54 protein-coding genes and 1 tRNA gene (2 of these 55 cut by a window edge) are annotated in these 57,218 nt (G+C 70.6%); 46 read left to right on the forward strand and 9 right to left on the reverse strand.

The annotated features are described in order from the left end of the window. Positions 1-930, forward strand: partial view of a peptide chain release factor 1 gene (gene prfA, locus HCU62_RS06700; protein ID WP_163298956.1) — the 3' portion only. 138 nt of this gene lie to the left of the window's left edge; only the last 930 of its 1,068 coding nucleotides appear in the window; its start codon lies off the left edge, out of view; the stop codon is at positions 928-930. After that, positions 927-1,790 carry a peptide chain release factor N(5)-glutamine methyltransferase gene (gene prmC, locus HCU62_RS06705; protein ID WP_163298957.1) on the forward strand — a complete coding sequence of 288 codons (864 nt, stop codon included), beginning with the start codon at positions 927-929 and terminating at the stop codon, positions 1,788-1,790. Before prfA ends, prmC begins: the two co-directional genes overlap by 4 nt. Before the next feature lie 9 nt (positions 1,791-1,799). Here the strand turns inward: prmC and HCU62_RS06710 are convergent, their stop codons facing one another. From HCU62_RS06710 to guaB, 3 genes are read right to left on the reverse strand one after another with little or no spacing between them, the layout of a single operon-like run. Further along, positions 1,800-3,266 carry a dihydrolipoyl dehydrogenase family protein gene (locus HCU62_RS06710; protein ID WP_163298958.1) on the reverse strand — a complete coding sequence of 489 codons (1,467 nt, stop codon included), beginning with the start codon at positions 3,264-3,266 and terminating at the stop codon, positions 1,800-1,802. A gap of 31 nt (positions 3,267-3,297) precedes the next feature. Further along, positions 3,298-3,993, reverse strand: a complete 696-nt coding sequence (locus HCU62_RS06715) for a TVP38/TMEM64 family protein (RefSeq protein ID WP_163298959.1) — start codon at positions 3,991-3,993, stop codon at positions 3,298-3,300. Between the two features lie 39 nt (positions 3,994-4,032). Then, a complete protein-coding gene (gene guaB / locus HCU62_RS06720) occupies positions 4,033-5,499 on the reverse strand; it encodes an IMP dehydrogenase (RefSeq protein ID WP_163298960.1) in 1,467 nt (488 codons plus the stop codon). A gap of 398 nt (positions 5,500-5,897) precedes the next feature. Between guaB and HCU62_RS06725 the strand changes: the two genes are divergently transcribed. The 14 genes from HCU62_RS06725 (at position 5,898) to HCU62_RS06790 (ending at position 21,224) form a co-directional block, all read left to right on the forward strand. Then, positions 5,898-7,235 (forward strand): sigma-54-dependent transcriptional regulator, encoded by a 1,338-nt coding sequence (locus tag HCU62_RS06725; RefSeq protein WP_163298961.1) that lies wholly within the window; start codon positions 5,898-5,900, stop codon positions 7,233-7,235. A 167-nt stretch (positions 7,236-7,402) separates the two neighbouring features. Further along, entirely contained in the window at positions 7,403-7,876 is a 474-nt protein-coding gene (locus HCU62_RS06730; RefSeq protein WP_163298860.1) for a GspH/FimT family pseudopilin, read from the forward strand. Next, a complete protein-coding gene (locus tag HCU62_RS12600; protein WP_163298851.1) occupies positions 7,873-8,814 on the forward strand; it encodes a PilW family protein in 942 nt (313 codons plus the stop codon). The genes HCU62_RS06730 and HCU62_RS12600 overlap by 4 nt, the downstream gene beginning before the upstream one ends. A 10-nt stretch (positions 8,815-8,824) precedes the next feature. After that, positions 8,825-9,280, forward strand: a complete 456-nt coding sequence (locus tag HCU62_RS06740; protein ID WP_163298852.1) for a prepilin-type N-terminal cleavage/methylation domain-containing protein — start codon at positions 8,825-8,827, stop codon at positions 9,278-9,280. Positions 9,281-9,282: 2 nt separating this feature from the next. Beyond that, complete coding sequence (locus HCU62_RS06745) at positions 9,283-9,879, forward strand: pilus assembly PilX family protein (RefSeq protein ID WP_163298853.1); 597 nt, start codon at positions 9,283-9,285, stop codon at positions 9,877-9,879. Between the two features lie 99 nt (positions 9,880-9,978). Beyond that, the gene (locus HCU62_RS06750) at positions 9,979-15,093 is read left to right on the forward strand and encodes a PilC/PilY family type IV pilus protein (RefSeq protein ID WP_163298854.1); all 5,115 of its coding nucleotides are present in this window, start codon (positions 9,979-9,981) and stop codon (positions 15,091-15,093) included. 463 nt (positions 15,094-15,556) lie between these two features. Beyond that, positions 15,557-15,784, forward strand: coding sequence for a pilin (locus tag HCU62_RS06755; RefSeq protein WP_163298855.1), 228 nt, complete (start codon positions 15,557-15,559; stop codon positions 15,782-15,784). A 74-nt stretch (positions 15,785-15,858) separates the two neighbouring features. Continuing rightward, complete coding sequence (locus tag HCU62_RS06760; protein ID WP_163298856.1) at positions 15,859-16,263, forward strand: hypothetical protein; 405 nt, start codon at positions 15,859-15,861, stop codon at positions 16,261-16,263. A gap of 2 nt (positions 16,264-16,265) precedes the next feature. After that, entirely contained in the window at positions 16,266-17,054 is a 789-nt protein-coding gene (locus tag HCU62_RS06765) for an ABC transporter ATP-binding protein (protein ID WP_163298857.1), read from the forward strand. Beyond that, positions 17,051-17,872 (forward strand): ABC transporter permease, encoded by an 822-nt coding sequence (locus HCU62_RS06770; protein ID WP_163298858.1) that lies wholly within the window; start codon positions 17,051-17,053, stop codon positions 17,870-17,872. Before HCU62_RS06765 ends, HCU62_RS06770 begins: the two co-directional genes overlap by 4 nt. Beyond that, positions 17,869-18,723: a tetratricopeptide repeat protein gene (locus tag HCU62_RS06775; protein ID WP_163298859.1), complete on the forward strand. Its 855-nt coding sequence runs from the start codon at positions 17,869-17,871 to the stop codon at positions 18,721-18,723. The genes HCU62_RS06770 and HCU62_RS06775 overlap by 4 nt, the downstream gene beginning before the upstream one ends. Before the next feature lie 113 nt (positions 18,724-18,836). Continuing rightward, on the forward strand, positions 18,837-20,132 hold the full coding sequence (locus HCU62_RS06780; RefSeq protein WP_163299563.1) for a DNA recombination protein RmuC: 1,296 nt from the start codon (positions 18,837-18,839) through the stop codon (positions 20,130-20,132). Positions 20,133-20,269: 137 nt separating this feature from the next. Then, positions 20,270-20,623 carry a DUF211 domain-containing protein gene (locus HCU62_RS06785; protein WP_343066724.1) on the forward strand — a complete coding sequence of 118 codons (354 nt, stop codon included), beginning with the start codon at positions 20,270-20,272 and terminating at the stop codon, positions 20,621-20,623. A 7-nt stretch (positions 20,624-20,630) separates the two neighbouring features. After that, positions 20,631-21,224 carry a VIT1/CCC1 transporter family protein gene (locus HCU62_RS06790; RefSeq protein ID WP_163299561.1) on the forward strand — a complete coding sequence of 198 codons (594 nt, stop codon included), beginning with the start codon at positions 20,631-20,633 and terminating at the stop codon, positions 21,222-21,224. A 54-nt stretch (positions 21,225-21,278) separates the two neighbouring features. On the opposite strand, the gene HCU62_RS12845 is transcribed toward HCU62_RS06790, so the two are convergent. Next, positions 21,279-21,626, reverse strand: a complete 348-nt coding sequence (locus tag HCU62_RS12845; protein WP_163299559.1) for a hypothetical protein — start codon at positions 21,624-21,626, stop codon at positions 21,279-21,281. A gap of 3 nt (positions 21,627-21,629) precedes the next feature. Between HCU62_RS12845 and HCU62_RS12850 the strand changes: the two genes are divergently transcribed. Then, positions 21,630-21,779: a hypothetical protein gene (locus HCU62_RS12850; protein ID WP_163299557.1), complete on the forward strand. Its 150-nt coding sequence runs from the start codon at positions 21,630-21,632 to the stop codon at positions 21,777-21,779. A gap of 26 nt (positions 21,780-21,805) precedes the next feature. Next, a complete protein-coding gene (locus tag HCU62_RS06805) occupies positions 21,806-22,459 on the forward strand; it encodes a metallophosphoesterase (protein ID WP_163299555.1) in 654 nt (217 codons plus the stop codon). A 109-nt stretch (positions 22,460-22,568) separates the two neighbouring features. Here HCU62_RS06805 and rfbD read toward each other — a convergent pair whose 3' ends face one another. From rfbD to hrcA, 5 genes are all read right to left on the reverse strand, one after another. Then, complete coding sequence (gene rfbD, locus HCU62_RS06810; protein ID WP_169755517.1) at positions 22,569-23,471, reverse strand: dTDP-4-dehydrorhamnose reductase; 903 nt, start codon at positions 23,469-23,471, stop codon at positions 22,569-22,571. Next, on the reverse strand, positions 23,468-24,502 hold the full coding sequence (gene rfbB, locus HCU62_RS06815) for a dTDP-glucose 4,6-dehydratase (protein ID WP_163299511.1): 1,035 nt from the start codon (positions 24,500-24,502) through the stop codon (positions 23,468-23,470). Before rfbB ends, rfbD begins: the two co-directional genes overlap by 4 nt. Positions 24,503-24,644: 142 nt before the next feature. Continuing rightward, a complete protein-coding gene (gene dnaK / locus HCU62_RS06820; RefSeq protein ID WP_163299510.1) occupies positions 24,645-26,564 on the reverse strand; it encodes a molecular chaperone DnaK in 1,920 nt (639 codons plus the stop codon). Between the two features lie 69 nt (positions 26,565-26,633). Next, positions 26,634-27,203: a nucleotide exchange factor GrpE gene (gene grpE, locus HCU62_RS06825; RefSeq protein ID WP_163299508.1), complete on the reverse strand. Its 570-nt coding sequence runs from the start codon at positions 27,201-27,203 to the stop codon at positions 26,634-26,636. A 36-nt stretch (positions 27,204-27,239) separates the two neighbouring features. Further along, the gene (gene hrcA, locus HCU62_RS06830; RefSeq protein WP_163299506.1) at positions 27,240-28,274 is read right to left on the reverse strand and encodes a heat-inducible transcriptional repressor HrcA; all 1,035 of its coding nucleotides are present in this window, start codon (positions 28,272-28,274) and stop codon (positions 27,240-27,242) included. A gap of 254 nt (positions 28,275-28,528) precedes the next feature. Here hrcA and HCU62_RS06835 point away from each other — a divergent pair, with 254 nt between their 5' ends. The 28 genes from HCU62_RS06835 to HCU62_RS06970 all read left to right on the forward strand — a co-directional run. After that, complete coding sequence (locus HCU62_RS06835) at positions 28,529-28,726, forward strand: twin-arginine translocase TatA/TatE family subunit (RefSeq protein WP_163299504.1); 198 nt, start codon at positions 28,529-28,531, stop codon at positions 28,724-28,726. 61 nt (positions 28,727-28,787) lie between these two features. After that, positions 28,788-30,152, forward strand: coding sequence for a cytochrome c biogenesis protein ResB (gene resB / locus HCU62_RS06840; RefSeq protein WP_169755518.1), 1,365 nt, complete (start codon positions 28,788-28,790; stop codon positions 30,150-30,152). After that, positions 30,149-30,997, forward strand: coding sequence for a c-type cytochrome biogenesis protein CcsB (gene ccsB / locus HCU62_RS06845; RefSeq protein ID WP_163299126.1), 849 nt, complete (start codon positions 30,149-30,151; stop codon positions 30,995-30,997). Before resB ends, ccsB begins: the two co-directional genes overlap by 4 nt. Before the next feature lie 42 nt (positions 30,998-31,039). Beyond that, positions 31,040-31,261 (forward strand): twin-arginine translocase TatA/TatE family subunit, encoded by a 222-nt coding sequence (locus HCU62_RS06850; protein WP_163299125.1) that lies wholly within the window; start codon positions 31,040-31,042, stop codon positions 31,259-31,261. A 28-nt stretch (positions 31,262-31,289) separates the two neighbouring features. Next, the gene (locus HCU62_RS06855; protein WP_163299124.1) at positions 31,290-32,249 is read left to right on the forward strand and encodes a nucleotidyltransferase family protein; all 960 of its coding nucleotides are present in this window, start codon (positions 31,290-31,292) and stop codon (positions 32,247-32,249) included. Further along, the gene (locus HCU62_RS06860) at positions 32,218-33,225 is read left to right on the forward strand and encodes an aminoglycoside phosphotransferase family protein (protein WP_163299123.1); all 1,008 of its coding nucleotides are present in this window, start codon (positions 32,218-32,220) and stop codon (positions 33,223-33,225) included. Before HCU62_RS06855 ends, HCU62_RS06860 begins: the two co-directional genes overlap by 32 nt. Next, positions 33,222-36,902 carry an AsmA-like C-terminal domain-containing protein gene (locus HCU62_RS12605; protein ID WP_163299122.1) on the forward strand — a complete coding sequence of 1,227 codons (3,681 nt, stop codon included), beginning with the start codon at positions 33,222-33,224 and terminating at the stop codon, positions 36,900-36,902. The genes HCU62_RS06860 and HCU62_RS12605 overlap by 4 nt, the downstream gene beginning before the upstream one ends. A 45-nt stretch (positions 36,903-36,947) precedes the next feature. Then, positions 36,948-37,496, forward strand: a complete 549-nt coding sequence (locus tag HCU62_RS06870) for a cob(I)yrinic acid a,c-diamide adenosyltransferase (protein WP_163299121.1) — start codon at positions 36,948-36,950, stop codon at positions 37,494-37,496. Beyond that, a complete protein-coding gene (locus HCU62_RS06875; protein WP_163299120.1) occupies positions 37,493-38,143 on the forward strand; it encodes a precorrin-8X methylmutase in 651 nt (216 codons plus the stop codon). The genes HCU62_RS06870 and HCU62_RS06875 overlap by 4 nt, the downstream gene beginning before the upstream one ends. Before the next feature lie 192 nt (positions 38,144-38,335). Further along, entirely contained in the window at positions 38,336-40,000 is a 1,665-nt protein-coding gene (pyrG, locus tag HCU62_RS06880; protein WP_163297879.1) for a CTP synthase, read from the forward strand. Further along, the gene (gene kdsA / locus HCU62_RS06885; protein ID WP_163297880.1) at positions 39,997-40,827 is read left to right on the forward strand and encodes a 3-deoxy-8-phosphooctulonate synthase; all 831 of its coding nucleotides are present in this window, start codon (positions 39,997-39,999) and stop codon (positions 40,825-40,827) included. The genes pyrG and kdsA overlap by 4 nt, the downstream gene beginning before the upstream one ends. An 18-nt stretch (positions 40,828-40,845) precedes the next feature. Further along, positions 40,846-41,397 carry a KdsC family phosphatase gene (locus HCU62_RS06890; protein ID WP_163297881.1) on the forward strand — a complete coding sequence of 184 codons (552 nt, stop codon included), beginning with the start codon at positions 40,846-40,848 and terminating at the stop codon, positions 41,395-41,397. Next, on the forward strand, positions 41,394-41,963 hold the full coding sequence (gene lptC / locus HCU62_RS06895; RefSeq protein WP_163297882.1) for an LPS export ABC transporter periplasmic protein LptC: 570 nt from the start codon (positions 41,394-41,396) through the stop codon (positions 41,961-41,963). The genes HCU62_RS06890 and lptC overlap by 4 nt, the downstream gene beginning before the upstream one ends. 115 nt (positions 41,964-42,078) lie before the next feature. Beyond that, a complete protein-coding gene (gene lptA / locus HCU62_RS06900) occupies positions 42,079-42,618 on the forward strand; it encodes a lipopolysaccharide transport periplasmic protein LptA (protein ID WP_163297883.1) in 540 nt (179 codons plus the stop codon). 39 nt (positions 42,619-42,657) lie between these two features. Next, positions 42,658-43,380: an LPS export ABC transporter ATP-binding protein gene (lptB, locus tag HCU62_RS06905; RefSeq protein ID WP_163297884.1), complete on the forward strand. Its 723-nt coding sequence runs from the start codon at positions 42,658-42,660 to the stop codon at positions 43,378-43,380. A gap of 5 nt (positions 43,381-43,385) precedes the next feature. Further along, a complete protein-coding gene (gene rpoN / locus HCU62_RS06910) occupies positions 43,386-44,852 on the forward strand; it encodes an RNA polymerase factor sigma-54 (protein ID WP_163297885.1) in 1,467 nt (488 codons plus the stop codon). A gap of 242 nt (positions 44,853-45,094) precedes the next feature. After that, positions 45,095-45,622 carry a ribosome hibernation-promoting factor, HPF/YfiA family gene (gene hpf, locus HCU62_RS06915; protein ID WP_163297886.1) on the forward strand — a complete coding sequence of 176 codons (528 nt, stop codon included), beginning with the start codon at positions 45,095-45,097 and terminating at the stop codon, positions 45,620-45,622. After that, positions 45,619-46,080 carry a PTS sugar transporter subunit IIA gene (locus tag HCU62_RS06920; RefSeq protein ID WP_163297887.1) on the forward strand — a complete coding sequence of 154 codons (462 nt, stop codon included), beginning with the start codon at positions 45,619-45,621 and terminating at the stop codon, positions 46,078-46,080. Before hpf ends, HCU62_RS06920 begins: the two co-directional genes overlap by 4 nt. 61 nt (positions 46,081-46,141) lie before the next feature. Then, positions 46,142-47,032 carry an RNase adapter RapZ gene (gene rapZ, locus HCU62_RS06925; protein ID WP_163297900.1) on the forward strand — a complete coding sequence of 297 codons (891 nt, stop codon included), beginning with the start codon at positions 46,142-46,144 and terminating at the stop codon, positions 47,030-47,032. Continuing rightward, positions 47,026-47,424, forward strand: a complete 399-nt coding sequence (locus HCU62_RS06930; RefSeq protein ID WP_163297888.1) for a PTS sugar transporter subunit IIA — start codon at positions 47,026-47,028, stop codon at positions 47,422-47,424. Before rapZ ends, HCU62_RS06930 begins: the two co-directional genes overlap by 7 nt. A gap of 10 nt (positions 47,425-47,434) precedes the next feature. After that, on the forward strand, positions 47,435-47,935 hold the full coding sequence (locus HCU62_RS06935; RefSeq protein WP_309474764.1) for a GNAT family N-acetyltransferase: 501 nt from the start codon (positions 47,435-47,437) through the stop codon (positions 47,933-47,935). A 248-nt stretch (positions 47,936-48,183) separates the two neighbouring features. Then, positions 48,184-49,188, forward strand: coding sequence for a type I glyceraldehyde-3-phosphate dehydrogenase (gene gap, locus HCU62_RS06940; protein WP_163297889.1), 1,005 nt, complete (start codon positions 48,184-48,186; stop codon positions 49,186-49,188). A 34-nt stretch (positions 49,189-49,222) separates the two neighbouring features. Then, positions 49,223-53,551 (forward strand): PEP/pyruvate-binding domain-containing protein, encoded by a 4,329-nt coding sequence (locus HCU62_RS06945; protein WP_163297890.1) that lies wholly within the window; start codon positions 49,223-49,225, stop codon positions 53,549-53,551. Positions 53,552-53,567: 16 nt separating this feature from the next. Then, entirely contained in the window at positions 53,568-54,803 is a 1,236-nt protein-coding gene (locus tag HCU62_RS06950; protein WP_163297902.1) for a type I glyceraldehyde-3-phosphate dehydrogenase, read from the forward strand. Between the two features lie 59 nt (positions 54,804-54,862). Further along, complete coding sequence (locus tag HCU62_RS06955) at positions 54,863-56,059, forward strand: phosphoglycerate kinase (protein WP_163297891.1); 1,197 nt, start codon at positions 54,863-54,865, stop codon at positions 56,057-56,059. A gap of 2 nt (positions 56,060-56,061) precedes the next feature. Continuing rightward, complete coding sequence (gene tpiA / locus HCU62_RS06960; RefSeq protein ID WP_163297892.1) at positions 56,062-56,826, forward strand: triose-phosphate isomerase; 765 nt, start codon at positions 56,062-56,064, stop codon at positions 56,824-56,826. A 4-nt stretch (positions 56,827-56,830) separates the two neighbouring features. Next, on the forward strand, positions 56,831-57,145 hold the full coding sequence (gene secG / locus HCU62_RS06965; protein WP_163297893.1) for a preprotein translocase subunit SecG: 315 nt from the start codon (positions 56,831-56,833) through the stop codon (positions 57,143-57,145). A gap of 8 nt (positions 57,146-57,153) precedes the next feature. Continuing rightward, positions 57,154-57,218: transfer RNA gene (locus HCU62_RS06970), tRNA-Leu, on the forward strand; it runs 22 nt beyond the window's last position.

The following is a 57,218-nucleotide window of genomic DNA, read 5'->3' on the forward strand; positions in this document are numbered from 1 at the left end:
CAATACCGGATCCTCAAGGATATCGACCGCCAGGCCGAAGAAAACCGCTCCCTCCTCCACGACCCCGACCCCGAGATCCGGGACCTGGCCCGCGCCGAGCTCGACGACCTGGAACGCCGGCGGCAGGAGACGGAGGATCGCCTCAGGGTCCTCCTCCTCCCCAAGGACCCCAACGACGAGAAGAACATCCTGCTCGAGATCCGGGCGGGCACCGGTGGTGACGAGGCGGCCCTCTTCGCCGCCGATCTCTTCCGCATGTACAGCCGCTACGCCGAGCGCCGGGGCTGGAAGGTGGAGGTCCTGAGCTCCCACCCCACGGACATCGGGGGCTTCAAGGAGATCGTGGCCCTGGTGAGCGGCGACCGGGTCTACAGCCGCCTCAAGTACGAGAGCGGCACCCACCGGGTCCAGCGGGTCCCGGAGACCGAGGCCCAGGGGCGCATCCACACCTCCGCGGTCACCGTGGCGGTGCTCCCCGAGGCCGACGAGGTGGACGCCGAGATCGACCCCGCCGACCTCCGGATCGACGTCTACCGCGCCTCCGGCGCCGGCGGCCAGCACGTGAACAAGACCGAGTCGGCGGTCCGGATCACCCACCTCCCCACCGGCCTGGTGGTCCAGTGCCAGGACGAGCGCTCCCAGCACAAGAACCGGGCCAAGGCCATGAAGGTCCTCTCCGCCCGGCTCCTGGACCTCAAGCGCGCCCAGCAGGAGGCGGAGCTCTCCGAGGAACGGCGCAGCCTCGTGGGGACGGGCGACCGGAGCGGCCGCATCCGCACCTACAACTTCCCCCAGGGCCGGGTCACCGACCACCGCATCGGGCTCACCCTCTACCGCCTGGAGGCCGTCCTCCAGGGCGACCTCGACGAGCTCATCGAGGCCCTCGGCACCCACGACCGCGCCCAGGCCCTCGCCGCCGCCGGGGCATGACCACGGTCGGGGAGGCCCTCCGCACGGCGGCCGGGCGCCTCGCGGCGGCCGGCATCGAATCCCCCCGCCTCGAGGCGGAATTCCTGCTCGCCGCCGTCCTGGGCGAAGACGACCGCTTCCGCCTCCACGCCCGGCCGGAACGGCCCCTTTCTCCGGGCCAGTCGGCCTGCCTCGACGCCTGGGTGGCCCGCCGGGCCGCCCGGGAACCCCTGGCCTACATCCTCGGCCGCTGGGAATTCTGGTCGCGGGCCTTCGAGGTCACCCCGGCGACCCTGATCCCCCGCCCCGAGACCGAGCGCCTGGTGGAGGCGGCCCTCGCCCTCCGGGACAGGGGGGGATGGACCGCCCCCCGGGTCCTGGACCTCGGAACGGGCAGCGGCGTCATCGCCGTGACCCTGGCCGCGGAGTGGCCGGACGCCCGGGTGGTGGCCGTGGACGCGAGCCCGGAGGCCCTGGCGGTGGCCCGGAGAAACGCCCTGGCCCACGGCGTGGCCGGCCGGGTCCGGCTGGTCTGCTCGGACTGGGGTTCGGCCCTGGCGCCACGGGGGTGGGCCTTCGACCTCGTGGCCGCCAATCCCCCGTACGTGGCCGCCGGCGACATGGCCTGGCTCCCCCCGGAGGTCCGGGACCACGAACCCCGCCGGGCCCTCCACGGAGGGCCCGACGGCCTGGACGCCGTCCGGCGCATCCTGGCCGAAGCCCGCCGCCTGCTCCGGCCCGGGGGGCGCCTCCTGTGCGAGATCGGCTGGGACCAGGCGCCGGCGGCCGCCGGCCTGGCCCGGCGCCAAGGGTTGGACCGGGTGCGGGTGCACCGGGACCTGGCCGGGCGCGACCGGGTGCTGGCCGCCCGCCGGCCCTGAACCCGGAGCCTACATCTCCGGCGGCCCGCAGGCCCGTCCCTTCAGGCCGAAGAAGAACCGGAGCCCCTTTCGCACCTTCCCCGAGAAGATCTTCGAGGCGAGAACGTCCCCGGCCACCCGCTTGTTGATCTCGGCCAGCGTGGGATAGGGATGCACGGCGGCGGCCAGGGTGGCCAGCTTCACCTTTCCGTTGAAGAAGGCCGCCCATTCCCCGAGGAGGTCGCCGGCCCGGGGACCGAGGATCTGGAGCCCGATGGGCCGCTCCTTCTCGTCGAGGAGGAGCTTGATCCGTCCGTGCCGGCAGCCCTCCGCCAGGCTGCGGTCGTTGGCCTCGAAGTCCTCGCTCCACACGGAGTAGCGGATGCCGGCGGCCTGGGCCCGCTTCTCGTTGAGCCCGATGCTGGCCAGCTCCGGGTCGGTGTAGGTGCACCAGGGCATGTAGGTGTAATCCACCTTTCGGGGGAGGCGGAAGACGGCGTTGCTCACCACGATGCCGCCCTCGTAGCCGGCGGCGTGGGTGAACTGGTAGCCGCCGATGCAGTCGCCGGCGGCGAAGATGTGGGGGCGGGTGGTCCGGAGGCGCGGATCCACGTGGATACCCTTGGGACCGTAGCGGACGCCGGCGGCCTCGAGGTCGAGTCCCTCCACGTTGGGCCGCCGCCCGAGGGCCACCAGCACCGCGTCGGCGGCGAGCACCCGGGGGCCTTCCCCGTCGCCCGCGCGGACCACCACCTCCCGCCGGCCGCCGGCCTCGCGCACGGCCTCGACCTTGGCCCCGAGGAGGAAGCGCACCCCCTCGGCCGCCAATATCTCCCGGACCATGCCCGCGAGATCCGGGTCCTCCTTGCTGAGGATCTCGCCGCTTCGCTGGACCACGGTGACCCGGGTCCCGAGGCGCTGGAAGGCCTGGGCCATCTCCACGGCGATGGGGCCGCCGCCGAGGATCACCATGGCGCCAGGCAGCTCCGGGAGGTCGAAGAGCTCTCGGTTCGTGAGGTACGGGGTCCGGTCGAGGCCGGGGACGGGAGGTACCGCGGCCGAGGAACCCGTGGCCACCACCCAGCGGGCGGCGGTGTGCACCCGGCCGCCCACCTCCACGGCGTGGTCGTCCCGGAAACGGGGCGCGCCGAAGACCACCCGCACCCCGAGCCCGCAGAACCGCTCCACGGAGTCGTGGCGCTGGATGGCACCGATCACAGAGCGGATCCGCTCCGCCACCCGCCGGAAATCCACCGGGGACGACGCCACGGGGGGCAGCCCGAACTCCGCCGCCCGGCCCATGAGGTGCCGCACCTTGGCGGTGTGGATGAGGGTCTTGCTGGGGACGCAGCCGTAGTGGAGGCAGTCGCCGCCGAGGGCCGGCGCCTTCTCCACGAGGAGCGTCCGGGCCCCGAGCCGGGCGGCCCCGGCGGCCACGGTGAGCCCGGCGGCCCCGCCCCCGATGACACCGATGTCGAAGTCGAACCTGGTGGCCATGTGCGCACCTCCTTTCCCGCCCCGCGCCCCCTTAGCCGCCGCGCCGGGCCCGCCAGAAGGCCACCGCCCTCCGGGAGAGCAGCGGCAGGAGCCCCAAAAGGGCGAAGGACGCCAGGAGCCCCGGTGAGAGGATCCCGGCGGGGGAATCGATCCGGGCCAGTTCCCGCCCGGCGTTCACGTAGACGATGGTGGCGGGGAGCATGCCCACCTGCGAGACCCAGTAGTACGTCCAGACGGGCATCCGCGTCAGCCCCATCACCAGGTTGATCACGAAGAAGGGAAAGACCGGGACGAGGCGGAGGGTGAAGAGGTAGAAGGCCCCCTCGCGCTCGATGCCCTCGTTCACGGCGCGGAGCCGGTCTCCGTAGCGCTCCTGGACCCACTCCCCCAGGAGGAACCGGCTGGCCAGAAAGGCGAGGGTCGCCCCGATACTGCTCGCGAAGGAGACGATCACCGTCCCGACCGCCAGCCCGAAAACGGCCCCGCCCGCCAGGGTCATGACCGCGGCGCCGGGCAGGGAGAGGGCGGTGACCAGGACGTAGGTAAGGGCGTAGCCCCCGGCCACCAGGAGGGGGTGGGCCCGGCGGAGGGCGACCAGGCCGCCGTGGGCGGCCTTGAGGGCTTCCAGGGTGAGGTACCGGTGGAGGTCCAGGAGCCAGGCCGCCGCGATAAGCGCCGCGACCGCCGCGGCCACGATGACCCGCGCGGCCGTCCTCCGTGCCGCCATGCCGCCCCCTTCCCGGCCGCGGCGCCCGCCGCCGCGCGGTCAGCGTTCCACCCAGTAGTTGGGCGCTTCCTTGGTGATGATCACGTCGTGCACGTGGCTCTCCCGCAGCCCCGCCGGGGTGATGCGCACAAAGCGGGCCTTCTGGCGGAGTTCCTCGATGGTCCGGCAGCCGAGGTAGCCCATCCCCGAGCGAAGCCCGCCCACGAGCTGGTAGATCATGGCCGCCACCGGCCCCCGGTAGGGGACCCGTCCCTCGATGCCCTCCGGGACGAGCTTGGCCGCGGTGCCCACCTTGTCCTGGAAGTAGCGGTCGCGGCTCCCCTTCTTCATGGCCGCCAGCGATCCCATGCCCCGGTAGACCTTGTAGCTCCGGCCCTGGAAGAGCTCGAGCTCGCCGGGGCTCTCGTCGGTGCCCGCCAGCAGGCTGCCCGCCATGATGCAGTGGGCGCCGGCGCCGATGGCCTTGGTGACGTCGCCGGAGAACTTGATGCCGCCGTCGGCGATGAGGGTCCGGTCGTGGCGGTTCACCACCACGGCGCAGTCGTGGATGGCGGTGAGCTGCGGCACCCCGACGCCGGCCACCACGCGGGTGGTGCAGATGGAACCGGGCCCGACCCCCACCTTGATGACGTCGGCCCCGGCCTTCACCAGGGCCTCGGCCCCCTCGGCGGTGGCCACGTTGCCGGCCACCACCCGGGCGTTGGGGAAGGTCTTCTTGATGTCTTCCACGGCCTCGATCACGCCCTGGGAGTGCCCGTGGGCCGAGTCCACCACCAGGACGTCCACCCCGGCCTTGAGCAGGGCCTCCACGTGGGCGAGCCGTCCCTCGCCGACCCCCACGGCGGCCCCCACCCGGAGCCGGCCCAGGTCGTCCTTGCAGGCGTTGGGATACTTCTTGATCTTCTCGATGTCCTTGATGGTGATGAGCCCCTTCAGGTTCCCCTCGTCGTCCACCACGAGGAGCTTTTCGATGCGGTGCTCGTGGAGGAGGGCCTTGGACTCCTCCAGGGTGATGCCCACCGGGGCGGTCACGAGGTTCTCCCGGGTCATGACCTCTTCCACCGGGAGATCCCAGTTGGTTTCGAAACGGAGGTCCCGGTTGGTGACGATGCCGACGAGCTTGCCCTCCCGGACCACCGGGACCCCGGAGATCCGGTAGTCGCGCATGATCTTCTGGACCTGCCAGATCCGGGTCCCGGGCTCCACGGTGACCGGGGAGACGATCATGCCGCTCTCCGACTTCTTGACCCGCTCCACCTCGCGGACCTGTTCCTCCACGGTCATGTTCTTGTGGATGATGCCGATGCCTCCCTCCCGGGCCAGGCTGATGGCCATCTCCGCCTCGGTGACCGTGTCCATGGCCGCGCTCACGATGGGGATGTTGAGCCGGATGTCCGAGGTGAGCCGCGTGGAGACGTCCACCTCGGAGGGCAGTACCGCGGAGTGGGCGGGCACGAGGAGGAGATCGTCGAAGGTGTAGGCCTGGGGGATGGGATCGTTCAGCATGTTGCGGGCTCCTTGAAGGGCATGGTAACCGAAAGCCGTTGGGAAATCCAAGGATGATGGCGTCGTGGCATAAAAAGACCCCTGAGTGGAGGGCTCAGCAAAAATCGCCGAATGCACGGCGCGGGGATGGCGAAGCGAGAACCGCCGCGGACGAGGTGCGACCATCGCGAGGACCGGGGCGTACTTCGACACGCCGCAGGATGCGATGGGAAACAGCGCCGCCAAGCGTTCCGCTCGGCGATTCTCGCGACGCCATCAAGGATGCCGTCTTCGGCGGCCCCGGTCAAGGGCGGGGGAAAGGCCGCCGGCCACCCGCCCCGGGAACCGGGCTCATGGCATCGCCCCGGCCGTCCGAAAAAAAGAAATGGGGGTGGCCCCGCCGCCCGCCAGGAACCGCCATGCCGCCCAAGATCCTCATCGTCGAAGACAACCGGAAGCTGGCCGCGCTCTTCGCCGAGGCCCTCGCCGGCCGGTTCGAGACCGAGGTGGCCGGGACCCTCCGGGAGGGGGCCCGCCGCCTGGACCGGTGTGACGCCCTGCTCCTCGACCTCCAACTCCCGGACGGCGACGGCCTCTCCCTCATCCCCGAGGCGCGCCGGCGCCGCCCGGGGCTTCCCATCATCGTGGCCACGGCCTACGGGACGGTCCAGAAGGCGGTGGAGGCCTTGCGCCTCGGGGCCCAGGACTTCCTCGAAAAACCCGTGGACCTCACCGCCCTGGCCCGCCGCTTCGCCGACGCCCTCGCCCCGGGGCCCGGCGGCATCGTGGCCGAGTCGCCCGCCATGCGCCGCGCGATGGAGCTTGCCGGGCGCGTCGCCGGCACCGCCTTCCCGGTGCTCATCCTCGGGGAGACGGGGACGGGGAAGGAGGTGATCGCCCGCCACATCCACACCCGGAGCGGGCGGGCGCCGCTCGTCACCCTGAACTGCGCAAGCCTCCCCTCGGAGCTGGCCGAGTCGCTCCTCTTCGGCCACGTCCGCGGGGCCTTCACCGGGGCCGTGGAGGCCAAGGAGGGGCTCGTCGCGGCCGCCCGGGGCGGCACCCTCTTCCTGGACGAGATCGGGGACCTGCCCCTCCCGCTCCAGCCCAAGCTCCTCCGCTTCCTGGACGAGGGCACCTTCCTCCCCCTGGGGAGCACCGAGGCCCGCACCTCGGACGCCCGCGTCATCGCCGCCACCAACAAGGATCTCCGGCGCGAGGCCGCAGAGGGCCGCTTCCGGGAAGACCTCCTCTTCCGGCTCATGGCCTTCCCCCTGGAGCTCGAGCCCTTGAGGCGCCGCCCCGAGGACATCCTGCCCCTGGCCCGCCACCGCCTCGCCCATCTCCGCCAGAGCCTCGGCACCCCCGTGGAGCTGGCGGACGAGGCCGCGGACCTCCTCCGGACCTACACCTACCCGGGAAACGTCCGGGAGCTCTTCAACCTGCTGGACCGCGCCGCCCTCCTCTCCGGCGGCCGGATCCAGGCCGACGACCTCCTCCCCCTCATGGAGGCCCCGCCCGCCGCCCCGCCGGAGGCGGGGGAGGGGCTCCGGGCGGCGGGAGAGGCGGAGCGGGAACGACGGGAACGGGAGCTCATCCTCGAGGCCCTCCGGGCCTCGGGCGGCAACAAGGCCGCGGCGGCCCGGGCCCTCAAGGTGAGCTACAAGACGCTCCTCAACAAGATGAAGCGGCTCGGCCTCTCGGAGGCGCCCCCCGCCGGGACGGGCCCGAGGCGCACGACGGCGACCGATGGGTAGGCGCCTCCCCAGAAGTGGGTAAGACCTTACCCACCCGGCCCGCCCCCTCGGCATGGGATTCCCCACGGCACGGGGCCGTTCCGGGCTCGAGGTATACTGGCATGAAAATGGCATTTCCAGTAGACGGCCGGCCGGCCGCGGACGGGCCGGGCCGAGACGGAGAACCCATGAGACACCGCACCTGCAGACACCACGGAGCGGGCCCCCACCGGGCCGAGGGCTTCACCCTGGTGGAAGTGTTGATGGTCTGTGCCGTCATCGCCATCATGGCGGGCATGGCGGCCCTGTACCTCAACTCCGAGGGCCTGCGCCTCCGGAAGGCCGCCTTCAACCTCCGGGCCGACGTCGTCCGGGCCAAGTCCGAGGCGGTGAAGCGCAACCGGCGCATCGAGATCCGCTTCGGCGCCGGCAACTACACGGTGGAACTCGCCTCCAACGGCACCGATCTCTGGGTCACGCCGTTTCCGCCGGAGCGGATGACCGCCACCGCGGGGTACCCCGGCACGCCGCCCACGCTGAGCATCTCCCCGCGGGGGACCACCACCAGCGGCAACGTCACCCTGCAAAACGGCACCACCCGGTTCATCCTCCGCACCAACAACGCCGGCAAGGTCTGGCTGGTGGGACCGGAGAAGACATGATGAACGCCCGCGCACGACACCTCTCCATGCTCGCCCCCCGGGGTTTCACCCTGGTGGAGATGATGGTCACTCTGGTCCTGCTCTCCCTGGTGGTGGCCACCATCTACGCCTCCTTCGGCAGCCAGCTCAAGAACGAGTCCCGCGAGGAGCAGGTGGCCGACATGCAGATGAACGCCCGGGCGGCCATGGACCGCCTGGCCTGGATCTTCCGCCACGCGGGCTTCGGATGCCGGGAGTCCTTCAAGACCTACAACGCCACCCTCACCGACGACAACGGGACCAGCTTCTCCCGGGTCTTCACCATCGTGGACCGCACCCCGGACACCGCCGCCAACTCCTCCGACGAGGTGACGGTGGTCCTCGGCTTCAAGAAGGTGGGGGAGGTGGACGGGCTCCACGAAAACACCAAGACCATCAAGCTGAAGAACGTCGGCACCCCCACCATCACCACCGCGGCCATGAAGGACTTCAAGAGCTACCTCGCCTTCCATCCCTACCCGGACAACGCCTTCTTCCGGGTGACCGGGATCTCCGCCCCGAGCTACACCCTGGACAAGACCGTGGACACCCTCCTCGACGAAACGGACGTCTACATGGTGGCGCCGATCCGGATCCACGTGGACGCAAACCGCACGCTCCTCCTCGAGAACTACGCCTACACCACCGCGTCCGACTGGGAGGTGGCCGACGGCATCGAGAAGCTCCAGTTCCAGTACACCACCGACGACAACGGCACCACCTGGTCCGACGATCCCGCCGACCCGGGGGCCATCAAGGCGGTCCGGGTCTGGCTGCTCGCCCGGGCCGAGCACCCCGACCGGAACTACACCAACACCAAGACCTACACCATGGCCGGGGTCACCTTCGGTCCCTACAACGACGGCTACCACCGGCTGCTCATGACCACCACCGTGTGGCTGCGGAACATGAACGAGTGAGGCCCCGCCGATGACGCAGAGAAGAGACGCGCGCACGATTCCCGGGCATCCCGCCGGACGGCCCCCGACCGACGAGGCGGGCTTCACCCTCATCGAGACCATCATCGCCATCCTGATCCTGACCGTCGGGATCCTCGGCTGGATGGCCTTCCAGGGGAGCACCATCCGGCAGCGGACCTTCAGCCGGGAGCTCACCCGCGGCCTCCAGGTGGCCCAGGGCCGGCTGGACGAGCGGGCCGCGGTGGTCTCGGGGTGGGACACCTCGAAGATCGGCTCGGCGGCTTGCAACGGCACCGCCACCGACACCGTGGGCGCCGCCGCCTACAGCACCCGCTGGACCAGCGACGGCGACACGCCCATGGGGGCGGCGAAGACCTTCTGGAAGGTCCAGGTGGAGACCACCTGGCGCGACGCGGCCGGGCTCACCCACCGGGTCACCCTGGACCGGCTGGTGGAAGGAAAATGACCATGACCGACGAACGGCCTCTCCGCGAAGACGCGCGCCCCGGTGAATCGGGCATCGCCCTGGTCATCAGCCTGGTGGTGCTGGCCGCCCTCATGGTGGTGGCCATCGGGCTGAGCCAGATGGTCTCCATCGACATCGGGATCTCCGGCAACATCTACCAGTACGCCCAGGCCCTCAACCGCGCGGAGAGCGGGCTCGGCATGGCCGAGGAGGGGGTCGCCTACTCCATCGACAACATGGGGGCCGAGGGTGACGGCAACGGCACCGTCACGGTGCCCATGACCCTGGGCGGCACCGCCTACACCCTGGGCATGAAGGTGGTCCCGGGGACCTCGCTCTACGGTGACGGCGGAAACGTCACCATCTCCTCCGCCGACGGCTCCGCCCGGGCCGTGGTGGACTTTCTCAACGTGGACTGGGCCCAGGGGGCCTCCATCCAGATGGCCGCGGGCTACGAGGGCGTGGGGAAAAGCGCCGCGGCCGGCGGGGCCAACCGCTGGTACGCCATCGAGAGCACCGGGGTGAACGCCCGGGGAAGCGGCGGCCGCGCCGTGGTGGAGGAGGTCTACCGCTACGTGCTCGGAAGCGGCGGCTTCTAGCGGACCCGGCGGCGGAGGGCGCAAGCGGCGCCCGTGCCGGAAACGCGACGACATGACCAAATCGACCACCCGAACCGCAGTCTCAAGGGGGGACACACCATGAAGGGCCTCATCCGACACATCCTCGCCACCACGCTCGCGCTGCTCGCGGCGGCTGTTCTTCCCGGCGCCGCCGCCCTCGCCGGCGACACCTGCGCCGACAACACCGCCATACCGCCCTTCCTCTCCGGCGGCGTGCCGCCGAACCTCCTCCTGGTGATCGACAACTCCGCCAGCATGTACGACCTCGCCTACGTGGACGAGGCCGACCCCGGCGCCTGCTACGACGGTATCGACCTCGCCACCGGGCAGGAAAGCTACAACGCCACCCGGAGCTACGCCGGCTACTTCGACCGGGTGGACGACGCCGGCAACACCCAGTGGTACGCCTACAACGCCACGTCCCAGCAGTTCGAGCGAAAGACCGCCGCCGAGGCGGACGCCCTCTGCACCACCGCCGTGGGCACCCGCTACGACAAGGCGGGCACCCTCTGCCTCAAGATCAACGAGACGCTCACACCCCACAAGATGACCGCCTTCGCCGCCACCGGGAACTTCCTCAACTGGGCGGCGGCCTCGAAACTCGACGTGGAAAAGCGGATCCTGACGGGCGGAAAATACGACGCCGCCAACCACCAGCTGGTCATGGAATCCCGCGGGTGCCTCGAGCGGCGCATGATCAAGCAGGTGGCGGTCACCCAGGGGGTCACCACCTATTACCTCGCCCTGGGCGTCCGGCCGCCGAGGGAGCCCTATCCCCTCTGGAAGGCCGGGACCGCCTACACCGCCGGCGACATCGTGAAAAGCGTCGGCTCGCTCTACAAGGCGACGACCAGCGGGACATCCGCCTCCAACGCCACGAGCGCCCTGGACGACACCGGCGTCACCTGGACCGAGTACACCCTGGGCCGCTGGGCCGATAACGTCGCCTACCCGGCCGGCACCCTGGTGAGCGACATCGGCTCCTCCGGCACCTACGACCTCTACCACATGTACTACACCCCCACCGGGGGCACCTCCCACGGCACCAACCCGGAGGACGACACCGGGGTCGACTGGATCCTCTACACCGAGACCCAGATCGAGGTCTTCCAGCCCAAGACCAACGGCTTCGACACCTCGGCCTGCGACGAGGCCATCGACCTCCTCGAGGCGGGCGGCAGCCAGGGCCAGATCAAGAGCGACATCGACGCCTGCATGGCCTACGACAACGCCACCAGCACCTACGCCACCCTGAGCGGCTACATGAACGCCCCCTTCAACCACTCGGTGCAAAACTGCTGGTACCTGGCGAAGCACGGCGTCTGGCCGCCGGGGGCGGGCTCGGTGACCGCCGCCCAGAACGACTGCGAGAAACTCTACGCCCTCATCGACCCCTGGGACATCACCCCGGACTACCCGGGCTACGTCTGCTTCGGCATCTACCAGGACGTCAACGGCACCGTCACCCAGTACGGCTACGTGGGCCGGTGTTGGAACGCCGTCTCCTCCAACGCCACCCTGACCTGCACCAAGTACCACCCCAAGCACCCCGGCGACCCGGCCTACTGCCAAAAGTGGGAGGTCACGGGCTCCACGTCGAGCGGGACGTGGATCCCCGACTCGGACAACTGCGTGGACCAGGCCCTCCGTGACTTCTGCGGGGCCATGGAGATCCCCGACGTGGTGGATCCCACGGACCAGGCCGGTTCCACGGGCGAGTTCTGGAACCTCCCCGCCATGCTCACCGACTACGGCGTAACCGCCCAGCTGAGTTCGCCCATCGCCGTGATGCGGGGCCGGATCGCCCAGCCCTCGCCGCCCACCACCGGGGTGATCCGCGAGTTCTCCCGGGCCATCCGGATCGGCGTCATGGCCTTCAACGACGAGGGCTCGGACACCGAGTGCAACGCCTCCGACCCCTACATCCTCTACGACTGCACCAACCCCAAGAACCAGGACGGCGCCGAGGTGCTGGCCTACATCGACATGGACACCGGCAACGCCACCACCCACACCGCCGCCCTGGTCCAGGCCATCAACGACATCAAGGCCACCACGTGGACACCCTTGGCCGAGGCCCTCTACAACGCCCTGGGCTACTACGGCCAGAACGCCACGCGGCGCCTGAACTCCGGCTTCGGGGTGGAGGACTTCCTGGTGGACGCGAGCCACCCGGACCCGGTGCTGGCCTACTGCCAGAGCAACAACATCCTCCTCATCACCGACGGGGCCTCCACCGCCGACCAGGCGGCGGCGATGCGGGCCTTCGCGGCGCTGGCCGGGCACAACGACGGCGACGCCGACCCGGCCGCGTGCGGGAGCCTCGACGGGAGCTCCCTCCTCGACGACCTCGCCTGGTTCGGGAAACACGGCGACCCCCTGGACCTCTACGCCAACCCCTGGTACACGGATGAGAGCGGCAACCCGGTGACCAAGAAGAACATCTCCACCTACATCGTGGTGGCCGGCTCGCAGCGGAGCGACAACAGCACCGGCGAGTGCAACCCCCTGGTCCAGCTCACCGCCGCCGCCGCCAACGGCGGGACGACCCTCTACCAGGCCACCGACGTCTCGGCCCTGGAGACCCAGCTCCGGAACGTCTTCACCGACATCGCCGCCCGGGCCGCCTCGGGTACCGCGGCGTCGGTGATCTCGGCCTCGCGCGGCGGCGAGGGCGCCGTCTTCCAGGCCATGTTCTGGACCCGGAAGCTCGACAACCAGTCGCCCCGGAACGAGGTCCGGTGGGTGGGCGACGTCCACTCCCTCTTCCTGGGCGCCACCGGCGGGATCTTCGAGGACACCAACGGCGACGACGCCCTCGACCCCGCCGCCGACCGGCAGGTCACCCTCTACTTCGACTCCGCCCTCCAGCGGGCCCGGGCCTGCTACGGCGGGCTGAACGCCACCGCCGGCACCTGCACCAACGCCACCGAGATCGAGAACGTCCACTTCCTGTGGTCCGCGGCCGACTGGCTGGCCGGCATCTCCGACGCGGACATCACCGCGAACCGGGCGACCTACCTCTCCGGGACGCCCAAGCGCTACATCTTCACCTGGGAGGACCTCAACGCCGACGGCGTGGTGGACTCCGGAGAGGTGCTCCCCTTCGACCAGAATCTCCCCGCGGCCTTCGGCGTGAGCGCGAGCCGCGGTCCCATCTCCCAGGACTTCGGCGTCAAGACCAACGCCGAGGCCATCGACATCATCAACTGGATCCGGGGAGCCAACGTAACGGGCTTCCGCAACCGGACCCTGGTGGAGGGCGGTGCTCCCAAGGTGTACCGGCTGGGCGACGTGGTCCACTCCACGCCCATGGTGGTGGCCGCCCCCGCCGAGAGCTACGCCCTCCTCTACGACGACCTCTCCTACGCCCGGTTCTACCGGCACTACAAGAACCGGCGGCAGATGGTCTACTTCGGCGCCAACGACGGGATGCTCCACGCCGTCAACGGCGGCTTCTTCGACCCGACGACTCGGAAGTTCTGCCGCGACGCCAACTGCAGCGGCGCCGCCGGAGCCCCGGAGCTCGGCCAGGAGATGTGGGCCTACGTCCCCTACAACCTCCTGCCCTACCTGAAGTGCCTCACCGACCCGGACTACCAGCACCGGTACTTCGTGGATCTGCGCCCGCGGATCTTCGACGCCAAGATCTTCCCCGACGACGCCGACCACCCCGGCGGCTGGGGCACCCTCCTGGTGGGCGGGATGCGCCTCGGGGGCGGCACACTGAAGGCCGCCGACCTGGACCTCGCCGTGGACGGCTCCCTGGACTACGCGAGCGACGACCGGACCTTCGTCTCGGCCTACTTCATCCTCGACATCACCAACCCGGAGAAGCCCCCGACGCTGCTGGCCGAGATGACAGACACCACCACGGGGAGCGAAGCCCCCATGGGCTTCACCACGGCCATCCCCACCGTGGTGCCCATGCGCCAGGACACCAACACCACGGAGTGGACCCTCGTCCTCGGAAGCGGCCCCACCAACATGTACGGCGAGAGCACCCAGAAGGGCCGGGTCTGCACCTTCCCGCTGAACGGCCTGGCGGGCACGCCGCGCGCCTTCCGGCTGCCCGCGGCCCCGCCCTCCTTCGCCAACGAGGCCGGCTGCTTCGAGCTGGACGACAAGAGCTTCGTCTCGGACCTCATCACCGTGGACTTCGACCTCCGCCACGACCCGCTCTACAAGGCCGACGCGGTCTACTTCGGCACGGTGATCGGCGACTCGGCCCCGGGCCAGGGCGGAAAGCTCTACCGGCTCATCACCCGGCGGCTCGCCGCCGACGGGACCCAGGAACTCACGCACCCCCACGAGTGGGCCGGGCTCCGCAGCCCGAACCCGGCGGTCCTGATCGACGCCGGCCGGCCCATCACCGCTGCCCCGGCGGTGGGGACCGACGGCCAGAACTACTGGATCTACGTGGGAACGGGGCGCTACTTCGACGCCCTGGTGGACAAGAACGACAACACCACCCAGTACGAGTTCGGGATCATGGAGCCGACGAACGCCACCACCGGGCGCCTCACCTGGGAGCAGGTGGAATTCGGCCCGGCCGGTTTCCTCCCGCAGCCCAGGGGCAGCCGCGGCCTCCAGCGGGTGGACCAGATCCAGGTGGCGCTGGCCACCTCGCCGGCGCTGGCGAGCCTCTGCTGCAGCGCCTCGGAGAACTTCCTGGACGCGGCCAACGCCAGCATCTGCTCGGCCAACGACACGAGCTGCCTCCCCGACCGGGTCGCACCGCTGGCAGGAAAGGTGAACAACTTCGGCGAGCTCAAGGACTACATCCTGAGCTACCGGGACGGCTGGTACCGGGAGATGACCATCCCCCGCGAGCGCAACCTCGGCCAGGCGGCGCTCCTCGGCGGGCTGCTGCTCTACACCACCTACCAGCCCATCGACAACGTCTGCCTCCCCGAGGGCTACAGCTACCTCTACGCCCTCTACTACCAGACGGGGACGGCCTGGTTCAAGAACATCTTCGCGGACCTGCAGGGCGCGACCCACGGCGCCTCGAGCCGCAACCTCGGCCGGGGCATGGCCCTCACCCCGAGCCTCCACACCGGGAAATCCGAGGGCTCGAAGGCCTTCGTCCAGACCAGTACCGGCGCCATCCTCGAGATCGAGACCCCCGAACTGCCGCTCAAGAACGTCCACAGCGGCCGGGTGAACTGGCGCGAGATGACGGACGAGTAAGCAGGCGGCGCGCGCCACGCGCCGATCCCCGCGCCCCCGCCCCCGGCGACCCCGGCGGTGGGGGCGCTCCCTTTCCGCACCGCGCCGGATTCAAGCCCTTGACCTCCGCCGCCGATCAGTCCACAACAGGAAGGGAGATGGCCCGTTCGTGCATGACCATTTTTGGGCACCATGGTGACAAAATTCGACACCCCGCTCTCTCCCGGCGCTCCCATCCCGGAGCGGGCGGGAGGGGCCATGCCGGCATCCCCGCCGCCGGCGGCCGCCTGCCGGGCCCCCCGGCGCCCGGGAGGCCTCCAGCATCTTGGCACACTTTTCGCAGACCTATGGGGCCGAAGCCACTCGGAGAGCACAACCCGGCCCAGGGGAGGTGAGACGCAGACACGGCGGCCGGTCGAGAGTTTCGGTTCCATGGGAACCCATCGGATACCAACCCAAATCCTCAACGCAAGGAGGGACCAACATGTTTGAATTCTTCCACAAGGCCAGAAAGGCAGGGCAGAAGGGCTTCACCCTGGTGGAGCTCATGATCGTCGTGGCCATCATCGGCATCCTGGCGGCCATCGCCATCCCGCAGTTCGCCAAGTACCGGGCGAGGGCGCAGAACACCAGCGCGCTCTCCGATCTGCGGAACCTTCGGACCGACCTCGAGGGCTTCTACGCGGAATGGATGGAATACCCGGTGCCGTGATCCATGGCTTGATACCATCGGTTTACTCATCGTTTACTCGTAGATTTCGCCACTTATGCTCAAGGAGGCATGACATGCGGACCAGACTCATTCGCTGCTTGCAGATTTCCATGGCACTCCTCTTCCTGGTTGCCTTGGGATATCAAGGCCCTGCCATTGCCGCATCGGGTACGGTCACATCGGGCTTGTTCAACGTGACAGATGCTACATGTGGTGGCCAGCTTTCTTTTGAACTCTCCCCGAACGTCCAGCTTGGCTACAATATCTTAGACGACAGCTTCGCCATCAACTCCTTCAACGACAAGACCGACACAACCAACGGGATGGAATACGGTATCGGATCCGACAAGCCCGGATATTATCAGCGGCAAAAGACCGTGGATGCTGGCACGGCCATCACTGCGCCGACTGGGAGCAACTCCTCTGCCTTCAGCACAAACGGAACTAATGCCTGGACCTACCAGGGCAGCACCAAGTAACATTGGCTGAAGCCTTCGCCGCCGGGTTCAGCCGGGTCCGAAAGGGATACCGGCTGAACCCGTTCCGGCGTGACAAAAGACCCGCCGTCCAAGACCTCTCTCTCCGGCTCGCGGAGGGGGAGGTCTTCGGCATCGTGGGGCCCAACGGCGCCGGGAAGAGCACCACCATCAAGATCCTCATGGGGTTCATCCGCCCGGACGCGGGCGAGGTGGAGATCCTCGGCCGGGCGCCCTCCGACCCCGAGGTCCACGCCGAGGTGGGCTACCTCCCGGAAAACCCCTGCCTCTACGAGCACCTGACCGCCCGGGAGCACCTCCGCTTCGCCGCCCGCATCACCGGGATGCGGCCGCGGGAGGCCAGGGCGCGCATCGACGAGATCCTGGAGCGGGTGGACCTCCTCCACGCCGCGGACAAGCCCGTCCGGAGCTACTCCAAGGGGATGACCCAACGCGCGGCCCTGGCCTACGCCCTGGTCCACGATCCCCGGCTCCTCGTCCTGGACGAGCCCATGTCGGGCCTCGACCCCCTGGGCCGGCACCTGGTGGTGGAGATCCTCCAGGAGGCCTCCGCCCGGGGAAAGACCATCCTCTTCTGCTCCCACATCCTCACCGACGTGGAACGCTTCTGCACCCGGATCGGCATCATGAACCGGGGGCGGCTCGTCGCCGAGGTGACCCCGGGCGAACTCAAGCACCGCGGCGCCGGGGTAGGTGCGGAAACCGCCGCACCGGGAGCGGCCTCCCCCCTGGAGGCCTTCTTCCTCGAGGTCATCCGGGGAAACCGGCCATGAAGCGGCTGAACCGCGTCTGGGCCGTCTCGTGGCTCACCTTCCGGGAAGGGCTCCGCCACCGGGTGCTCATCGGGGTGGGGATCGCGGCGGCCGGGTTTCTCGCCGTCTCCGTCCCGGTGAGCGGCTTCTTCCTCCGCGAGATCGGGAAGGTCCAGGCCGACTGGTGTCTCTCCGTGGTCACCGCCGGCGGGCTGCTCGTTCCGTTCTTCCTCGGGATCCAGCTCCTGGCCCGGGACTTCGAGCGGCGGACCGCCTTCGCCCTGCTGTCGCGGGCCGTCTCCCGGACGGACTTCATCCTGGGAAAGTTCGGCGGCCTGGTCCTCCTCGCCGCCGCCGTCATGTCACTCCTGGCGGCGGCCGCGGCGGGCGCCCTCCTCGGCGGACGCGCGATCTACGGAAGACTCTACTACCAGAGCCTCTCCTGGGCGGCCTTCTTCCAGGCGACGGGCGCCGCCTTCCTCGAGGTGGTCCTCCTCGACGCCATGGTGGTCTTCTGGTCCACGGTGAGCACCAGCTCCTTCGTGGCCCTCCTCTTCTCCCTCTCCACCTACGTGGTGGGGCAGACGGTGGAGGACGTCCTCCGGTTCATCGCCGCCAAGGTGCCGGGGGTGGAGATCTCGCCGGTGGTGGAGGTCACGGTCCGGGTGGTGAAGTACCTCGTCCCGGACCTCGCCGCCTTCGACCTCAAGCTCCAGGCGAGCCACGGCATGGTGACCCCGGCCGCCGACCTCCTGCTCCTCGTGCTGAACGCCCTCTGCTACGGCACCGTCTTCCTGTGCGGGGCGATCCTGGTCTTCCGGAGGAAGGACCTCGCATGAAGGGCACCCGCGGCACGATCCTGGTCCTCGCCCTGGCCCTCTTCGCCGTGCCCTGGTGCACCGACCGCCTCTACGAGGCCCGGGGCCGTTTCCACGCCGCCACCGCGGGTCTCTTCCCCCCGCCCACCACCGGCGTCCTCCGGGCCTCCACCCTGGAGTTCACGGGGGCCGCCAGCGACTGGTTCTTCCTCCGGGTCATGACCGTGGTGGGACAAGCCCTCATCGAGGCCCGGGAACCCTCCCGCGCGGAGTGGCAGTGGGTCTACGAGTGGCTGGACCGCGTGACCGACCTCGACCCCCGGTTCTGGGACCCCTACGTCTTCGCCGAGGCCGTGCTGACCTGGAAAAACGACATGCTGCCCCAGGCGGACCGGCTCCTCCTCAAGGCCGCCGAGGCCCGGCCCGACCTCTACCGCCCCTATTTCTACCTGGGGTTCAACCACTTCTACTTCCAGCGGGACTATGCCACGGCCGCGGGCTACCTCCGGAAGGCGGCGAAACGCCCCGGCGCCCCGGGATGGATCATGAAACTGGCCGCCCGCATGAGCCTCTACGGGGGCCAGACGATGGCGGGCATCGTGCTGCTCGACGACCTCATCCGCACCACGCGCGACCCGCGCACCCGGGCCTCCCTGCTCCGGCGGCGCCAGGCCCTCGAGGCCGTGGCGGTCATCGAGAAGGCAGTGGCGGCCTTCCGGCGCGAAAAGGGCCGTTTCCCGAAGGACATCGAGGAGCTGGTCCGCTCGGGCCTCCTCGCCTCGATCCCGGCCGATCCCTACGGGGGGCGGTTCTACCTGGACCGGGAGGGACGCGTCGACACCACCAGCCGCTTCCTGCCGAAACGCCGCTAGCCGCCGCCCCCCCGAGCCCCTTTCCCCCGCCGCCGCCCCGGGATAAACTGTCGGCGTCGCCATCCACACCCGTGCCCCCGAGCGAGGCTGAAACCAGGCCGACCGGTCGACCCATGCCCGCAGACCCCACCCTCGCCGCCGCCGCCGCGGCGGCCGCGCTCGCCCTGGCCGCCCTGGCCGCGGGGATCGTCTCGCATCTGCGCCGCCGGGAGGAGGCGGTCCGCGCCGAGGCCCGCCTCGAGGAGATCGCCCGACAGGTCCAGGCCCTGGGGACCGACCTCCGCGGGGCCCAGGCCCAGGCCCGAGAGGAACAGGCCCGGCACGCGGCGGGCCTTGAACAGGCGGTCTCGGCCCAGCTCCGCCAGGGGGCCGAGAACCTCGCCCGGATCCACGAGGGGCTCCTGAAGGGCATGGGGGAGGTCCACCGCCAGGTGACAACGGCCCTCTCCGCCTCCACGGAGCAGCTCGAAAGGCGTTTCGAGCAGCTCACCCGGGCCACCGACACCCGGCTCCGGGAGATCGGCGGCCAGGTGGAGGGCCGCCTGCAGGAGGGCTTCAAGGAGACCACCGCCACCTTCGCCGACGTCCAGAAACGGCTCGCCCTCATCGACCAGGCCCAGCGCCACATCCAGGAGCTGTCCCACAACGTGGTCTCGCTCCAGGAGGTGCTGGCCGACAAGCGCTCGCGCGGTGCCTTCGGCGAGGTGCAGCTGGCCGCCCTGGTCCGGAACGTCCTCCCGGAAGGCGCCTTCGCCCTCCAGCGGGAGCTCTCCAACGGCACCCGGGTGGACTGCCTCCTCTACCTCCCGGAACCCACGGGCACCGTGGCCGTGGACGCCAAGTTCCCCCTGGAGAACTTCCACCGGATGTGCGACCCCGACGCCCCGGCGGCGGAACGCGCCCGGGCCGCCCGGCTCTTCAAGGCCGACGTGAAACGCCACATCCAGGACGTGGCGGACAAGTACGTCATCCCCGGCGAGACCGCCGACGGCGCCGTCCTGTTCCTCCCGGCCGAGGCGGTCTTCGCCGAGATCCACGCCCACCACCCGGACCTCGTGGAGCTGGCCTGGCGGCGCCGGGTCTGGCTCACTTCCCCCACCACCCTCATGGCGATCCTCACCACGGCCCGGGCGGTGCTGAAGGACGCGGCCACGCGCCGCCAGCTCCACGTGATCCAGGACCACCTCGTCCGGCTGGCGGAGGACTTCGACCGGTTCCAGAAGCGGATGGACAACCTCGCCCGCCACATCCGGCAGGCCGGGAAGGACGTGGAGGAGGTCCATACCTCGGCCCGGAAGATCACCCGCCGGTTCGAGAAGATCGAGAAGGTGGAACTCGCCCCCGCCGCCCCGGCGCCGGAACTCGGCGAGGGGCCCCAAAGCGGCGAGGACGACGAAGACGAGCCATGAAGCCGCCCCGCCCGGGGGACTTGCCCCCGGGCCCGGGTTCCGTTAGTAAGAGGCTGGCGGGACGCTCCGGGCGCCCCGCCGCCCCGCCCCGCCACCGGGGCCGACCACCGGGCGCCCCGGGCGCCCTGCACGACGAGGTGAACCGATCCATGGCCTTCGACACCACATCCGCCGGGAAACCGGAACCGCCGTCATCACCGGCGCGGCCCACCCTCCGCCGCCTGGTCCTGGACGTCCTGAAGCCCCACGAGCCCAACATCCTCGCCATCGCCAAGGCCCTGGCCGTGCTGCCCGGCGTGGACGGCGTGGACATCACGGTCTACGAGATCGACGCCAAGGTGGAGAACGTGAAGATCACCCTCGAGGGCACCGACCTCGAGTTCGCCCGGATCCGGAACGTGATCCACGACATGGGCGGCGCCATCCACTCCATCGACAAGGTCTCGACAGGCCGGGTCATCGTGGAGGAGGCCCCCACCCCGCAGGACTGAGCCCGGGATGGCACCCCTCGCCCTGCGCCGGGCCGTCGAGGAGCTCCGGCGCTACGACAAGATGGTGGGTATCTGGAAGATCGCCCGCCGCTACTTCGTCAACAACGCCTTCGACGGCCTCCTCACCGCCACGGGCCTGGTGCTCGGCAGCTGGCTGGCCCAGGTCCACGACCCGGCGGTCATCCTCCGGACGGGCTTTTCCACCGCCCTTGCCATCGGGGTCTCCGGCTTCTGGGGCGCCTACATGACCGAGGCGGCGGAGCGCCGCGACGACCTCGCCCGGCTCGGACGCCAAACGCTCACCGACCTCACCGACAGCCGCCTCGGCCGGGCCGTGGCGGTGGCCAGCCGGATCATCGCCGTGGTGGACGGTCTCTCCCCCTTCCTTGCGGCCGCCCTGGTGCTGGTGCCCTTCTTCTTCACCCCGTGGGCCCCGAGCATCCACTGGATCTACGGGATCTCGCTGGCCACGGCCTTCACCGCCCTCTTCGTGCTCGGGGTCTTCCTGGGGTGCATCTCCGGCCGCGGCCGGATCCGCTCCGGGCTCCTCATGCTGGTGGCGGGCCTGCTCTCGGCCGCCCTGAGCTACCTGATCAGCTGAGCCCGCTCCCTTCCCGGGCCGGCCCATCCGATCCAAGGCCTTCCTGCGAGGCCTTCATCCCTTGCCCATCCCTCCGCCCTCGTTTATTTTTTTTGGTGAAAAGACTCCGATCCCCATCAAGGAGGTCCGCCCATCAAGCGCACCGTCTCCACCCCGGAAAACCCCGCGGCCGTCCTCGACGAGGCCTTCGTCGCCTCGCTCTTCCCGCCCGGCCGCGACGACGCCTTCTTCGAGGCCCTCTACGGGGGCGCCGAGGAGGGGGCCTTCGACATCTCCCTCGGCCTCTCCCACTTCGACGAGGCCACGGGGACCCTGCACCTCGAGTTCCGGCTCACCGAGCGGCCGGGGAAGTGCCTGGCGTGCAACCTCACCTACGGCCTCCCGGAGGTCTTCCAGCGCCACCCGGTGATCGGGCTCCCGGACATCGTGCAAGCGGTGGAGGCGGCCCTGGCGCCCCACTGGCGCGTGGCGTCCTGGGAACTCGGGCGCACGCGGACCGTGAGCCGGAAGATGAACGTCATCCCCTTGTTCCTGCGGCTCGAACCCGCCGCCTGAGGCCCCCGGCCTCCCAGGAGGAGTCCATGCGCGTCATCGCCTTCGGAGACATCCACATGGAGTACGGGGAGCTCGCCCGGATCCCCGGTCTCGCCGAGGCCGACCTCGTCATCGTGACCGGCGACTTCACCAACTTCGGCGGCGAGAAGGAGGCCGAAAAGGTCCTCGGGGCCATCCGCCGCTACAACGGGAAGATCCTCGCCGTCCCCGGCAACCTCGACCAGCCGGAGGTGGCGGGCATGCTCCACGCCCGGGGGATCAACCTCCACGCCGACGGCGTCATGCTCGGCGAGACCGGCATCGTGGGGGTGGGCGGCTCCAACCCCACGCCCTTCAACACCCCCACCGAGTTCCCGGAGGAACGGCTCGCGGCCCTCATGGAAAAGGGCCTCGAGAAGGTCCGGGAGGCGAAGCGGTTGATCCTCGTCAGCCACGCGCCTCCCGTGGACACCGCGACCGACCGCATCCCAAGCGGGGCCCACGTGGGCAGCCGCGCCGTGCGCGACTTCATCGAGCGCCACCGCCCCCTCTTCTGCCTCACGGGCCACATCCACGAGGCCCGCGGCACCGACCGCATCGGGGAGACCCTGGTCCTGAACCCGGGGATGCTCTCCCACCCGGGGTGGATCGAGCTGGAGGAGACCGACGGCGGGGAGTGGACGGCCGTGATCCGGCCGTGACGGCGCCGCACCGGCCATCGCCCACCGGGACGCCTCCAGCGCCGCACCCCGGCGGCGCCTCACCGCCGCCGGGCCGCCCGGCCCGCCCCTCCCGGATCCCCGGCCGCGTTCACCCGGCTGCGAGGGGATCCGCCGCCCCTTCCCCTTCCCCGTCCGAGGCCGGGAGTCCCTCGGCCTCGAGGTAGTCCACCAGGGCCTCGTTCCACCGCCGGAGCCGCCCGCCGGTGAGCGCCGCGAAGAAGCTGGTGTCCAGGACGGAATAGGCGGGACGCCGGGCCGGCCGGGGATAGTCGCGGGTGGCCACCGGCCGGACACGGTCCGGGTCGCGGCCGGTGAGGCGGAAGATCTCCCGGGCGAACTCGTACCAGGTACACGTCCCCTCGTTGGTCACGTGCACGATCCCGCGCGCCCCCTGGGCCACCAGCCACCAGAGCCCCAGGGCGAGGTCCGGCGTGTAGGTGGGGGAGCCGCGCTGGTCGCTCACCACGTGGAGGATCTCCTTCTCCTCGGCCAGCCGCAGGATGGTACGGACGAAGTTCGGCCCGTGGCGGCCGTAGAGCCACGCGGTCCGGACGATGAGGTAGTCGCCCCCCATGGACTGGATGGCCTGCTCCCCGGCCAGCTTCGAGGCGCCGTAGACGTTCACGGGCCGCGTGGCGTCGGTCTCCCTGTAGGGCTGGCGCCCCTGCCCGTCGAAGACGTAGTCGGTGCTCATGTGGACGAGGCGGGTGCCGCACTCCCGGCAGGCCCAGGCCAGGTGCCCCGGACCCTTGGCATTGACGAGGTAGGCGGCGCCGCGCTCCGTCTCGCAGTCGTCCACCCGGGTGAAGGCCGCGCAGTTGACCACCACGTCGGGCCGGACGTCCTTCAGGCCCCGGATGCAGGCCTGGGGGCTCGAGACGTCGAGCTCGGAGCGGAGCCGGGGCACCACGTCGGCATGGCGCCGGAACCGCTCCACCACGTCACGGCCCAGCATCCCGCCCGCCCCCGTGACCAGCACCCGGAGGCTCACGTCCGCCCTCCCAGCCGGTCGCCGTACATCCGGCGGTAGTAGTCCCGGTAGGACCCGTCGGTGATGGCCCGGACCCAGTCACGGTGGGCCTCGTACCAGGCGACGGTCTCGGCGAGGCCCCGGTCGAAGGGGATCTCGGGCCGCCAGCCGAGCTCCGCCTCGGCCTTGGCGGTGGCCATGGCGTAGCGCCGGTCGTGCCCGGGCCGGTCGGCCACGTGGGTGATGAGGGACTCCGGCCGCCCCACGGCGGCGAGCACCCGGCGGACCACCTCGAGGTTGGTGAGCTCGCACCGCCCGCCCAGGTTGTAGACCTCGCCGTCGCGCCCGCGCTCGAGGGCCGCGAGCACCCCCCGGCAGTGATCCGAGACGTGGATCCAGTCGCGGACGTTCAGGCCGTCACCGTAGACCGGGAGCGGCCGTCCCGCCCAGGCGTTGGCGATCATGAGGGGGATGAGCTTCTCTGGAAACTGGTAGGGCCCGTAGTTGTTGGAACACCGCGTCACCACCACCGGGAGGCCGTGGGTCTTGAAGGCCGCCCGGGCCAGGAGATCCGAGGCGGCCTTGGAGGCCGCGTAGGGGCTGTTCGGGGCCAGCGGCGTCTCTTCCGTGAAGGGCGGATCCTCAGGCCCGAGGCTGCCGTAGACCTCGTCGGTGGAGACGTGGACGAAGCGGCGAAGGCGCGGGGACCGGCGGGCGGCGTCGAGCAGCACCTGGGTCCCCAAGACGTTGGTGACCACGAAGGGCTGGGCGTCCAGGATGGACCGGTCCACATGGCTCTCGGCGGCGAAGTGGACCACGGCGTCCACCCCGGCCACGAGCTCGGCCACGAGCCCCGCGTCCTCGATGCGGCCGTGGACGAAACGGTAGCGGGGGTCCCCCTCGAGATCGGCCAGGTTGGCGGGGTTTCCGGCATAGGTGAGGGCGTCGAGGTTGACGACCTCCCAGTCGCGCCCTTCCATGACCAGCCGGACGAAGTTGGTGCCGATGAAGCCGCACCCGCCCGTCACCAGGATTCGATTCGTGCCGCCCACGGCACCTCCTTGCCCGGCCCCGGCGGAGGGGGAAACGCCGCCGTCCCCGGAACCGCTTGCACGACGCCATCAAAAATAAACGGGACGGGGGTCGCCTGGCAACCACCCGTCCCGGTTCGATGCCGGCCGGCGCAACGTACCGCTACTTCACCTCCTCGAAGTCGGCGTCCACCACGTCGTCGCCCTTGTCGCTGCCGGAGGCGGACGCCCCGGCCTCCGCGCCGCCCCCGGCGGCGCCCGCCGAGGCGGCCTGGCCGGCGGCCTCCTTGTAGATGGTCTCGGCCACCTTGTGGGCCGCCTTCATGAGGTCGTCCTGGGCCAGGCGGATGGCCTGGATGTCGTCGCCCTCCATGGCCTTCTTGAGGACGGCGATCTTGTCGGTGATGGCGGACCGGGTGGCCTCGTCCACCCGCTCGCCCAGCTCCTGGAGGTTCTTCTCGGTGCTGTAGATGAGGGTGTCGGCCTGGTTCCGGGCCTCCACCAGCTCCTTGCGCCGTCGGTCCTCCTCGGCGTGGGCCTCGGCGTCCTTCACCATCCGCTGGATCTCCTCGTCGCTGAGGCCGCTGGAGGCCTGGATGCGGATGGACTGCTCCTTGCCGGTGGCGAGGTCCTTGGCCGAGACCTGGAGGATGCCGTTGGCGTCGATGTCGAAGGTGACCTCGATCTGGGGGACGCCGCGGGGGGCCGGCGGGATCCCCACCAGCTCGAACCGGCCGATGGTCTTGTTGTCGGCCGCCATCTCGCGCTCGCCCTGGAGCACGTGGATGGTCACCGCGTTCTGGTTGTCGGCGGCGGTGGTGAAGATCTGGCTCTTGCGGGTGGGGATGGTGGTGTTCTTCTCGATGAGCTTGGTCATGACGCCGCCCATGGTCTCGATGCCCAGCGAGAGCGGGGTCACGTCCAGGAGCAGCACGTCCTTCACTTCACCCTTGAGGACCGCGCCCTGGATGGCCGCGCCTATCGCCACCACCTCGTCGGGGTTGACGCCCTTGTGGGGCTCCTTGCCGAAGATCTCCTTGACCTTCTGCTGCACGCGGGGCATCCGGGTCATGCCGCCCACCAGGATGACCTCGTCGATGTCGGCGGCGGTGAGACCGGCATCCTGGAGGGCGGTCCGGCAGGGCCCGACGACGCGCTCGATGAGGTCCTCCACCATGGCCTCGAGCTTGGCCCGGGTGAGCTTGGTGACGAGGTGCTTCGGCCCGCTGGCGTCGGCGGTGATGAAGGGGAGGTTGATCTCCGTCTCGGCCGTGGTGGACAGCTCGCACTTGGCCTTCTCGGCGGCCTCCTTGAGCCGCTGGAGGGCCATGCGGTCTTCCCGGAGGTCCACCCCGTGTTCCCTCTTGAACTCGTCGGCGAGCCAGTCCACGATGCGGAGGTCGAAGTCCTCGCCGCCGAGGAAGGTGTCGCCGTTGGTGGCCTTCACCTCGAAGACGCCGTCGCCGATCTCCAGGATGGAGATGTCGAAGGTGCCGCCGCCGAGGTCGAAGACCGCGACCTTCTCTTCCGTCTTCTTGTCGAGCCCGTAGGCCAGGGCGGCCGCCGTGGGCTCGTTGATGATGCGCAGGACGTCGAGCCCCGCGATGCGGCCGGCGTCCTTGGTGGCCTGGCGCTGGCTGTCGTTGAAGTAGGCGGGCACCGTGATGACCGCCTCCTTGACGGGACCGCCGAGGTATTCCTCCGCCGTCTGCTTCATCTTGGCGAGGATCATGGCGGAGATCTCGGCGGGGCTGTACTTCTTGCCCTCCACCTCCACGTAGGCGTCGCCGTTGGGTCCCTCGACGATCTTGAAGGGCGAGATCTCGCGGCTCTTGCGCACCTCGGGATCGTCGAACTTGCGGCCGATGAGGCGTTTGACGGCGAAGAGGGTCCGCTCCGGGTTGGTGACGGCCTGGCGCTTGGCCAGGAGGCCCACCAGCCGTTCCCCCTTGTCGGTGAAGGCCACGACGGACGGCGTGGTCCGCCCGCCCTCGGCATTGGTCAGGACCTTGGGCTCGCCGCCCTCCATGACGGCGACGCAGGAATTGGTGGTGCCAAGGTCGATGCCGATCACTTTGCTCATGATAGGATTCCTCCTTCGGTCGATGACAAGCTGTCGCGCCGCCCGTCGTCCGGGGACGCCGAATCCAAGTTAAGCACTCGGCTCCCCTTGTCCACTCCCCTCGGGCGGTTTCTTGGAGACCACCACCAGGGCGGGCCGGATGACCCGCTCGTGGAGGCTGTAGCCCTTGAGGAGCTCCTGGACCACGGTATTCTCCTCCACGTCGTGGCATTCCTGGACGCTCAGGGCCTCGTGGAAGTTGGGATCGAAGCGCTGGCCCATGCAGCTGTAGGCCTTGAGCCCGAAGCGCTCCAGGGTCTTGAGGTACCCGGAGAGGGCGAGTTCCAGGCCCTCCACGAGCTTCTCGTCCGTCTCGCCGGAGTCCTTGGCAGCGGCGACGGCGCGCTCGAGGTTGTCGAGGAAGGGCAAGAGCTCCTTGGCAAAGGCCTCGAGGGCATAGCGCATGTGCTCGGCCTTCTCCCGCTCGACCCGCTTCTTGAAGTTGTCGAGCTCGGCCGCCAAGCGCAGGACCCGCTCCTCGCAGGCCCGGAGCTGTTCCCGGAGGGCCTCGGCCTCGCCCGGCCCCTCTTCTCCGGCATCGGCCGCGGAGACCGCGGTCTCCGCCTCACCGGCGGGGGCCTCCCGGCGCTCTTCCATCATATCCCTGTCCTTGTCGCCTTCTTGCATGGCTGTCTCTCAGGTCTCCATGGCGACGTGACTCAGCACGGCCGCCGTGTATTCCACGAGGGCCTTCATCCGGGCGTAGTTCATGCGCACCGGCCCCACCACGCCGAGGCTCCCAGCCGTCCGGTGCCCGACGGCGTAGGGCGTCATGACCACGGCGCAGCCGGGCAGCCCGGCGGCGGGCCCCGCCCCGATGAGCACCTGGACCCCCTTGGCCTCGAGGCACCCGTCCAGGATGGCCAGCAGCGATTCCTTGTCCTCGAAGGCCCGCAGCAGACGCCGGATCCGGTCCACGGTGGAAAACTCCGGGGCGTCCAGGAGGTTGAGCTTCCCGCCCACGAGGACGTCGCCGCCGGCGGCGGCCTGGAGCGGCGCCGCCACCAGCTCGTCCAGGAGGGCGTCCAGCTCGCGGCGCTCGTCCTCCATCTCCTGCCGGACCCGCCGGCGGATCTCCTCCAGGCTCAGCTCGCCGAGCCGGGCGTTGATGGAATCGGCCAGGCCCCGGAGCCGCTCCTCGGGCAGGTCGTGGTCGAGCCGGACGAGCCGGTTCCGGACCACACCGCTGGCGGAGACGATCACCACCATGGCGAGCCCCGGCCGGACCCGGAAGATCTCCACGTGCCGCACCCCCTCGCCGGTGACCCGGGGGACGCTCACCAGGGCCGCCTGCCCGGAGACGTCGGCCAGGACCCGGGCGGCCCGCTTGAGGACGGGCACCAGGCCCTCGCCCACGGCGAGGAGTTCCTTCTCGATGGCCACCTGGTCGCCCCAGGACAGATCCTCGGGCTCCAGGAGGAACTCGACGTAATAGCGGAACCCGGCCTCGGTGGGCAGCCGCCCGGCGGAGGCGTGGGGCTGGAAGAGACAACCGAGGTCCTCGAGGTCGGCCATGACGTTGCGGATGGTGGCCGGGCTGAGGCCCAGGCCCGACCGGCGGGCCACGGTCCGGGACCCGACGGGTTCCGCCGTCTCGATGTAGCCCTGGACCACGGCCCGGAGGATCCTGGCCTGCCGTTCCGTCAGCGCCTGTCCGTCTCCTGCCGTCATGGACGCCGGCCTTCCCGCCGCCCCCGGAGGCGGGGCGGCCACATATCTGTTTGGAATTCCAGTATATTGAAACCAGTGAGGACGATAATTCCCCCCCAGACCCCTGTCAACCCGGCCCCTCCCCGGGGTCCGGGCGGGGATGTCCTTTCCCGCGACGGCGCCCGCGTTGACAGCCAGCGGGGGGGCCGGTAAAGTTCGGCCTATCCGGGAAAGGTGAGCCTCCTCACCTTTCCGCCTTCGAGAGGAACACACGCATGTTTGGGTTGGGAATGCCGGAGCTGATCGTCATCTTCCTCATCGTCCTCGTGGTCTTCGGGGCGGGGAAACTCCCCCAGATCGGCGAGGGCCTCGGGAAGGGCATCAAGAACTTCAAGAAATCCATCAAGGAGGAAGAAGCGGCGGACAAACCCGAGGACCGAGGCGAACTGGAAGACCGGAAGTCGTCCGACTGACCCCGGGGCGCCTCCGCCCCCCCTTCCTCCCGCCGCCGGCCATGGGCCCGCCGCGCCCGCTATGGAATCCCCGACCCAGCCCCCCCCCGAACCGGCCAAATCCCTCTTCGACCGCATCTACGACCTCTTTTCTTCCCTCCGCCTGGCCATCTTTCTCCTCATCGCCCTGGCCGTGGCCTCCATCATCGGCACCCTGCTGCCCCAGGGAAAGGACCTGGCCTTCTACGGGGAGCACTTTCCCCGGCTCTTGTCGCTGATCCGGGTCCTGGACCTGGGCGACATGTACCACTCCTGGTGGTTCCTCGCCCTCATGGGCCTCTTCGCCCTGAACCTGGTCACCTGCACCATCCGGCGCCTGCCCGTCACCCTCCGGCTCTACCGGCGTGACAGCCTCGCCCTCGACCCGGACCGCCTGGCCCGGATGTCGCTCCGCCACAGCTGGGTCCTCCACGGAAACCCCGGCGGAGAAAGGGCCGCCGCGTGCTTCCGTGAGCGGGCCGGCCGGACCCGCACGGCGGAGATCGGCGGGGGGACCCTCCACCTGGTGGAGCACGGACGCTGGACCTACTGGGCCCTCTACGGGCTCCACGCCAGCATCCTCGTCATCTTCCTCGGCGCCCTCGTCGGCTGGATATGGGGCTTCCACGGCGACCTCCTCCTCATGGAGGGCGACACCGCCGACTCCATCACGAACCGCCGCGGCGGGGCCCCCATCCCGCTCGGCTTCCAGGTGCGGTGCGACGACTTCGACGTCTCCTTCTACGAGACCGGCGCCCCCAAGGAATACCGGTCCGACCTCACGGTGATCGACGGCGGCCGGGAGGTCCTCCACCGATCCGTCGTGGTCAACAGGCCCCTCACCTACAAGGGCATCACCTTCTACCAGGCCAACTACCAGGCGGCCCCCGAGGCGGCCGTCCGGATCGAGGCCGCCGACGGCGCGACCAAGACCCTGGTCGTGCCCGCCTACCAGACCGTCACCTGGCCGGAGAAGGGGATCTCGCTCCGGCTCATCCAGTACATGCCCAACGTCCACGGCGGCGCCGCCGTCCGGCTCCTGTGGGCCGACCGGGACGGGCCGCTCCAGGGGCCCTGGCTCATCAAGGGGCGGCCGACCCCCCTCACCAGCGGTGACAAGGAATTCAGCCTGTCCCTGATCGATCTCCGCCAGCGGTTCATGACAGGCCTCTCGGTCAAGAAGGACCCGGGGGTCTGGATCGTCTGGCTCGGGTGCACGGGCCTCATCCTCGGCTTCGTGGTGGTCTTCTGGGTGGGCCACCGGCGCCTGTGGCTGTGGGTGGGGCCGAGGGACGGAAAGACCGTGGCCGTCCTGGCCGGGCAGACCAACAAGAACAAGACGGCCTTCGAAGACGACTTCCACCGGATCGTCAAGGCCATGGACCGCTGCCTGGAGGCTACCCCATGAACCTCGACAGTTCCTTCTTCCTGAGTCTCACCACCTTCGTCTACCTCGGGGCGGCGGTGATCTATCTCTTCCACTGGATCTTCCGGGTCCGGCAGGTGGGGGTCGTCGCCTCCCTGGCGGCCCTGGGCGGGCTCCTCCTCCAGACGGCGGGCATCGGCCTCCGGTGGGTGGAGTCGTACCAGCGGGGCTACGGGCACGCCCCCCTCTCGAACCTCTACGAGTCGCTGGTCTTCTTCGCCTGGGTGGTGATACTCGTCTACCTCGTGGTGGAGCGGCGGACGAAGAACCGGGTGATCGGCGCCTTCGCCACCCCCTTCGCCGCCCTCGCCATGGCCTACGCCTCCTTCAGCCCCCAGGTGGAGGACGCCATCCAGCCCCTGGTGCCGGCCCTGAAGAGCAACTGGCTCATCGCCCACGTCGTGACCTGCTTCCTCGGCTATGCCGCCTTCGCCGTGGCCTGCGGCCTGGGCATCATGTACCTCATCCGGTACTTCTCGGACGAGAACCCCGCCGGGCTCGTGGGCACCCTCCCGCCGCTCCGGACCCTCGACGCCCTCATGTACCAGACCCTCACCTTCGGTTTCGTGTGGCTCAGCCTCGGCATCATCACCGGCGCGGTCTGGGCCAACGAGGCCTGGGGCAGCTACTGGACCTGGGACCCGAAGGAGACCTGGTCCCTCATCACCTGGTTCGTCTACGCCGTGGCGCTCCACGCCCGGTTCGTCCGGGGGTGGACGGGCCCGCGCATCGCGGTGCTCGCCATCGTGGGCTTCGCCGCGGTCATCTTCACCTACTTCGGCGTGAACTTCCTGCTCTCCGGCCTCCACAGCTACGGGGCGCAGTAGGTACGCCGCACCCGGCGGCCCGAGCCGCCGAAGGACACGCCCATGTTCGGACTCGGCACGCAGGAACTCCTGGTCATCCTCGTCATCGCCCTCTTCCTCTTCGGCGGGAAGAAGCTCCCCGAGATCGGCGCGGGGCTCGGCCGCGGCCTCCGTTCCTTCAAGAAGGGGCTCCAGGAGATCGACGAGGTGGACCCCCGGAAAGACCTCGGGGAGGTCCCGGGGGTCTCCGAGCTGAAGGACCTCCAGAAGATCGTCCGAAAGTAGCCCGGCGCGGGGGTGCGGCGGGGCCGCCATGCAGGCCATGATCCTTGCCGCCGGCCTCGGCACGCGGCTCCGCCCCCTGACCCTCCACACCCCGAAGCCCCTCTTCCCGGTCCTCGGCAAACCGCTCCTCCTCCGGCTCCTGGAGACCCTCGAGGCGGCGGGCGCCGAGATCGTCGCGGTGAACGCCCACCACCTGGCCCACCGAATCGAGGCGGCCCTGGCGGCGTGGCGCCCGCGGTTCCGGGCCCGCGTGGAGCTCCTCGTGGAGCGGGAGATCCTCGGCACCGGCGGCGGGGTGGGAAACGCCCTCTCCCGGCTCGACCCGGGCCGCCCCCTCCTCCTGGTCAACGGCGACGTGGTGACCAACCTCGACTTCCGCCGCCTCTGGGACCGGTTCGCCGCGGACCGCGCCCACGCCGTCCTGGTGGTGCACCGGCGGCCGCCCTTCGACAAGCTGGCCGTCCGGGACGGCCGGGTCCTGGGGTTCGACGCCCCCGGGCCCGGGGCCCTGGCCTTCACCGGGATCTCGATCCTCTTCCCGCCGCTGCTCCGGCGCCTCCGGGGCGGGCCGGGTTCCCTGATCGCGGCCTTCGAGGCCGCCCTCCGGGAGACACCCGGTGCGATCCGGGCCGCCCGGGCCGACCTCCCCGGCCCGGGCCTCCATCCGCCCGGGGGCCTCGTCTGGGAAGACATCGGCACCCCGGCGGGGTATCTCGCCGCCCACGGCCGGCTCCTCGAGGCGGACGAGACGCGCCTCTTCCTGCCCGCGGGCGAGCCGCCACCGCCGGCGGACACCCGGGTGGAGGACTGGGCCTGCCTGGGCCGGGGCGTACGGATCGGCCGGGGGGTCACCCTGCGCCGCACCGTGGTCTGGAACTATGCAACCGTGCCCGAGGGGAGTACCCTTGACCAGTGCATCGTGACCCCCCGCCAGACGCTGTGCCTCACCCATGCGGATGACGACCCCGACCGCCAGCCCCGCCCATGACGAACCGCGCCGCGCCCCGGCACCCGACGGGTCGGACCGGCGTTTTGCGCGGTGCGACTGGCACGGGCGGCGGGCGGTGGTGGTGGACCCGGCCCCCGGGCCGGCGGGCCGAGCCGAGGCGGAAAGCGCCTTCCGGATCGGCCGCCACCTCGCCGCGCGCGGGGTCCCGGTGCCGGAGATCCTCGCCTTCGATCCCGCCACCGGGCGGCTGGTGATGGAAGACCTCGGCGACGCCCGCCTCCAGGACGCGGCCCTCGCCCGCCTCGGGGCCGGCGACCTGGACGGCCTCCGGGCCCTCTACCGGCGGGCCCTCGAGGTGCTCGCCCACCAGCAAGTGGCGGGCGGGCGCGGCTTCGACCCGGCCTGGTGCCACGACACCCCGGCCTACGACGCCCGGCTCGCCCGGGAACGGGAGGCCGGCTACTTCCTGGAGGCCTTCGTGCGCGGAAGATGCGGCCTCGATCCCGGCCCCGGGCTGCTGGCGGAACTCGACGCCCTCGCCGAGGGCGTCCGGCGCCACGAGACCACCGCCTACTTCCTCCACCGCGACTTCCAGTCCCGGAACCTCATGGTGCAGGGAGACCGGCTCCGGGTCCTCGACTTCCAGGGCGGCCGCCTCGGCCCCCTCGCCTACGACGCCGCCGCCCTCCTGCTGGACCCCTACGTGGAGCCGCCCCAGGACCTCTGGGAGCCCCTGCTCGGCGACTACCTCGAGGCCCTGTCCGCCCTCGGCGTCCGGGTGGCCGAGGCCGACTTCCGCCGGGAGTTCGCCCGGCTCGCGCTCCTCCGCAACCTCCAGGTCCTCGGGGCCTTCGCCTTCCTCTCCGGCGTCAAGGGCCGGCCCTCCTTCGCCCGGCACATCCCGGCGGCCCTTCGCCGGCTCATCCGGCTCATGGAGGCGTACCCGCCGGATCCACCCTGCCCGGCGCTGGCCGACCTCGCCCGCCGGATCATGGAACGGGAGGCCGCCCGATGAGACCGCGGCGGCTGCGGCGCCTCCTCCCCGCCCTCGTGCTCCCCCTGGCCCTCGTGGTCTGGCTGGGTCCCTACCTCGTGGGCCTCGAGGCCGTCCGGGCCCGCGTCCTCCAGGCGGCCCGGGCCCGCCTCGGGCCCGCCACCCGCCTGGCGGCCATCCGGTGGTCCTGGCTCCCGCGCCCGGCGGTCACCCTCTCGGGGGTGCACATCGAGCTACCCGGCCTGGTGCTGGACGCCCCGGCCGTGGAACTGGTCCCGGACCCCATCGGGCTCGCCCACGGCCGGCCGGCCCTCTGGGAGGTCCGGCTCGCCTCCCCGTCGGCGCGGATAGAACCGGCCGCGTGGCACCGGCCGGGGAGCCCGGCACACGCCGAGCCGGCCGGGGCGCGGTTCGTCCCGCCGCCGATCCGCCGGGTCCGGGTGACGGAGGGGCGGATCGTCCTCCGCGACGGCCCGCGCCGGATCGACCTCACCGGGGTCGAGGCGCGGATCGGGCTCTCGGAGCGGCCCCTCACCCTGGAGGTCACGTGCACCCCCGGCCTTGCCGACCGACTCGAGGTGCACGGCACCCTCGAACCCGGGACACTCCGCTACCGGCTCCGCGTCGCGCTCAAGGGTCTCCGGCCGGCGTCCGCCGTGGGGGCCTGGGGCCTCCGGCACCCGCTGGCGCCCCGGGACCTCGTCCTCAACCTGCAGGGCGACGTCAGCGGGGACGGCACCGGCGCCTTCGAGGGCCGGTTCACCGGCGACATCCCCTGCCTGGTCCTCCGCCCCGGCGAGGAGGACATCTCCTTCGCCTGCGGCGCCCTGGCCTTCCAGGTGGTCCGGGACGGTGACGCGTGGACCGTGGGCCTCGACCGCCTGGACCTCTCGGATCCCCGCCTGCGGATCTCGGGCCGGATCCGCTACCTGGCCGAAACCGGAGGGGCCCGCCGTTCCCGCCTCGCCCTCGATCTCCGGGCCGCCGACGTGGACCTCGGCGGCGTCCGGCGCAAGGTGCTCGCCCTCTGGGGCGGGCATCCCGTGGCCCGAAAGGTCTGCGACATCGTCCGGGGAGGCACCGCCACCGCCGCCGGTTTCTCCTTCGAGGGGCCGCCCTCCTGGCTGAACCGGCTGGACAAGATGCGGATCACCGCCACGGTCCGGGGCACGGAGGTCCATGTCCCAGGTCTCTCGCTCACGGACACGGCCGGCGAGGTACGGATCGTGGACGGCCTCTTGGTGGGCGAAAACCTCTCCACCCGCCTGGACCACACCTTCGGCCATGACGGCACCCTGCGGCTCGGCCTCCACGGCGCGGACCCGGCCTTCCACCTGGACATCGCCGTGGACGTGGACATGGCGGACCTGGTCCCGGTGCTCAGGGGGATCGTCCACGGCGATGCGCTCCGGTCGGAGCTCGACCGATTCCGTGACCTGTCCGGCCGGGCCGAGGGGCGGCTTCGGATCGGGGAGCGACTCCATGCCCCCAAGGTCCGCGTCGACGTCTCGGCCATGGACTTCTCCGGCCGCTACGCCCGCCTCCCCTGGCCATTCACCGTCCGCCGCGGCCGCCTCGCCCTGCGCCCCGAGAAGGTGACCTGGACCGGGATCGAGGCCGAGGTGGGCCCCCACCGGCTGCGGGAGGTGGCCGGGAGCATCACCCTCGGGCGCCGCCAGGATCTCCGCATGGAGGGCGCCGGCGAGATCTCGGCCGGTCCCCTGCTGGCGGGGCTGTCGGCCGTCCCCGCGGCCGCCCGGGCGCTGTCGCCTTTCCTCGCCCATGCCCGGGGCCGGATCACCGTTTCCCGGTTCACCCTCGCCGGCCCGTGGTCCCGCCCGGCGGCCTGGCGGTACGAGGCCGAGGCCACCGCCCTCGACCTCCGCCTGGACGGTCCCGCACTGCCCGCCGGCCTGCGCCTCCGCCGGGTGGACCTCCTGGTGAACCAGGAGCGGGTCACCCTCCGCCGGGCGGAGGCCGACGTGAAGGGCCTCCCCCTCAGCGCCGCCGGCTCGGTGCGCTTCGGCGGGCCGAAGGCGGCGCGCGGCGGCTGGCTGGACGTGGAGGGCGCCATGGGCCGCACCCTGGCGATGTGGCTCGAAGGACGTGGCTGGCTCCCCGCCGCCTACCGGCCCCGCCTCCCGTGCCGGATCGAGAACGCCCACCTGGCCTGGGACGCGGCCGGGGCCCGCTTCAGCGGCGACCTCTTTCCCGGCCGCCGCGGCGGCGCGGCGACGGACCGGGTGGCCGTCCGCCTCTCGGTGACACCCGGCCACCTCCGGATCGAGCGCCTCTCCCTGGAAAGCCGCGGGGAGAAGGGGGAACTCTCCCTGGATCTCGACCGGCGGCGGGGGGGGCTTCGCCTGGCATGGGCCGGGGCCATCCGGAAGACATCCCTGGACCGGCTCCTTTCCCGGAACCGCCTGCTCTCCGGCGAGATGGACGGGAACTTCACCCTGGCCTTCGATCCCGACCGGCCCGGGCGGACCCGCGTCACCGGCCGGGCCCGGGTCCGCCACCTCCGCTGGCCCTGGGGGCTCCGCCGCCCCGTGGACGTGGAACAGCTCAAGGTCTCGGGTCACGGCGGCTCGGCGCGGCTGGACGTCCTGATCCTCGGGATCGGGCCGGAACGGGTCCATCTCAAGGGAGACATCCGGGCCACGCGGGCGGCCCTGGTGCTGGACCTCGAGGCCGCCTCCCCCCGCCTGACCTGGGAGAACCTGGCCTCCTTCCTCCCCGCCGCCGGGGAAAAGAAAGGCGGGACCCCGCCGTCGGGACGCCGGCGCTGGCCCGTGGACCTCGAGCTCCGTTTCCGGGTGAAGGCCTTCCGCGTGGCCGAGAAGACGCTGGAACGGGCCTCGACCTCGGGCCACGTCTTCACGGTACGCCGGGCCGTAGGCAAGATCGGGCTCACCCCGGCCGGCGACCTCCATCTCCGGGTGACCCGGGCGGAGCTCTGCGGCCTCGGGCTGGGACTCCGGTGGGACACCCACGGCGCCGAGACCCGGATGGATCTCAACGCCACCGCCGCCGCCCTCCCCTTCGAGACGGCACTCCCCTGCCTCGGCCGGCCCCAGCGGCTCATCTCCGGCCGGGCCGACCTCGCCCTGGAGCTGTCGGGACGCCCGGGGACCTGGACCGGCGGGCGGCTGGTGCTCCGCTCCGACGGCGGCCGCATCCACAAGTTCACCCTGATCTCCAAGCTCTTTTCCCTGCTCAACGTCATCGAGCTCTTCAAGGGCCACCTCCCGGACCTCACCACGGAGGGGTTCGGCTACAGCCGGATGGACATCCAGGGCACCGTGGCGGACAACCGGCTCACCCTCACCCGGGCCGCGGTCAAGGGAGAAGGGATGGACCTCTTCGCCACGGGCGACATCCGCCTGGACGGTCCCACCCTGGACCTCATGCTGCTCGTGGCGCCGCTCAAGAGCGTGGACGCCGTTGTGAAGAAGGTCCCGCTCCTGGGCTACGTGCTGGCCGGGGAACGGGGGACACTGGTCACCATCGCCTTCCGGGTCAGGGGGCCCGCCGGCGACCCGAAGATCTCGCCGCTGCCCGCCGAGGCCCTCGGAAAGGGTGTCCTGGGCATCCTGGGCCGGGCCGTGGGGCTGCCCCTCCACATCCTGAAACCCGTCCTGGGCGGCGGGGAAGACGACCGGCCCGCCCCGGTTGATGCCCCCCGAAAAGGCCGGTAGGATGACAGGGATACGCCGGGCGGCAAGGCCCACGGAGACACCCGAATGAGCGGCACCGCATCGAAGCCAGAGCCCCCGCCGGATCGCCGCTTCGTCCAGGTCTACACCGGCGACGGCAAGGGAAAGACCACCGCCGCCCTGGGCCTGGTGCTCCGGGCGGCGGGCGCCGGGTGGCGGGTCCTGGTGCTCCAGTTCCTCAAGCGGGGGGACTTCAGCGAGATCAAGGCGCTCCGGCGGCTGCCCGGCGTGGAGGTCCGGCAGTTCGGGACGGGACGCTTCGTGAGGGGACGCCCCTCGGAGGCGGACCTGCGGGCGGCCCGGGACGGGCTCCGGCTGGCGGAATCCGCCCTGGCCTCGGGGGCGTACGACCTCGTCGTCCTCGACGAGGCCAACGTGGCCGCCCACTTCGGCATGCTGGAGGCGGCCGACCTGGCGGCGCTCCTGGACCGGAGGCCCCCCGGCGTGGAGGTGGTGCTCACCGGGCGGTGGGCCCCGCCGGAGGTCCTCGAGCGGGCGGACCTCGTCACCGAGATGCGATCCGTCCGCCACTACTACGACCGGGGCATCCCGGCGCGGGAAGGAATCGAGCGATGACGGCGAGCAGCGGACCGGCCGCCCGGGCGGCCGTCACCCCGGGGGGGGAGATCGAGGCCCGAAGCCTCGAGATCCTCGCCCGCGAGCTCGGCCCCGTGGACCTCCCCCCGGGCGAGCTCGCCGTGGTGCACCGGGTCATCCATGCCACCGCCGACTTCGACTTCGCCCGCACCCTCCGTTTCCATCCCCGGGCCGTGGCGGCCGGGGTCGCGGCCATCCGGTCCGGGAAGTCCATCCTCGCCGACGTCGGGATGGTGGCCGCCGGCATCGACAAGATCCGGCTCGGCCGCTTCGGCGGCAGTGTCGAGGTCCCCATCCACGACCCGGCCTGCGCCGAGCGGGCCGCCGCCCGGGGGATCACCCGGGCGGCGGCGGCCATGGAGCTGGGAGCCGCCCCCCACGTGGGCATCGTGGCGGTGGGCAACGCCCCGACGGCCCTCCTCCGGGTCCTGGACATGGTGGCGGCGGGGGCCTTCCGCCCCGACCTGGTGGTGGGCGTGCCCGTGGGATTCGTCAGCGCGGCCGAGTCCAAGGACCGCCTGGCCGGGGCCGACGTACCCTTCATCACCGCCCTGGGGCGGAAGGGGGGCAGCTCCGTGGCCGCGGCGGCGGTCAACGCCCTCCTGCGCCTGGCCGAGGCGGCATGATGCAGACGCCCCCGGCCCCGGACCGGCTCCGTCACCCCCCTTCCCTCCGCGCGACACCCGGCCGCCCGCCTCCCGGCCGCCGCGCCGAGCCGTTCGTCCCCCCGGCCCCGGAAACGGCCGCCGCCGCTTCCGGCCGCCCCCGGCAGACCCGGGCGCCCGCCGCCCCCAGCGCATCCAGGACGTGAAGCGACCATGAGAACCAAGTTCATCTTCATCACCGGCGGGGTGCTCTCCTCCCTCGGCAAGGGCCTGGCCGCCGCCGCCATCGGCGCCCTCCTCGAAAGCCGCGGTCTCAGAATCACCCTCCAGAAACTCGACCCCTACATCAACGTCGACCCCGGCACCATGAACCCCTTCCAGCACGGAGAGGTCTTCGTGACCGACGACGGCGCCGAGACCGACCTGGACCTCGGCCACTACGAGCGCTACACCAACGCCCACCTCGGCCAGCGCCACAACTACACCTCGGGCCGGATCTACCACAGCGTGATCACCAAGGAGCGGCGCGGCGACTACCTGGGCGGCACCGTCCAGGTCATCCCCCACGTGACCGACGAGATCAAGGAGGCGGTCCTCCAGTTGGAGGGCGAGGCCGACATCGCCCTCATCGAGATCGGGGGCACGGTGGGCGACATCGAGGGGCTCCCCTTCCTGGAGGCCATCCGCCAGCTCCGCGGCGACCTCGGCAAGGAGCACACCCTCTTCGTCCACGTCACCTACGTCCCCTTCATCCGCGCCGCCGGCGAGGTCAAGACCAAGCCGACCCAGCACAGCGTGAAGGAGCTCCGCTCCATCGGCATCCAGCCCGACATCCTCCTCTGCCGGACGGAAAAGGACCTCTCCCCGGACATCAAGGCCAAGATCGCCCTCTTCTGCGACGTCCCGGAGGACTGCGTCATCACCGCCAAGGACGTGGACTGCATCTACGAGGTGCCGCTCCTCTTCCACCGGGAGGGGCTCGACGAGCGGATCATGACCGCCCTCAAGATGTGGACCCGGGCCCCGGTCCTCACCCCGTGGGAGGACTTCATGGCCAAGGTCCGCCAGCCCCAGCACAAGGTCCGGATCGCCATGGTGGGGAAATACGTGAACCTCCGGGAGTCTTACAAGAGCCTGAACGAGGCCCTCTTCCACGGGGGGGTGGCCAACAGCACCACCGTGGAGATCGACTTCGTCAACTCGGAGGACGTCACCGGGGCGGCGCTAGCCCGGCGCCTGGCCCGCGCCGACGGCGTCCTGGTGCCGGGCGGGTTCGGCTCCCGGGGCATCCCCGGCAAGATCGAGGCCATCCGGCACGCCCGCGAAAACGGCGTCCCCTTCCTCGGCATCTGCCTCGGGATGCAGCTGGCGGTCATCGAGTTCGCCCGGAACGTGGCGGGGCTGCCCATGGCCGACAGCACGGAGTTCGCCCCCAACACCCCCGACCCGGTGATCTACCTCATGAAGGAGTGGTACGACTACCGCACCGACCAGGTCCAGCGCCGGGACGAGACCACCGAACTCGGCGGCACCATGCGGCTCGGTGCCTATCCCTGCCGCCTGGCCGACCCGGAGAGCAAGGCCTTCATGGCCTACGGCCGCGAGGAGATCTCCGAACGCCACCGCCACCGCTACGAGTTCAACAACGCCTACCGCGAGACCCTGGAGGCCCACGGCCTCCGGTTCACGGGGCTGAGCCCCAACGGCGAGCTGGTGGAGATCGTGGAGATCCCGGACCACCCCTGGTTCCTCGCCTGCCAGTTCCACCCGGAGTTCAAGTCGCGGCCCCTGGAGCCCCATCCCCTGTTCACGAGCTTCATCCAGGCCGCCCTGGCCCGCAGGCTCGCCGCCGAGGCGGGCGGAGGAGACGCCAAGTGACCCGGCGCACCGAGACCGTGGCCATCGGGAACGAACGGGTGGGTGGCGGCACGGCCCCGCTCCTCATCGGCGGCCCCTGCGTGCTCGAGGACGTCGACACCGCCCTGGAGGTGGGCCGGCGCCTCGGGGCGGCCGCCCGGGCCGCCGGCTTCGGCTACGTCTTCAAGGCCTCCTTCGACAAGGCCAACCGGACCTCCATCCGCTCCTACCGGGGGCCCGGCCTCGAGGCGGGGCTCCGGATGCTCGGGGAGATCCGGGAGCGGCTGGGCGTCCCGGTCCTCTCCGACATCCACACCCCGGATCAGGCCGCGCCCGCCGCCGAGGTCCTCGACTGCCTCCAGATCCCGGCCTTCCTGTGCCGGCAGACCGATCTCCTCGTGGCCGCCGCCCGCACCGGCCGCCCGGTGAACATCAAGAAGGCCCAGTTCATGGCCCCCTGGGACATGGCCCACGCCGTGGCGAAGGTCCGGGAGGCGGGCGGCCGGGGCGTGCTCCTCACGGAGCGCGGGACGGTCTTCGGCTACAACAACCTCGTGGTGGACATGCGGAGCCTGCCCCTCCTGGCGGAGATCGGCCCCCCGGTGATCTTCGACGCCACCCACAGCGTGCAGCTTCCGGGCGGCGGCGAGGGCTGCTCCGCCGGCCAGCGGCAGTTCGTGGCACCGCTGGCCCGGGCCGCCGTGGCCGCCGGGGTGGACGGCGTCTTCATGGAGGTGCACCCGGACCCGGACCGCGCCCGCTGCGACGGGCCCAACAGCCTCACCCCCGACCAGGCCGAGGCCCTCCTCCGGGAGCTGGCCGCCATCCACCGGGCCCTCACCCCCTGAAAGCGCCCCCCATCAGCCATGCCCCACACCGATCCCGACATCCTCCTCGAAAAGGCCCGGCGGATCCGGCTCCTGGTCCTCGACGTCGACGGCGTCCTGACGGACGGGCGGATCACCTACACGGCGGAGGGCGTCCAGGTCCAGAGCTTCCACGTTCGGGACGGGTTCGGCATCAAGCGGCTCCAGGAGGCCGGGGTGGCGGTGGCCATCCTGAGCGCCCGGAGGTCGGAGGCCCTGGCGCGGCGGGCCGCGGAACTCGGGATCGACCGGGTGATCCAGGGAAAGGAGTCCAAGACCGCGGCCTTCGACGGGCTCCTCGCCGAGACCGGCCTGACCGACGACGAGGTGGCCTACGTGGGCGACGACTGGGTGGATCTGCCCATCCTGCGCCGCGTGGGACTCGCCGTGGCCGTGGCCGACGCGGCGCCGCCGCTGGCCGACTACGCCCACTTCGTCACGGCCCGGCCCGGGGGCCGGGGGGCGGTCCGGGAGGTCTGCGACCTGATCCTCCGCGCCCAAAACCGCTGGGCCGACTGCCTCAACCGCTACCTCAACCCCGGCGTGCCTTGAAGGTCCCCCCCCGCCTCCGCACACTCCTGGCGGTGCTCTTCGTGGCCGCGGCCCTGGCCGTACTGGCCCTCCCGGGAACCTTCCTCGACCGGGGCCAGGAATGGATGCCCGGCCTGCCCGCCATGAAGGCGGACATGACCCTCGAGGGCATCCGCTACCGCCGGGACGAGGACGGCCGCCTCCGGGTCCGCGTCCTCGCCGAATCGGGCGCCCGCTTCCGGGCGGCCCGCCTCCTCCGGCTCGAGGCGGTGAAGGCCGACTTCTTCCCCGACGCGGGCGGCCGGGTCCACCTGCGCGCCCGGGAGGGGGAGTTCCAGGAGGCCGAGGGGCTCCTCACCCTCCAGGGCGACGTGGTGCTCCGCACCGCCGACGGCAAGGTGCTGGAGACGGAGCGCCTCTTCCTCGACCAGAAGGCGCGCCGCATCTGGAGCACCGAACCCGTCCGGATGGCGGGGGCCGGCATCGAGATCCGGGGCGAGGGCTTCGAGTTCCTCCCGGACGAGGGAAGGCTCCGGGTCTTTCACCAGACCACCCTCCTCCGGCCGGGGGCGGCCCCGGCCCCCTGACCGCCCGCCGCCGGCCCGCTTCCCTCGCGGGATGAATCCGGTTATAACCTGGATCCGGGCACCGGGGCCGGGACGGCACCAGCGGCCCCGCCCCCACGCCCCGAGGAGGCTCGGCATGCCCCGAAGACGTCTTCGCAACCGGCCCCGGCGGATCGCGGCGGCAGTCCCATGGCTCCTCCTGCTGGCCGCCGTCTTCGGCCCGTACCCGGCGGGGGCCGCGGCGCGCCGGGCCGGGTCCGCCCCCCCCATCCGCATCCAGAGCGACCGGATGGAGGCCACGGAGGGCGCCGGCCGCGTGCTCTTCACCGGCCACGTGGTGGCCACCCGGGGCGAACTCCGCATCGAGGCCGACCGGATGGAGGTCTTCTACTCGGCGGACAAATCGGAACCGGGCGCCGGGGGCCGCCGGATCCGGCGGATCCTGGTCACCGGCGGCGTCCGGCTCTTCCAGGGAGAACGGACCGCCCGGGCCCGGGAGGCGGAGTACCTGGCCGGCGGCGAGGAACGGGTGGTCCTCAGCGGCAATGCCACCGTGACCCAGGGGCAGAACCGCATCCGGGGCCAGCGCATCACCGTGTACCTCGACGAGGAGCGGAGCGTGGCCGAGGGCGGCCCAGGCGGCCGGGTGGAGACCCTCGTCTACCCGGAGGAATGACTTCGGGCGGTCGCTGGTATAAAATATGCTAGCAAGCTGATGGCACGACTGGAAGCCAGGGGACTGGTCAAGACATACAAGTCACGGAGGGTGGTCGACCACGTCGACATCGACGTCGCGGACCACGCCATCGTGGGGTTGCTCGGGCCCAACGGTGCCGGCAAGACCACCTCTTTCTACATGATCGCCGGCCTCGTCCGGCCGGACGGCGGCCAGGTCCTCCTCGACGGCCAGGACGTGACGGATCTCCCCATGCACCTCCGGGCCCGCCGGGGGATCACCTACCTCCCCCAGGAGGCCTCGGTCTTCCGGCGGCTCACGGTGGCCGAGAACATCCGCCTCGTCTTCGAATCCCGCGACGTGCCCAGGCGGGAGGCCGAGAACCGGACCCGCGAGCTCCTCGACGACATGGGCCTCTACCGGCTCGCCGACAACAAGGCCCACTCCCTCTCCGGGGGTGAGCGCCGCCGGGTGGAGGTGCTCCGGGCCCTGGCCACCGACCCTTCCTTCATCCTTCTCGACGAGCCCTTCGCCGGGGTGGATCCCCTGGCGGTGGCGGACCTCCAGGAGGTCATCCGGGGCCTCAAGGCCCGCGGCCTCGGGGTGCTCATCTCGGACCACAACGTCCGGGAAACCTTGACGGTGTGTGACCGCGCCTATATCGTGAGCGCCGGTGCCATCATCGAAGAAGGCCCGCCCGCCCACATCGCGGCCAGCCCGGTCGCCCGCCAGATCTACCTGGGAGAAGACTTCACGCTCTAGCCGCCATGGCCCTCCAACTCCGCCAACAGCTCAAGCTCTCCCAACAGCTGGTCATGACCCCCCAGCTGCAGCAGGCCATCAAGCTGCTCCAGCTGTCCCGGGTGGAACTCATCGAGACCATCAACCAGGAACTGGCGGCCAACCCCGTCCTGGAAGAAGGGACGGACGAGGAGACGGCCCCCGGGGAGGCCGGAGCCGAGACGCCCACCGACGCCGACGAGGCCCCCATCCCGGCCCTCTCCTCCACGGAGTCGGAGCAGACCCCCTGGGAAGACAAGGCGCTGCAGGAAGTGGACTGGCGCGAGTACTGGGAAGACGGCCGGTCGGCGCTCCCGGCCTATTCCTTCGAGGAGAAGGAGGCCCCCAACTACGAGGCCTTCGTGGCCACGTCCCCGGATCTCGCCGACCACCTCCTCTGGCAGCTCCAGATGTCCAACCTGGACGACCGCCAGCGGCAGATCGCCTGCCACGTCATCGGGAACCTCGACCCCAGCGGCTACCTCAAGGCCACCGTGGAGGAAATCGCCAAGGCCGCCGGGGCGTCGCCGGAGGAGGTGGAGGCCGTCCTCGCGGTGGTCCAGTCCTTCGATCCGGCGGGCGTGGCGGCACGGGACCTCCGGGAGTGCCTGCTCCTCCAGATCGAACAACTCGGCATCACGGACCCCCTGGTCCGGGAACTGGTCACGCACCACCTTCATCACATCGAGCGGCACAACTACCAGGCCATGGCCAAGGCCACCGGCCGCTCCATGGAAGAGATCGCCGCCGCCATCGACGTGATCACCGGCCTCGAACCCCGGCCCGGCCGCCCCTTCTCCGACGAGAACACCCACTACATCGTCCCCGACATCTACGTCTACAAGGTGGACGACGACTACGTGGTGGTCCTGAACGACGAGGGGCTGCCGCGGCTCCGGGTCAGCCGCTTCTACCGCTCCGCCCTGGCCAGGGGCGAGACCCCGGAACAGGCCAAGGAGTTCATCCAGGGCAAGCTCAAGTCGGCCCTCTGGCTCATCCGGAGCATCCACCAGCGGCAGAAGACCATCTACAAGGTCACCAAGAGCATCGTCCGCTTCCAGCGGGACTTCCTCGACAAGGGCATCGCCCACCTGAAACCCCTCATCCTCCGGGACGTCGCCGAGGACGTCGGGATGCACGAATCCACCATCAGCCGGGTCACCACCAACAAGTACGTCCACACGCCCCAGGGCATCTTCGAGCTCAAGTTCTTCTTCAGTTCCGGGCTCCGGCGCGGGGACGGCGGCGGCGACGTGGCCACCCAGAGCGTCAAGGACCGGATCCGGCGCCTGGTGCAGTCCGAGGACCCGGCCCACCCCTACAGCGACCAGCAGATCGTGGAGATCCTGGCCAAGGACAACATCCGCATTGCCAGGAGGACGGTGGCAAAGTATAGAGACCTTCTCGGGATCCTTCCGTCCAGCCGGCGGAAACGGCCCTCGCTGAAGCGATGAAGAAACGGCCGGCGACCTTTTGTCGATGCATCTTTGATGGCCTCGTAACAAGCCCTCTGAGTGGATGGCCAAGCGAAAACCGCCAAATGCCGGGCGCGAGGATATCGAGGAATGAAGCGTACCTGGGTACGCCGCAATGACGAGAGCATCCGAAGAGCGCCGCAGCCCGCGACTCTTGGCGACGCCGTCATCTTTTGGGCGACGCCATCATCTCAACCCCACATGACGACCGGAGGTCCTGCATGCGCATCAACGTGACATTCCGCCACATGGAACCGTCGGAGAACCTGCGCCAGTACTGCGAACAGCGTTTCAAGAAGCTCAAGAAGTACGCCGACGGGCCGATGGACGTGAATATCGTGCTCTCCGTGGAGAAGTTCCGCCAGATCGCCGAGGTCCAGGTCTCGGGCGACGGCATCCGGGCCAACGCCGCCGAGGAGCAGGAGGACATGCGCGCCGCCATCGACCTGGTCTCGGACAAGATCGACAAGCAGCTCCGCCGCGCCCGGGAGCGGCTCCGCGAGAAGAAGGGCGGCGGCCTGAAGGGCGGCCTGGAAGCGGAAGCCCCCGCCGCGCCCGGCGAGGCCGGGGAGGCCATCCGCATCGAGCCCATCCCGGCCAAACCCATGTCCGTGGACGAGGCCCTGGCCCAGTTCCCCTTGCAGGACGAGCCCTTCCTGGTCTTCACCAACGCCGAGACAGAGACCGTGAACGTCCTCTACCGGCGCAAGGACGACACCCTGGGCCTCCTGGTCCCCCACCGGCCGTGAGGATCCTCGATTACCTGCGCCCGGAACACGTGCTTCCGGAACTGGCCGCCGGGTCGAAGCCCGAGGTCCTGCGCGCCATGGCGGCCCACGTGGCCGCGGCGGAACCCGGGCTCGACCCGGAGCGGGTCTACACGGTGCTCATGGAACGCGAGGCCCTCGGCAGCACCGGGATCGGCGAGGGCGTGGCCATCCCCCACGGAAAGATCGCGGGGCTCGACCGGCTGGTGATCTCCGTGGCGCGGAGCCCCCGGGGGGTGGAATTCGACGCCGTGGACCGCCAGCCCGTCCGGCTCCTCTTCCTGCTGCTCGCACCCGAGGCGGCGGCCACGGCCTACCTCCGGCTCCTGGCCCGTGTCTCCCGCCTCATGAAGTCTCGGGAGGTCCGCCAGGCCCTCCTCGGGGCCGGGGACGTCCATGCGATTCTGGCGACCATTCGGGAAGCGGACGTCGGCCCCTGAGCCCGCCGTCAGGCCTGTCCCCGGCCCCCCAGGGGCCGCCGGCCAGTCCGCCGGGCGGCGCATCCAGGTACTGGTCATCACCGGGATGTCCGGCTCCGGGAAGAGCACGGCCCTCAAGGCCTTCGAGGACATGGGCTACGGCTGCGTGGACAACCTGCCCGTCACGCTCCTGCCGGCATTCCTCGAGGTCAAGGAGGCCGGGGCCGCCGGGCCCACCCGGGTGGCCCTGGTCATGGACATCCGGGAGGAGACCTTTCTCCACCGGCACCGGGAGGTCTTCGACCAAGTCCGCGCGGCCGGCTTCCACCTGGAGGTCCTGTTCCTCGATGCCAAGGACGAGGTCCTGATCCGGCGCTTCAGCCAGACCCGGCGCACCCACCCCCTCTCCCCCCAGGGGAGCCTCACCGAGGGCATCCGGGCCGAGCGGGGGCAGCTCGCGGCGCTGCGGGAGTGCGCCGACCGGATCCTCGACACGTCGAACTTCAACATCCACCAGCTGCGCCAGACGCTGCGGACCCTCTACTCCCCGCGGACCCGCCTCGACCGGCTCATCCTCCACCTCGTCTCCTTCGGATTCAAGTACGGCGTCCCCGCGGAGGCCAACCTCGTCCTGGACGTCCGCTTCCTGGCCAACCCCTACTTCGATCCCGCCCTCCAGCCCAGGGACGGCAGGGACCCCGCCGTCCAGGACTACGTCCTCCGTGACGAGAAGACCGGTGAATTCCTGCTCCGTGCCGAGGCCCTCCTGCGCTTCCTCGTCCCCCTCTACCGGGACGAGGGGAAGTCCTATCTCGTCATCGCCATCGGCTGCACCGGGGGCCGCCACCGGAGTGTGGCCCTGGTGGAACATTTCCGCCGGATGTTTACAGCCTCGAGGGAGGAGGTTATCGTCACCCATCGGGACATCGAGAAGGAACACCCGGAGACCGGAAAGGGAGCCCAGGGATGGTAGGCGTCGTCATCGCCGCGCACGGAAGGCTGGCCGAGGAACTGCTCCAGACCACCCGCTTCATCGTGGGCGAGACCCCGCAGATGACCGCCCTCTCCGTGGATCCCTCGCGGCCGGTCAAGGAACTCCAGTCCGAGATCCGAAAGGCCATCCGATCCGTGGACGACGGGGACGGCGTGCTCGTCCTCACCGACATGTTCGGCGGCACCCCCGCCAACATGACCCTGGCCTTCCTGGAAGAGGGAAAGGTGGAGGTCATCACGGGGACGAACCTCCCCATGCTCATCCGGATCTGCCAGGCCCGAGAGGGGAGGCCCCTGGCGGAGGTGGCCGAGACCGTGGTGGAATACGGCCGCAAGAGCATCAACCAGGCATCCGCCATCCTGAAGCGCTGACCCGCCGGCCGTGCCTGCCGCCCGAGGCGCCGCGCCCGGATCCAGGAGGCCGGCCTTCCGGATCCGGCCGGCGCGCCCCGCCGACCTGGATCACCTCCTCCGCATCGAGCGACGCTGCCACCCGGCTCCGTGGAGTGCGGCGGCCCTGGCCGCCGAACTCGGGGCGCCCCGCGGCCGCCTCTGGATGGCCGAGACCCTCCGCGGCCGCGCCGCCGGCTTCGTCGCCTTCCACTGGACCGGCGACGTCGTCTACGTCGCCGACCTGGCCGTGGACCCCGCGTTCCGCCGCCGGGGGATCGGGGCCGCCCTGCTCGGGCTGGTCCTCCGGTGGGCCCGACGGCGAGGCGCCGTGGAGGCCGTCCTGGAGGTCCGGGAGGCGGCCCCGGAGGCCAGGGCCTTCTACGATGCCCAGGGATTCACGGCGGCCGGCCGGCGCCCCGACCTCTACGGCCGGGGACACCACGGCCTCACCCTGGTGCGGCGGCTCCGGGGCGGCCCCGGAACGCGTTGACTTCCCCGGCGCCGGTGCCTACTATTCGAAGAGGCGCGGCGCAGGGTGGACGCGCCGGAGGTCGGTACGGGGTCGTCGCACCGGCAAACGGCCCGGGGATGCACACCGAGATGTCGCCCCCCTCGTGTCGCCGCCCGCGCCGCCGGTCGTGCCGCACCCCCACAAGCAGATGACCCGCGGGCCCCGCCCGCCGACGAGGCCCCGGCCCGGCGGCGCCGGGCCACCACCACCTTCCAAGGAGGCCAACCATGGCGATCAGGATCGGCATCAACGGATTCGGGCGCATCGGGCGCAACGTCCTCCGGGCGGCCGTCTCCGACCCGGCCTTCTCGGAGGTCACCGTGGCCGCCATCAACGACCTCGGCGACCCCCGGACCCTCGCCCACCTGCTCAAGTACGATTCGGTCATGGGCCGGTTCCCCGCAGAAGTGGAGGCCGAGGAGAACGCCCTCCGGGTGAACGGACGCGAGATCCGGGTGAGCGCCGCCAAGGACCCCGCCCAGATCGACTGGCGGAGCGCCGGGGTGGAATACGTGGTGGAGGCGACCGGGCGGTTCCGCGAAGCGCCGCTGGCCCGGGGGCACCTGGAGGCCGGGGCCCGGAAGGTCATTATCACGGCGCCCGCCAAGGGAGAAGACATCACCATCGTCATGGGGGTGAACCAGGACGACTACGACCCCGAGGCCCACCACATCGTCTCCAACGCCAGCTGCACCACCAACTGTCTCGCCCCCGTGGCCAAGGTCATCCACGAACGCTTCGGCATCGTCTCGGGCCTCATCACCACGGTCCACGCCTACACCAACGACCAGCGGATCCTGGACTTCCCCCACACGGATCTCCGTCGGGCCAGGGCGGCGGCGGTGAACATGATCCCCACCAAGACCGGGGCCGCGGCCGCCGTGAGCAAGGTGATCCCGGAGCTCGCCGGCCGCCTCGACGGCCTCGCCGTCCGGGTCCCCACGCCGGACGTCTCCCTGGTGGACCTGGTGGCCTGGGTCGAGACAGAGACCACCGTTCCCGAGGTGAACGGACACCTCAAGGCGGCCCAGGGCCGGTTCCTGGGATACACGGAAGAGCCCCTGGTTTCCACGGACTTTCTCAGGGACCCCCATTCCGCCGTGGTGGACGGCCTCTGCACCCGCGTCCAGGACGGCCGCCTCGTCAAGGTCATGGCCTGGTACGACAACGAGTGGGGGTATTCCAACCGGGTCCTCGACCTCATCTGCTTCATGGAGGAGAGAAAGGGCTGAGCGCCCCGCCGCCGGCGCCCCCTGCCACAGCCCCATGGTCTTCGACTCAAAGGCGCTCCGGGTCAACCTCGAGGAAACCGCCGTCCGGGACCTCCACATCGACCCGCGCTACGAGGTCCTTCGCGAGGCGGTGGCCGACTACCGGGGCATTCTCAACACCCTCGACCACCTCCTCTTCGAGCTGCACCACCCCTTCCGGAACTGGAACGTCCTCCTGGACGAGTTCCGGAGCTTCGCCCTCAAGCACTTCGCCGCCTACGCCCGAACGCCGAGGGGGCCGGAGGCACTGGCCACCCTGCTCGGGATCTTCCTCGACGCCGTGGAGACCGCCCCGAAGGCGGAACACCAGGCCCTGGCCGCCCAAAACCTCCTGGCACTCGTCGAAAAGGCCGCCCAGGCCCTCGAACCCGGGGAGATCGGACCCTTCCTCCCCGTGATCCGGGACGGCATCCACCGGCTGGCCGAGGCGCCCGAGCCGGTGCTCCTGGCCTGCGCCCGGAGCCACTACCCCTTTCCCCGGACGGCCCGGACCCTGGTGGAAAAGGTCCGGGAGGCGGCCCCCGACCCCGGCGAGGCCCGACAACTCTGGCAGGCCTGCGGGGCCCTGCTGCTCGAACTCCGGAGGGTCAACTGGCAGGGCTGGCTGGCGGAGGACGATCCCGTCGCCTGGCTCCGGGAGACCGCCGCCCGCCAGCGTCCGCCCCTCGACCCGGCCTTCACGGACCGCCTGGTGGAGCGGTTTCGCCCCGTCTCCCACGAGCGGCTCCGCGCCCTGCTCCGGGAGCTGGCAGACTTCGACGGACGCCCCCTGGACGAGGCGGAGATCCTGGCCCTGGCGGCCTTTCCGGGCCACAGGGACATCGTGGAGGCCTACCGCGACATCGCCCGAGACCTTACCGGGTCCGCCTGCTCCCTGGTGGGCCCGTCGGGGGAGGGGGGCATCTGCCTCCTCATGCTCTTCCACATGGCCGAGACGGAGGGCCTGGCCAACATCCGCGAGGAGATCCTCCGGGAGATCAACCGGAGCCTCATCTGCATGGTGCGCACCGCCGACCCCGGGGAGATCGAGGGCATCCTCAAGAAGAGCTTCGCCCTCCTGCGCCACCAGGAGGGCCGGTACCTTCGCACCTCCCTCCAGTGCATCGAGGCCCTGGGGATCGAGGTCCTCAAGCGCCGGGACCCCCGCCTCACGGAGGTCTTCCTGGACGAGACCATCCGGTTCGGGTTCACGCCGCCGGGGATCGAGGGGGTGGACCGGGAGTGGCACGTGCTGTCGAACCCCGCGCACCTGCAAAACATCCGCGTCTGGCTCTCCCTCGTCGAGGCCGATCCCGCCGAGTGCAGCCGGCTGCTCTCCGCCCTCCTCATCAACCTCCGCCTCGCGGGGACCTGCATCAAGGACACGGACCTCTTCCAGCGCGACGTCAGCCGCCTCCTGAACAGCCCCATCGCCCCGGTCTACAACCTGGTGAAGCAGGTGGCCCGCACCTTCCCGGTCTACTTCAACGAGATCGGCGCCGAGGGCTTGCTCCGGGACGTCTCCACCGAGGTGGACGAACTGGCGGGGCGCCGCGACCCCCTGGTCCACTTCCTCCGGAAACAAAGCCACGTGGAGAGCAACAACCTCATCGTGGCCTTCATCGAGGCCATCCTCTGTTTCTGGTACGGCCGCGAGAAGAAGTGGCTGGCACCCTTCGTGCCCCCGGAGGTCCTGGAGGAGATCCGGCCCTACGGCCCCCACACCGATCACGCCCACCGCCTGGTGCGGCACCTGGCCGAGGAACTCGGCCTCGAGCCCTTCGCCGCGCACCTCGACCAGCTCCTGGACGTGCCGGAAGACCGGCTGGAGGCCCTCCTGGCCGAGGTCCCGGACGTCCCCCCCGGCGAACGCCGCCGGGTGGCCCTCCTCGTCCGGATGTACCGGCTGGAGACCCTGAAGTACAAGCTCGGGGTCCAGGAGATCCGCCACCACCTAGAGCAGGCCAAGCTCCTGGGCTTCGAGGGACTCGACGAGGTCCTGGAGGTCCTGGATGCGGACGACCCGGCCGAGGTCCTGGAGGTCATCCTCTCACGGCTGGAAGAACTCAAGGCGGTCATCCTGAGCCCGGAGCGGTTCGAGGCCCGGGAGGACATCTACCACAAGCGGCACATCGCCGCCGACATCCCCTCCATGTACGGGCGCTACCACGAGCGGAAGTTCGACGCCCTGAGCCTCAGCCTGCGGCTCGAGAACCTCGCCAACCTCTACTTCGAGCGGCTCATCTCCGAGTCGGGCCTGCCCTACGTCTCCCGGGCGCACCTGCCGCGGACCCTCCAGTGCCTGCGCCTCTTCCGGCGGGCCCTCAAGGTGGACGGCCTGAAGAGCCGCAAGTTCGACGCGCACCTGAACCTCCTGGAACGGTCCCTCGAGGTGGAGAACTTCACCTACGCCCAGTACCTCGACGTGGTCCGGGGCCTTGTGGACGGCGTCAAGTCCCTGATCCACGCCTCCTACATCCGCCCCCACCGGGAGAACCTGGCCCTCTCCATCCGCCTCCTCGGCCCGGAAAACCTTCTGCCGAAGTTCCGCGGCCCGGAACCGGGGGTCTCCGAGGCGGAATGGATCCAGCAGACCTCGGAACGCTTCCTCCGGGAGCTCATCGCCGGGACCTTCGGCCTCCAGCACCTGGACAACTTCGTCACCCGGCTCCACCACTCCCTCTCCGAGCAGGGGCAGGCCCTGGAGGCGGGGCACCGGGATCTCCTCCTGCGCTACGACCCCGACCGGCTCCTCTCCCCCATCCACCGCCCGGCGAGGAAGACCCACAACGTCATCCACCTCGGCAACAAGGGCTACAACCTCACGCTGCTGGCCGGGTTCGGCCTCCCGGTGCCGCCGGGCATCATCGTGACCACGGACCTCTACCGGTACCATTCCCTCATCGAGGGGATGCCCGAGCTGGCGAGGGAGTTCAGCGCGCGGCTCCGCCAGGCGGTGGCGGACATCGAGGACGAGACGGGCCGCCGCTTCGGCGACCCCTCGAACCCGCTCCTCGTCTCGGTCCGGAGCGGCGCCGCCATCTCCATGCCCGGGATGATGACCACGGTGCTCAACGTGGGCAGCACCCTGGAGACCATCCGGGGCCTCGAACGCCGCACGGGGAAGACCTGGTTCGCCTGGGACAACTACCGCCGTTTCCTCCAGTCGTGGGGAATGTCCTTCGGCCTCGAGCGCGACATCTTCACCCACCTCATGAAGACCCACAAGGAGCGGCACGGGGTGGCGCAGAAGCGGGAGTTCACCGGCGCGCAGATGAAGGAGCTGGCCCTGGCCTACCGCCAGGCCCTCCTCGACCACGGCATCGACCTCGTGGAGGATCCCCACCGGCAGCTCCTCACCGCCGTCCGGCTCGTCCTCGACTCGTGGACGTCCCGGAAGGCCAAGGCCTACCGGGAGATCATGGGGATCTCCGACGACTGGGGCACGGCGGTCATCATCCAGGCCATGACCTTCGGGAACCTCTCGGCCCAGTCCGGCACCGGCGTGGTCTTCACCACCGACCCGCACAACAAGGGCCACCGCCTCCGGCTCTGGGGCGACTACACGCCCGGCAACCAGGGGGAAGACATCGTCAGCGGCCTCGTGAGCACCTTCCCCATCTCGCGGGGGCAGCGGGAGGCGCTGGGCTTCGAGGAGCCCAACAGCCTCGAGGAGGCCTTCCCCGAGATCTACGGGGCCCTCCTCACCCACGTCCGGGCCCTGGTGGAAGGGCGCAAGTGGGCCCACCAGGAGATCGAGTTCACCTTCGAAGGGCCGCGGGCCGGCGACCTCTACATCCTCCAGACCCGGGACATGATCGCCAAGAAGGAGACCCCGCCCCGGGTCTTCAAGAAGACCCGCGCCCTGGCCGGCGGCTTCCTGGCCCGCGGCATCGGGGCCAGCGGCGGGGCGCTGGCCGGCCGGGCCGTCTTCTCCCTGGAGGAGATCCAGGCCTACCGGGCCCGCCACCCCCGCACGCCCCTCATCCTCATCCGGTCCGACACGGTCCCGGACGACATCCGGGAGATCTCCCTGGCCGACGGCCTCCTCACCGCCAAGGGCGGCCAGACCTCCCACGCCGCCATCGTAGCCTCGAGCCTCGGAAAGACCTGTGTCGTGGGCTGCAAGGCGCTCCAGGTCTTCGACGGCCGCGGCTTCGCCCGGATACGCGGCCACGTGATCCGGCCGGGAGACCCCGTCAGCATTGACGGTCACAACGGTTCGGTTTACAAGGGCATCCAAAAGACGCAGGCAGGCGGGGCGGCCGCCTTCCAGGACCCTGCCGCCCATGGTAAAGGAACCCCAACCCGCCAGAGGAAGGAGACGACGCATGATCAGGATTGAGGACCAACCCAGGCCCATCAAGCTCGGCATCAACGGCCTCGGCCGCATCGGCAAGCTCAGCCTGTGGCACCACGTCGGCCGCCGGTACTTCTCCGAGATCGTGGTGAACCTCGGGCGCCAGGTGGGACAAGGGCTCCACGATATCGCCGCCTGCATCGAGAAGGACAGCACCTACGGCCACCTCGGGGCCTACCTCCACGGCCACCGGTGCCCCCGGGTCGTCGAGGAACTCGACGAGGCCAAGGGCACCATGAAGGTGGACGGCATCCCCGTCACCATCCTCCGCGAGAGCCGGAACCCGGCGGACATCGCATGGAAGGCCCACGGGGTGCGCCTCGTGGTGGACAGCACCGGGGTCTTCACCGACCCCACCGCCCCTCCGGACAGCCCCAAGGGGGCGCTCCGCGGCCACCTCGAGGCCGGCGCCGAGAAGGTCATTCTCTCGGCCCCCTTCAAGATCAAGGACAAGACCGCCCCCATGCCCGAGGACGCCGTCACCACGGTCATGGGCATCAACGGCGACGACTATCGGCCCGACAAGCACCGGCTCATCTCCGCCGCCTCGTGCACCACCACCTGCCTCGCCCACATGGTCAAGCCCCTCCTCGACCACTTCGGCGTGGACCGGATCCTCTCCGCCTCCATGGTGACCGTCCACGCCGCCACGGGCAGCCAGCCGGTGCTCGACCGGCTCCCGAAGACCGGGGCCACCGACCTCCGGAAGAACCGGAGCATCCTGAACAACATCGTCCTCACCACCACGGGGGCGGCCCGGGCCCTGGCCCTGGTGCTCCCCGAGATGAAGAAGATCGGCTTCATCGCCGAGTCGGTCCGCATCCCCACCTCCACGGGCTCGCTCATCGTCCTGGTGCTCACCATCCAGGACCAGAGCGTGGAGGCCCCCATCAACCGCGACCTCGTCAACGGCCTCTACCGGAAGGCCGCCGAGGGCTACGCCCGGGACTACCTGGTCTACACCGAGGAGCAGAACGTCTCCGCCGACATCGTGGGCGTCCCGGCCGCGGCGGCCGTCATCGAGGCCCGGGAGACCCACACCCGGACCGGGATCATCAACGTGGACCCGAAGTCGCTCTGCGCCGGTTCCGCCGAGGCCATCGAGGCCCTGAGCTGCGCCACGCTCCAGGTCCCGGTCACCCAGGTGGTGGTCTACGGCTGGTACGACAACGAGCTCGGCAGCTACACCAATATGCTGGGCGAGCGGACCGTCACCGTGGCGGACTCCCTCCTCTAGGGAAGCGCCGCCGAACCGGGGCGCCGGCCCGCCGCCGGGCGCCCGAGGAGACCGACGCCATGATCCGCTACATGGACGATATCCAGATGAAGGGACGCCGGGTGTTCATCCGGGCCGACTTCAACGTCCCGCTCGACGACTTCGGCAACATCACCGACGACAACCGGATCCGCGCCGTCCTCCCCACCATCAACCACGCCCTGGACGAAGGGGCGAAGGTGATCCTCTGCTCCCACCTCGGCCGCCCCAAGGGCCAGCGGGTCGAAAAATTCAGCCTGAAACCCGTGGCCCGGCGCCTCTCCCGACTCCTCCAGAAGGAGGTCGCCCTCGCCCCCGACTGCGTGGGCCCCGAGGTGGAACGGATGGCCGCCGGCCTCGGGGAGGGGGACGTGCTCCTGCTCGAGAACGTCCGGTTCCACGAGGGCGAGACCCGGAACGACCCGGAATTCGCCGCGCAACTGGCCGCCCTGTGCGAGGTCTTCGTCAACGACGCCTTCGCCGTCTCGCACCGGGCCCACGCCTCGGTGGTGGGCATCCCGCCCCTGGTGAAGGACTGCGCGGGCGGCCACCTTCTCCGGGCCGAACTCACCTACTTCCACCGCGCCATGGAAGACCCGGCCCGGCCGCTGGTCGCCATCGTGGGCGGCGCCAAGGTCTCGAGCAAGCTCGGGGCCCTGGAGAACCTCCTGGCCCGGGTGGACAAGATCGTCATCGGCGGGGCCATGGCCAACACCTTCCTCATGGCCAGGGGCTACCCCGTGGGACGCTCCCTGGTGGAGCCGGATCTCGTGGAGACCGCCCGGAAGATCCTCGACCGGGCCCGTTCGAACGGGATCCGGATCTACCTCCCCGTGGACTGCGTGGTGGCCGACCGCATGGAGCCCAACGCCGAGACCAAGATCGTCCCGGCCAAGGAGGTCCCGGACGGGTGGATGATCCTCGACATCGGCCCCGCCACCGTGGCCCTCTTCCGGGAGGTGCTCCACAACGCCCGAACCATCGTCTGGAACGGGCCCATGGGCGCCTTCGAGATGGACGCCTTCAGCCGGGGTACCCTGGCCATGGTCCGGGCGGTGGCCGATTCCTACGCCCTCACCATCATCGGGGGCGGCGACACCGACGTCGCGGTGCACAAGGCGGGCGAGGTGGACAACATCTCCTACATCTCCACGGGAGGCGGCGCCTTCCTGGCGCTCCTGGAAGGCAAGGAGCTGCCGGGCATCAAGGCCCTGGAGACCTGCGGGGGAGGAGGCTGAACATGGCCCGCCGCCCCGTCGTCGCCGCCAACTGGAAGATGCACAAGAGCCTGGGCGAGACCCGGGATTTCCTCCGGGCCTTCCTGCCCATGGTGGCCGGGGCCCGAGACCGGGAAATCCTGGTGGCGCCCCCCTTCACGGCCCTGGCCCTGGCCGCCGAGCTGGTCCGCGGGAGCAACGTGGCCATCGCCGCCCAGAACATGCACCCCGAAGAGAAGGGGGCCTTCACCGGCGAGGTCTCGCCGATCATGCTGTCGGACCTCGGGGTGCGGTGGGTCATCGTCGGTCACTCGGAGCGCCGCCACGTCTTCGGGGAGGGCGACGACTTCGTGGCCGCCAAGGTCCGCTCCGCCCTCGACCACGGCCTCCGGCCCATCCTCTGCATCGGGGAGACCCTCGAGGAACGGGACGCCGGGGCGACCCTCTCCGTGCTGGAACGCCAGCTCGCCGCGGCCCTTGCCGGGATCCCCGGGCCGGATCTCGCCGGGCTCGTGGTGGCCTACGAACCGGTCTGGGCCATCGGGACGGGCCGGACCGCCACCACGGCCCAGGTCCAGGAGGCCCACCGGTCGGTCCGGGAATGGTTCGCGGGGGCCTTCGACTCGAGTATTGCAGGGGAAATCCGGATATTGTATGGTGGCTCCGTCAAACCGGGGAACGTGGACGCCCTCATGGCCCTCGACGACGTCGACGGGGTCCTGGTGGGCGGGGCGTCCCTCGAGGCGGATTCCTTCAGCCGGATCGTGAACTTCCGGCCCGCGGGGTGAGCCGGTGTACGCCTTCGTCATCACCATCCACGTCGTGACCTGCATCCTCCTGGTCCTCATCGTGCTCCTGCAAAAGGGCAAGGGGGCCGAGGTGGGGGCGGTCTTCGGCTCCAGCGAGGCCATGTTCGGCAGCGCCGGCCCCGCCTCGTTTCTCCACAAGTTGACTACGGTCCTGGCGGCGGTGTTCATGGTGACCTCCATCACCCTGACCTATCTCGCGGCCCACAGGGTGGGCGGCTCGGTCATGGAGAAGGTCAAGGCGCCCGCGGCCCCGGCGTCCCCCGTGGAGCACCCGGCGGCGCCGCCGGCGACCAAGTAGCACACACGGCCGAAGTGGTGGAATTGGTAGACACGCCATCTTGAGGGGGTGGTGGGCACCCGCCCGTGGGAGT

This window comes from Dissulfurirhabdus thermomarina (genome assembly GCF_012979235.1).
GTDB lineage: Bacteria > Desulfobacterota > Dissulfuribacteria > Dissulfuribacterales > Dissulfurirhabdaceae > Dissulfurirhabdus > Dissulfurirhabdus thermomarina.

Excerpts from the sequence above, each read along its gene's own strand:
- HCU62_RS06930 (WP_163297888.1), top strand. The coding sequence starts at position 47,026 with ATGGTAGGCGTCGTCATCGCCGCGCACGGAAGGCTGGCCGAGGAACTG.
- HCU62_RS12600 (WP_163298851.1), top strand. The coding sequence starts at position 7,873 with ATGATGAACGCCCGCGCACGACACCTCTCCATGCTCGCCCCCCGGGGT.
- HCU62_RS06740 (WP_163298852.1), top strand. The coding sequence starts at position 8,825 with ATGACGCAGAGAAGAGACGCGCGCACGATTCCCGGGCATCCCGCCGGA.
- HCU62_RS06760 (WP_163298856.1), top strand. The coding sequence starts at position 15,859 with ATGCGGACCAGACTCATTCGCTGCTTGCAGATTTCCATGGCACTCCTC.
- HCU62_RS06835 (WP_163299504.1), top strand. The coding sequence starts at position 28,529 with ATGTTTGGGTTGGGAATGCCGGAGCTGATCGTCATCTTCCTCATCGTC.
- HCU62_RS06860 (WP_163299123.1), top strand. The coding sequence starts at position 32,218 with ATGACGACCCCGACCGCCAGCCCCGCCCATGACGAACCGCGCCGCGCC.
- pyrG (WP_163297879.1), top strand. The coding sequence starts at position 38,336 with ATGAGAACCAAGTTCATCTTCATCACCGGCGGGGTGCTCTCCTCCCTC.
- HCU62_RS06710 (WP_163298958.1), bottom strand. The coding sequence starts at position 3,266 with ATGGCCACCAGGTTCGACTTCGACATCGGTGTCATCGGGGGCGGGGCC.
- ccsB (WP_163299126.1), top strand. The coding sequence starts at position 30,149 with ATGAACCTCGACAGTTCCTTCTTCCTGAGTCTCACCACCTTCGTCTAC.
- HCU62_RS06750 (WP_163298854.1), top strand. The coding sequence starts at position 9,979 with ATGAAGGGCCTCATCCGACACATCCTCGCCACCACGCTCGCGCTGCTC.
- prmC (WP_163298957.1), top strand. The coding sequence starts at position 927 with ATGACCACGGTCGGGGAGGCCCTCCGCACGGCGGCCGGGCGCCTCGCG.
- lptB (WP_163297884.1), top strand. The coding sequence starts at position 42,658 with ATGGCACGACTGGAAGCCAGGGGACTGGTCAAGACATACAAGTCACGG.
- HCU62_RS06775 (WP_163298859.1), top strand. The coding sequence starts at position 17,869 with ATGAAGGGCACCCGCGGCACGATCCTGGTCCTCGCCCTGGCCCTCTTC.
- HCU62_RS06955 (WP_163297891.1), top strand. The coding sequence starts at position 54,863 with ATGATCCGCTACATGGACGATATCCAGATGAAGGGACGCCGGGTGTTC.
- HCU62_RS06855 (WP_163299124.1), top strand. The coding sequence starts at position 31,290 with ATGCAGGCCATGATCCTTGCCGCCGGCCTCGGCACGCGGCTCCGCCCC.
- lptA (WP_163297883.1), top strand. The coding sequence starts at position 42,079 with ATGCCCCGAAGACGTCTTCGCAACCGGCCCCGGCGGATCGCGGCGGCA.
- HCU62_RS06870 (WP_163299121.1), top strand. The coding sequence starts at position 36,948 with ATGAGCGGCACCGCATCGAAGCCAGAGCCCCCGCCGGATCGCCGCTTC.
- rpoN (WP_163297885.1), top strand. The coding sequence starts at position 43,386 with ATGGCCCTCCAACTCCGCCAACAGCTCAAGCTCTCCCAACAGCTGGTC.
- grpE (WP_163299508.1), bottom strand. The coding sequence starts at position 27,203 with ATGATGGAAGAGCGCCGGGAGGCCCCCGCCGGTGAGGCGGAGACCGCG.
- guaB (WP_163298960.1), bottom strand. The coding sequence starts at position 5,499 with ATGCTGAACGATCCCATCCCCCAGGCCTACACCTTCGACGATCTCCTC.
- HCU62_RS06780 (WP_163299563.1), top strand. The coding sequence starts at position 18,837 with ATGCCCGCAGACCCCACCCTCGCCGCCGCCGCCGCGGCGGCCGCGCTC.
- HCU62_RS06745 (WP_163298853.1), top strand. The coding sequence starts at position 9,283 with ATGACCGACGAACGGCCTCTCCGCGAAGACGCGCGCCCCGGTGAATCG.
- dnaK (WP_163299510.1), bottom strand. The coding sequence starts at position 26,564 with ATGAGCAAAGTGATCGGCATCGACCTTGGCACCACCAATTCCTGCGTC.
- HCU62_RS06890 (WP_163297881.1), top strand. The coding sequence starts at position 40,846 with ATGCCCCACACCGATCCCGACATCCTCCTCGAAAAGGCCCGGCGGATC.
- HCU62_RS06945 (WP_163297890.1), top strand. The coding sequence starts at position 49,223 with ATGGTCTTCGACTCAAAGGCGCTCCGGGTCAACCTCGAGGAAACCGCC.
- HCU62_RS06875 (WP_163299120.1), top strand. The coding sequence starts at position 37,493 with ATGACGGCGAGCAGCGGACCGGCCGCCCGGGCGGCCGTCACCCCGGGG.
- tpiA (WP_163297892.1), top strand. The coding sequence starts at position 56,062 with ATGGCCCGCCGCCCCGTCGTCGCCGCCAACTGGAAGATGCACAAGAGC.
- HCU62_RS12605 (WP_163299122.1), top strand. The coding sequence starts at position 33,222 with ATGAGACCGCGGCGGCTGCGGCGCCTCCTCCCCGCCCTCGTGCTCCCC.
- HCU62_RS06725 (WP_163298961.1), top strand. The coding sequence starts at position 5,898 with ATGCCGCCCAAGATCCTCATCGTCGAAGACAACCGGAAGCTGGCCGCG.
- HCU62_RS06730 (WP_163298860.1), top strand. The coding sequence starts at position 7,403 with ATGAGACACCGCACCTGCAGACACCACGGAGCGGGCCCCCACCGGGCC.
- hrcA (WP_163299506.1), bottom strand. The coding sequence starts at position 28,274 with ATGACGGCAGGAGACGGACAGGCGCTGACGGAACGGCAGGCCAGGATC.
- hpf (WP_163297886.1), top strand. The coding sequence starts at position 45,095 with ATGCGCATCAACGTGACATTCCGCCACATGGAACCGTCGGAGAACCTG.
- HCU62_RS06790 (WP_163299561.1), top strand. The coding sequence starts at position 20,631 with ATGGCACCCCTCGCCCTGCGCCGGGCCGTCGAGGAGCTCCGGCGCTAC.
- HCU62_RS06715 (WP_163298959.1), bottom strand. The coding sequence starts at position 3,993 with ATGGCGGCACGGAGGACGGCCGCGCGGGTCATCGTGGCCGCGGCGGTC.
- HCU62_RS06770 (WP_163298858.1), top strand. The coding sequence starts at position 17,051 with ATGAAGCGGCTGAACCGCGTCTGGGCCGTCTCGTGGCTCACCTTCCGG.
- HCU62_RS06805 (WP_163299555.1), top strand. The coding sequence starts at position 21,806 with ATGCGCGTCATCGCCTTCGGAGACATCCACATGGAGTACGGGGAGCTC.
- HCU62_RS06755 (WP_163298855.1), top strand. The coding sequence starts at position 15,557 with ATGTTTGAATTCTTCCACAAGGCCAGAAAGGCAGGGCAGAAGGGCTTC.
- gap (WP_163297889.1), top strand. The coding sequence starts at position 48,184 with ATGGCGATCAGGATCGGCATCAACGGATTCGGGCGCATCGGGCGCAAC.
- resB (WP_169755518.1), top strand. The coding sequence starts at position 28,788 with ATGGAATCCCCGACCCAGCCCCCCCCCGAACCGGCCAAATCCCTCTTC.
- HCU62_RS06850 (WP_163299125.1), top strand. The coding sequence starts at position 31,040 with ATGTTCGGACTCGGCACGCAGGAACTCCTGGTCATCCTCGTCATCGCC.